This window comes from Acinetobacter sp. YH1901141, from assembly GCF_013416935.1.
GTDB lineage: Bacteria > Pseudomonadota > Gammaproteobacteria > Pseudomonadales > Moraxellaceae > Acinetobacter > Acinetobacter towneri.
The window spans coordinates 1-57,671 of sequence record NZ_VPEY01000010.1 but is presented as its reverse complement, the minus strand read 5'-3'; the positions used below and the strand labels follow the sequence as shown (position 1 = coordinate 57,671).

The window sequence follows — 57,671 nt, the reverse complement described above, 5'->3', positions numbered from 1 at the left end:
CGACATCGACCTGAACTATGCCGAAAATGAAGGTTTGCAAGCTGCGATTCAACGGATTTGCGAAACTGCTGCACAAGCGGTGCGTGAGGGTAAAACTTTATTGGTACTCACCGATAAAAAAATCCGTGAAGGTTACTTGCCTGCGAATGCGGTCATGGCGACTGGTGCGGTGCATCACCACTTAATACAAGTCGGTTTACGTACCGATGCCAACATTATTGTGGAAACAGGCTTTGCCCGCGATCCGCACCAATTTGCAGTATTGCTCGGTTTTGGTGCAACTGCGGTGTATCCATATTTGGCTTATGATGTGATCAATGATTTGATTGCCAAAGGCGAGTTATTGGGCGATCCAGTTTATGCGCAAAGCAATTTCCGCAAAGGCATTGAAAAAGGCTTGCTCAAAGTCTTATCCAAAATGGGGATTTCAACTGTCGCATCTTACCGTGGTGGTCAGTTGTTTGAGGCAGTCGGCTTATCTGCCGAAGTGGTGAATACTTGCTTTATTGGTGTACCGAGTCGTATTCAGGGTGCAACTTTTGCCGATCTGGAAAATGATCAGAAAAAATTGGCAGATACTGCATGGAAATCGCGTAAGCCAATTGATCAGGGCGGTCTGCTGAAATTTGTATTTGGCAAGGAATACCATGCCTTTAACCCAGATGTGATCAATGCCTTACACAAAGCGGTGCGTTCAGGCAATTATGCAGATTTTAAAGAATATGCAGAAATCGTGAATAATCGCCCAATCGCAACCATTCGTGATCTATTCAAGTTAAAAACAGACCATTCAATTGCCTTAGATCAAGTGGAATCGGTTGAACAAATTTTACCGCGATTCGACTCTGCGGGCATGTCTTTGGGTGCGTTGTCACCAGAAGCGCATGAAGCGATTGCGATTGCCATGAACACTATTGGTGGGCGTTCAAACTCAGGTGAGGGCGGTGAAGACCCTGCACGTTATGGCACGATTCGTAACTCGAAAATCAAACAGATTGCTTCGGGACGTTTTGGGGTAACACCTGCTTACTTAACCTCTGCAGAAGTGTTGCAGATTAAAGTGGCGCAGGGTGCAAAACCAGGCGAGGGTGGTCAGTTACCCGGCGGTAAAGTGAATGGGTTGATTGCACGTTTGCGTTACTCTGTGCCGGGTGTAACTTTGATTTCACCACCGCCACATCACGATATTTATTCGATTGAAGACTTGTCACAATTGATTTTCGATTTAAAACAAGTCAATCCGCAAGCCATGGTATCGGTCAAGTTGGTATCTGAACCAGGAGTGGGGACTATTGCAGCAGGTGTAGCCAAAGCCTATGCCGACTTCATTACCATCTCGGGCTATGATGGTGGTACAGCAGCATCGCCACTATCATCTATTCACCATGCGGGTTCACCGTGGGAGTTGGGTTTAAGCGAGGCGCATCAGGCATTACGTGTGAATGACCTACGTGGCAAAGTTCGTGTGCAAACCGATGGTGGCTTAAAAACGGGTCTAGATGTGGTGAAAGCGGCAATTTTAGGTGCGGAAAGCTTCGGCTTTGGTTCAACCCCAATGATTGCCTTAGGTTGTAAATACTTACGTATTTGCCACTTAAATAACTGTGCAACTGGGGTAGCGACTCAACAAGATCATTTGCGTCAGGAACACTATATTGGTGAACCACAAATGCTGATCAACTTCTTCACTTTCATTGCGGAAGAAACCCGTGAATGGTTAGCTGCACTGGGTGTTGCTAACTTGAAAGACTTGATTGGTCGTACCGACTTGCTAGAAATTTTACCGGGTGAAACCGAAAAACATGCGCACTTAGATTTAAGCGCCTTGTTGGAATCGCATCCTGCGGCAGAAGGCAAAGCACAATATTGTCAGGTTGAAGGCAATGCACCGTTTGACAAAGGCATCTTGGCTGAAAAAATGATTGCAGAGATGTTGCCTGCAATTGAAGCAGGTACAGGTGGTGAATATTACTTTAATGTGAGCAACTGTGACCGTTCAATTGGTGCGCGTATTTCAGGTGAAATTGCGCGTCGTTATGGTAACTTGAGCATGGAACATCATCCTGTCAAATTGAACCTTACGGGTACTGCGGGACAATCTTTAGGTGTTTGGAATGCAGGTGGTTTGCATATCAAACTTGAAGGCGATGCCAATGACTATGTGGGTAAAGGCATGGCGGGGGGAAGAATTTCCATCTTCCCACCAAAAGGTTCGCCTTTCCAAACTCAAAACACAGCGATAATTGGTAATACCTGTCTCTATGGTGCAACCGGTGGTAAATTATTTGCTGCAGGTACGGCAGGTGAGCGCTTTGCGGTGCGTAACTCAGGTGCCTTCGCTGTGATTGAAGGGGCAGGCGACCACTGCTGTGAATATATGACTGGCGGAATTGTCACGGTATTGGGCAAAGTGGGACACAACTTTGGTGCGGGCATGACAGGTGGATTTGCCTATGTACTGGATTTGGATAATGACTTTGTAGACCGTTACAACCACGAATTGATTGAGCTGAATCGTATTTCGACTGAAGCGATGGAAGAACATAAAGCATTCTTAGGACGTATTTTAGATGAACATATTGCCGAAACAGGCAGTGCGTGGGCGTATAAGATCCGCCATGAGTTTGATTTCTATAGCCGTAAATTCTGGTTGGTAAAACCAAAAGCTGCCAACTTGCAGACTTTGTTGAAAACCACCCAAGCAGATCCACAATAATCCACGACTCAGCATTCGGCAGGTGTGGATAACTTTCGACTTATACCCAGCGTAAATGTCGCATTATCCACATCCACCTACGGAGAAAGACATGGCAGAACGCCTACATAATGACTTTCAATTTCTGGATGTAGCACGCCAAGATCCAGAGAAAAAAGATCTCGATGTCCGCAAAAATGAGTTTGTGGAAATTTATAAACCGTTTACTGCAGAAGTTGCGGCCAATCAGACCCATCGTTGTTTGGGCTGTGGTAACCCGTACTGTGAATGGAAATGCCCTGTGCATAACTACATTCCGAACTGGCTTAAACTCATTTCGGAAGGCCGTATTTTTCAGGCAGCAGAATTGTGTCATCAAACCAATACTTTGCCTGAAGTTTGTGGACGGGTTTGTCCGCAAGATCGTTTGTGCGAAGGCGCATGTACCTTAAATGATGGTTTTGGTGCAGTGACCATTGGCAATGCCGAAAAGTACATCAATGATACAGCTTTTGCCTTGGGCTGGCGTCCAGACATGTCGCATGTGAAATGGACCGATAAAAAAGTGGCGATTATTGGTGCGGGCCCTGCAGGTTTAGGCTGTGCCGATATCTTGGTGCGTAATGGCGTCAAACCAGTAGTTTTTGACAAACGGCCTGAAATTGGTGGCTTGCTCACCTTTGGTATTCCAGAATTTAAAATGGAAAAAGACGTGATGAAACGCCGCCGAGAAATTTTTTCGGGCATGGGGGTTGAATTCCGTTTAAATACCGAAATTGGTAAAGATATCACGATTGAACAATTGCTTGCAGATTACGATGCCGTGTTCATGGGCATGGGCACTTATACCTATATGAAAGGTGGATTTGCTGGTGAAGATTTAGATGGTGTTTATGATGCGCTGGATTTCTTGATTGCCAATGTCAACCGTTGCCAAGGCTGGGAAAAAGACCCTGCAGAATACATCAGTGTTGAAGGCAAAAAAGTGATTGTACTGGGTGGTGGAGATACTGCCATGGATTGTAACCGTACTTCTATTCGTCAAGGTGCGCAGCAAGTCACTTGTGCCTATCGTCGTGATGAAGCCAATATGCCAGGTTCACGTCGTGAAGTGACCAACGCCCGTGAAGAAGGGGTGAACTTCTTATTTAACCGACAACCCATTGAAATTGTGGGTGAAAATGGTAAAGTTACAGGTGTAAAAGTGGTCACCACGCAATTGGGTGAGCCTGACAGTCGTGGTCGTCGTAGTCCAGAGCCTGTGCCAGGTTCAGAAGAAGTTTTAGCTGCAGATGCCGTTTTGCTTGCTTTTGGTTTCCGTGCCAGCCCTGCAGATTGGTTTGCCTCTGCAAATGTTGGGGTAGACGGTTCAGGTCGTGTAGTGGCAGCAGAACAGCAAACATTTAAGTTCCAAACGTCTAACCCGAAAATTTTTGCAGGGGGCGATATGGTGCGTGGTTCTGATTTGGTCGTGACCGCAATTTGGGAAGGTCGTCAGGCGGCAGAAGGTATTTTAGATTATTTAGAGGTCTAAACGAGTTTGTTTTGCTTAGATCTTGAAAGGGCTGAGTTTTAAGGAATTCAGTCCTTTTTTATTGGATATTTTATCCAGCTCATCTTCATGTGGAATACATTGCCATCTCTGATTCATATAAGGTTTAAGAGCTGAAACTTCAATATTAATTCAATCTGCTGTACAAGGTTATTGTTTGATGTAAACAGTTTGGTGATTCGCTCGATTAAACAAAATACACAAACAGGTCAGAATTTCACGTTAGAATGAAATCATTTCAAACAAATACAAAGAAAATTTAGAGGTTAATTTATGAATTTCACAAAAAAAACCATGCTCGCGGTGGCTTTAACCAGTACTTTGACATTAAGCGGCTGTGGCTATAACACCTTACAAGTGAAAGATGAAGCCGTAACAGCGGCTTGGTCAGAAGTCCAAAACCAATATCAACGCCGTGCCGATTTAGTGCCAAACTTGGTAAATGTGGTCAAAGGCTATGCCAAACATGAAGAACAAGTATTGACTGAAGTCACTCAGGCACGTGCCAATGTAGCAGGTTTAAAGGTTGATCAAGCCGTACTTGAAGACCCGGCACTATTCCAGAAATATCAGGAAGCGCAGGCACAAATGACCAGTGCCTTATCACGTTTAATTGCGGTGTCTGAAAATTATCCAGACTTAAAAGCCAATGAGCAATTCCGTGATTTACAAGTACAACTAGAAGGCACCGAAAACCGTATTGCCGTGGCGCGTAACCGTTACATCAGCACAGTGCAAGACTTTAACAGCTATGCACGTCAGTTCCCGCAAGTCATGACTGCTAAAGTGATTGGCATGGACACCAAACCAAACTTTAGCGCAGAACAAAGCGCACAAACCGCACCTAAAGTTTCGTTTGAATAATGCATAGGGAGGATGACTGAATGCTGCTATCGCACAGCAAAACCCACATGAACCTTGGGCAGATATTGCTGCTCAGCATGGTGATGTGTTTCAGTTGCTTGGCATATAGTGAAGTTGCCACCGCAACCGATGAAACCGCCGAAGCTGTGGTGCTGGGTAAAATTGTGCAGCAACAGCATCCTCAAACAGCAAACCCTATTCCTGATCTTGCAAATTCACGCCAGCCTACATCTGGCACTCACCAAGTGCCTATAGAAACGCCTGTTCAGCAACCACAAATTGCGAATGATATGGCAGAAGGTGAGTCCATCCGTGCTTTGCCGACCTTAAATCAGCCCGTGGTCGATCAAGCCAATTTGCTGACTGCCGCAGAAAAACAGAAAATCAGCCAGCGGATTTTAAATTTACATCAACAAGCCAAAGCACAAATTGGGGTGGTGATTGTACCGACCACAGGGCAGGAAGATATTTTTGATTTTGCCATGCGGGTCGCAGAACAATGGCAGCTCGGTTCTGCCAAGCAAGACAATGGTGTGTTGATGGCAATTGCAGTCAATGACCGCCGTATTCAAATTTTAACGGGGTATGGTTTAGAGGGCGTGCTGCCCGATATTGTGGTCAGTCGGATTATTAACCAACGTATTACGCCGTATTTTAAACAAGCACAATATGCACAAGGCATAGATGCAGGCTTAGCAGAAATTGAACGGATTTTAAACCTAGACCCCGAAGTTGCTGCACAGGCGGCGCAAGAACTCAAACAGCGTCAGGAACAAGCCTTGCAAGAACAACAGGCGCGTGAAAAAACCTTGAGCAGTGCTTTATTTATTTTAATTGCAGGCGTAATTGGCTCACTGATCGTCGGAAAACGCCTCAGTGCTTCAACCGCTGCCGTAGCAGGTACAGTGGCAGGTTTGGTCAATGGTGCAGGCTTAATCACCAGTTTAATGATTGGCGCGGGAATTTTCTTTTTACTCATCACTGCCATTGCACAGACCATTTTCCAAATTTTCTTGTCCTCTGCGGGACGTGGTGGTGGACGTGGCGGTGGCGGTTTTGGTGGTGGAGGCGGTTATAGCGGCGGAGGCGGTGGCTTTGGTGGGGGAGGAGCATCAGGATCATGGTAACAACAACCGATACAACAGAAATTATTACCCAACCCAAAACAGAAATGGTAACACGACCCTGTTTCAAGCGTTGGCTGAAGCATTTCTTTTATTTGCCTGCCACCAAGCGTTTTTTTAATGCGCAGGATCAACATGCGATTGCAGAAGCTGTGACTGCTGCTGAACATGGGCATGTGGGTGAAATTCAGGTGGTGATTGAAGGCTGTTTGCCGTCGCGTATGGCTTATTATGTCGATACTCATGCCCGCGCCCGTCAGTTATTTGCAGAATTGGGTGTTTGGGACACCGAATTGAATAGTGGAGTTTTGCTGTACCTGAATTTGTGTGAGCGCAAAGTGGAAATTGTGATTGACCGTGGGATTAAAACCGCGACCACGCAACAGGTGTGGGATGAAGTCTGTGCGCATATTGTGCAAGGTTTGGCACAGCAGCAGTATCGGCAAGCAGTGATAACCGGTGTGCAAGAAATTGGTGAAATTTTGGATGTGTTTTATGACCGCCAGTTGATAGATCGTCAGAATGAATTGAGCAATGCTCCGATTATTTTGGGGTAATTTATTACACATTGATTGCATAAGAGCGGAGATTAACGTAGAGCATTAAAAAGCTAACAAACCGACAATTTTTCCAAACAGGGGCTATGATTAATAATAACACTGTAGCACTGGAAGCAGGACGTAAACGGGGTTCGATTAAGAAGAGCCGTCACGCTGCACTGGTAAAGGCGATTGAACTGGCTGCACAGGAAGCAGGACAAAATGTACTTTCGCCTACACAACAGGTTGAAAAAGCTAAAAGAAAGACTAAAGCGGTGAAAAGTGATTATGAGCAGCTGAAAGAAGATTATGAAAAACTGCTGGAAAAGTGTAATTCGCTGTTGCTAGAAAATTTTGAGTTAAAACAAAAAACGCATCTTTAAAGATGCGTTTTTTGTTTTAATTATATTATTCAATTATACAAGAAGCATTACCATCAACATCACATTTAATAGTTTTACCAGTAGTGCCTTTTGTTGCTGTAGCGGTTAACTCAGTAGATTTTAAATCTTTAGGAAGTTCTACTGTACAATGTGATAAATCATCAGCAGTCACATCGATATTAGCAATATCACCATTCTCAGCAATCTTTTCAGCTACATACAATGAAGAATAAGACTTCATTTCTGACAAACAAGATGAATCGTTTGCTTTTTGAGTATAGCTTTGATAGGCAGGAATAGCAATTGCAGCCAAAATACCAATAATAGCGACCACAATCATCAACTCAAAACATTCCATAAGTCACTTTATACGGACATACATCAAGTCATTGAATTTTATTGTTTTACTTCATTATTCAGTTTGTCCATATGGACATGGGTTTAAAAGGACAAAAGTTTTTAAATTGTCCATATCAGGAAATAGATTTTAATCAGTGTGATTGAATGAATTTTTATAAAAGCAGACTAGTCGTGAGATATTTTAAAATTTTGATAAGCTAAAAACCGACTAAAAAAATCCAGACTCATTTATAAGCCAACTTCTGTATTTCTTTTTATCATGAAGAATCACACATCTTGCATAATGCAGAACAATACGCCTAGTCGCTTCGTCATCACCAAATTGCATGGACAAAACTTTTACAGCTGGACGAGGTATTCATTCGTTTACTTTGAAGTCTTTTAGCCGTTTCACTCTATTATTCCCTATTATATGAAGCATTCAGCATAGGACAGTATTTTTCAATTTCAAAGTGAATTGGTAAGCAAATAAGCAAAACAATTCAACTAACAAGCACACATCTGCTTAGCTGCCAATAATTTAGCTATTCCTACTACCAACAACTTCCATATTTACATTTCTCAAAACCGAAAAAACTGACACTTTTTGTCACTTAGTTACATGAATTTACTGATCACTTTTTTACATTTTTGAATCCATTAAACAAAGTATTGATTTCAAGCATAATAATTAGATAACATGTTTTGGCACACTTTGTGCAAACTATTAACTAGCTTACAAAGCTTATAACTAAATTAAACAAAACATTTGTGGAGAATGTTATGAAATCAAATCAACAGGGCTTCACCCTGATCGAGCTCATGATTGTGGTCGCTATTATTGGTATTCTTGCTGCAATTGCGATTCCTGCTTATCAGAACTATACAAAAAAGGCGAATGATTCATCTTGTTTATCAGAAATGAAATCATATGCTTCTCTCTATGTAGCAGAAAAAATTTCTAATAATGGTTTATTTGCTAATATTGGTGTAGCAGAAACTGATTTACCTCATTGTGAATTTGGGCAAGGAAATGCTTTCCCTACAGCATTGGCAGACACACCAATCACAGCTAAAGGTAAAAATGGTACAGGAGCAACTATTACTTGTAATGTAACCTCTAATGCTGCTTGTACAATTGGTGCAGTCCCTGCTGCTAGTAAATAATGCACGTATAATATATAAAAAACGCATCCTTAAGGATGCGTTTTTTTTAACTCAAAATTTTCCAACAACATCGAATTAAACTTTTCCAGCAGTTTTTCATAATCCTCCTTGAGCTGCTCATAATCAGTTTTAACTGCTCTATTTTTGTTTTTGGCTTGTTCAATCTGTTGTGCAGGCGAAAGAATATTTTGTCCCGCTGCTTGTGCAGCTTGATCAATGGCCTCCACCAGTACAGCGTGAATAAAAACAAAAGTTTAAATTTTGCAAAATATGCTAAAACTTGATTTTAATTTTAGAATTGACTTTTTGAGTAAAAAAAATGGCTAAACTTAACGTAAGTATTAAAGCCAAAACAATACTTTTGTAAGAATATAATTGAATTACAATCTATTTTAAGAAAAACTCAACAGCTTTGGGTCAACTTCTTTTATTGTTAAGATTACATGGGAAATAGCAAATGTTAAATGAAGATAAACAATTATTGTGGCATATTGCAGTACATGAGGCTGGACATCTACTTGCTTGTGCGGTATTCGGCAAAAACTTAGCTGCAGACCAATCTTTTATTATAAAAATGAACAAAAATGGATTAGATATCAATAATATTCAAGCATCTGGACATGTGAGCTTAGATTTATCGCAATACGAGAAACAAGAACAGTTTAAAGAATGGTTAATGATTAACTACTTAATAGGACACCGTGCCGATTTATTAATCAATGCAATGGCAAATGAAGCTTTATTTGAAAATGATAAGAAGTGTTGGAATAAATGTGCTACTGAAAATGAGATGAATAGCCTAGAGCAAATCCAAGCATTATTTAAGCAACACACCAAAATTGCAGATGACTTTATCAACGCAAATCAAAATTTTATAAAAAATGTGGCAAATTTATTGATAAAGAAACAAACTCTAGTCTATAAAGACGTAGAAAGTCTACTCAGTCAAATTAAATTCACAAGTGAATTTCCTCTGTCTACTCTTTCGTAGTATGAATTGATTAGCTTAAGCTTCTTTATTAATAGGCAACGCATGTCATCTTATATTTACCGTAAGAAACCAAATCCTGTTGTTGATTACAATTTATATGAGTTGATCAGCAACCCAACCACCTTTGGCTATAACACGCTAGTCGGTGGTCAATTGGCTGTGACCAATTTTTTCGAAGTTTTAAATGCAGATAAGGAGGTTATTGGTTTTCTATGGTTTGATTTCTACTCTGATGAAAATATGATTGAAATCAATCTAGCAAAGTCGCCTGATACTGCTAAATTTCAAGGATTTAGCCCAACTGTCCTATCGGATCTCGATAGGCTTAAATCTGAACTTCCACAAGAATGGATTACCTCACAAACGCAATGGTTAGGTATTGTCAAACCCGCAAATAAAAATTACCAAAAAATCACCTCCTTTCTTATGCAACATGGATTCCAAAACGATGGTGAAGGCGGTTTTGTTAAATCTTGCTAATTCAAGAGAGTCCTGCCTTCCACTGGGTTGGACTCTCTCCTCAATACCTATCATACAAAAATTTAACAGACTAATTTCTGCCTCAATTCAAAATTTTCCACCAACAGAGAAGTACACTTTTCCAGTAATTTTTCATAATCTTCCTGCAACTGCTCATAATCACTTTTCACCGCTTTGGTCTTAATTTTAGCCTTTACAACCTGTTGTGCAGGCGAAAGAACATTTTGCCCTACTGCCTGTGCAGCTTGCTCAATTGCTTCAATTAATGCAGCATGACGGCTCTTTTTAATCGAACCTCGTTTACGCCCTGCTTCAAGTGCCACGGTATCATTATTAATTGCAGAACCTTTCGGTAGAATAGTCGGTTTGTTTGCTTTTAAACGTTCTAAAGCAGCGTAATAATCATTTAAGGCACTCATCATTTAATCCTCAATATTTAGCATATTAATTTTTTGAATAGTCTTATTTAGAGCCATAATATCGCTGTCCATTTGCCCGTATAGCAGACTGTTCTGTGCTTGCATATCTCTGACTCGTTGTATTCGATGAACCGCTTTTTGCATTTTTTCAGCACTTGTTGCATCAAACACAGCATGGGCACAACTCAAACAACTGGTAATCGCAGTAAATAAAATTTTTTCGCAAGAATCAGGATTAGTACAAGCACCCAAAAGACTCGGTTTGTAAGCAATTTCCCCTTTTTTCATGCGCTTAATCGCTTCATCACGGTTTGGAAATACTGTGAGTAATTGCTCGCGGTCTTTTTGTAGCTGCAAATAGGTTCCTGCACCACCCAACAAACGACTGGAACTATGAATCACACCTTCCTCAAACTGTGCATAGGAGTGTACTAAACGCTGATATTCAAGCTCTTGAAGAAACTCTTTTTGGCTATCGCTGGCTAAAATATTGGGAGCAAATACTGAGTTCTCCCGATAATATAACGTCATCGCTTCAGTTAAATGCTTATATTGAACTGACAAAGCCCCCAAACCGATCACACCTGAACGCGCACCATATACCGCTAAAGAACGCCGAAATTGATGAGTACAAATATTCCAATATTTGCCAATCTGACAGTCTTTTTCGTCCCGCCAGTTGCGGAAAGCATCGAAAGCTTCTAGTTCGGCTAAATCACTTTCAATGATTCTCAGTCCATCACCCAGTGATACGCAAATACGGCCTAGATACTGGTTAAAATTAGCTTGTGTTCGGGTCGGAGCACCTGAAAAATGTGACACAAAATCCGTTTCGTTTTTAATATTTTGATTATTTTTATTTCGATGCTTTTGCGAGTACAGCGTTGGAAAAAGTGGATATTCAGCAGAGTTCGACAAATCATAATGCGGGTTGAGCAGAGCGTAAATTTCACCAATACTTTGCGCTGCATTTACCCCAATTTGAATATCTTCAAAGCTAATCCAATACGTAGACTTATTACCGCCACCATGTAACTTGGAAGTATAGCCCATAACCACATGCACAAGATGTTCATGGCTCTGAACAGTTTGGTAACAGTCATAAGACAGATGATTGACTTCATTGTCCCGCATCCCTGTAAATAAGTGAATCCAAAGCTTGGCCATGCCTTGAATCAGCGTCATATAGCGAGTCAAATTTGCATGTTTTTGAATCTGATTATTTTCAAACAGTTGAGTTAAACCAAGTAAATCTCGAGCATCAACAAAACTCACTGCATTTTTATAATCTTTAAACTCACGTGGCATCCGCGCAAAAGCTTTATCTTGCTGAATACGTTGGAACCATTGCAGCAAAGCTGCTGCATTTTGATTAAACTCGTTCAATTTATCCGTTAAAGCATTAATGAGGGTCATATAAAGCCGTGAAGGAACCACTTTGGTTTGTGGGCCTACTTTGCCCGACCGCAAGCGTAATTGAGCAGCAATTTTTGTTAAATGCTCAATCGGTTGATATGTACTAAACGCAGGAATCACGAGGGGATGCTGCTGCTGTATGACAAAACAATCGGTTAAAAATGCCTTGATGTGAAGCGCCTTTTGATAGCTCACAGCAACATAGGCATCATTCACTTTTGACATATAAGCAACATCGCTAAATAGCTGCTGCAATGTACAGCCATTGCGGTAGGCAATAGCGGCAAACTGTCGTAACACAAGATGGCGCTGCTCAATACTTTTAATAATTGACTTGCCTGTTTTAACGTACAATAACGCAAAGATGATTTTTTTCATTTCTGCACGTATTTGAGCAAATAGAAAATCATCCTCTCGTGCATTCTCTAGCCATGTCTTAAAATTTAATTTACAGTAACACTTTGGTAAATAGGGTGAGAAGTCCCAAACATCATCACCAAATTGAGACAGCATTGCACCATTTGACATACGGGATAAAATAAAGCTTGTGGGAACGGACAGCTGATGATTCTCAAGACGGTATTCGTCAGGTAAGAACTGCTCAGCAACACCATGCGCATATAAATATAAATTGAATGAACTCATGCGACCCACCCCAAATCAATTAACAGCTCAAAATGATTTAGCCAATACGCATCTAAATCACCACTTTCCACCTCATCTTGGATAGTGACAATACGCTCACGCAGATCGACATACGCATTTGATAACTCTGTGAGTACTTCATCAATCCGATGTAGAACCACCCCAAACTGCAACTCCCACTTAATCAAATCTGTGGCTTTTTGCTTGATGTAGCCCAATAAACTTTTTAAGGACAAAAGTTTACGTACATCTTTATCATCGGCATGAACTGCATAATGCTGACAAAAAAGGCAGTGTTCAAATTGCTGACAATTTGGGGTTGGGGCTTGTTCAGTAAAACCGAGCGCTTTTTCAGGCTGTGGATGGATAGAGGCACATGCACCGACAGGTGAGGCTTGAGCTTCAACAGTTTCTTCTAGTGTTTGCACTGTAATACGTTCAACTGTTCGCGCTTTTGCGACTGCAACCTCTCGCAGCTCATTAAAAAACTGTGAAATTTGTTGGGCTGCATCTTTGAATGAAGTACGTGCATAATTATTTCTTGCGGTATCGAGTGAGTGGCCCATGACTTCAGCTTCAAGCAGTAGATCACCAGCGCTAAACTCAACAGTTTGACTGCTTTTATGCTTACGCCACTGTTGCGGCTTAATCCAAATCATTCTTGGGAAAATGCGCTGAAAAAGCTTTTTCATTAATTGTAATCTGCCGTAGCTGACAGGTCCCAACTGTTGAATTTCATTGCGTAATGGGAAGACGAAATCACATGCTTCATCTTGAATATACCATTTACGCAGTTCCAGAATTTTCCTAAAAATAGGTTCAAATTGAACCCCAAACTCTGGGTAGACTGTCTTGTCACCTGCACGGCTTTTTGTGCCAGAAAATCTGCGCCCTTGAGTACTTGGTAGAATTTCCATCGTATCCAGTTGCAACTGTTGAGCCGTGTCTAAATTTGCCCCCGTTTGTGCGATAAAGAGCAACATACCGATGCAAAGACCATATGAAGCGAGCCTTTCACGCTCTATGTGTCGCTTATCCTCATTACGTTGCTGCAATTTATACAGCGCTTCATTGCGATTTTCACGTAAACGCTTTCGTTGTTCACTATCATCAGCAAGCCCGAAATCTACCAGCATTTTGGAAAAAGCTGGAATAGCCGAATATTTAGATAAATAGCTGTGCATATCAAACTGAATATGTTGTTTTTCAGTTTGATGATGAAAACCTGAATAAAAATAGAAGTCCTCTTCATCCGCCGATTGAAAATGTGCAGGAAAATTCACCTCCTGTACCACAATACGATGGATTTCTAAAAATACATTTTGCAAAGTTGCATAAGTCTTTTGATGGTCTTGTTCTGCCAATGGCAATACGGGAACATCATAACGCTGAGACTGTACTTGTAGCGCTTTTGCGGTAATATCCGCTTCATGACAGTCAAACACATATGCAATCAACTTAGCTGCATAGCGCTGGTAAATTTTGGCGGTATGCGCAGCTAAATACTCTTTAGCAGTATCTGCCAATAAGGTCCGATCAACAAGCGATTTACTATAGCGGCGATAGACATCTATCATGCTGTCTTTATTCGAAAAATCAAAAATTTTCTTTTGCTGATCTATCCAGTCCAAAAATATTTTGATAATGGAATAAAACAACCCTTTCGACAGCTCTGATCCACTCATTTGCAGCAGATAATCCGCAAAACATGTTAAAAAATAGCGTCTTTTTTCATCAAAAGAGGTAGAGATTTCATCATTTGACAGCGTTTCACAGCATTCTCTTTGGCGAAAAAAGAATGTACCGATGTCTAAGGTTCTAAAAGAAAACGAAGCCGTTTTATCTTTGAGCACGAGTATTAGGCGCTCATGCTCAGTAATCTGTTTATTGATATCGGTGATATGGACAAACAATGGAGTGCGTGTGAAATTCATGACAAATCTCCTGCTGAATTAACAGAAGACATCACATACTTCATCAAACTTGATTCATACTCATGCTGAATTTTACAGCGCCATTCCAGTCGTGATTTATAATTCAAGTACTGTAAAGTGGTACTGATATTGCGATGACCCATGCGAGCTTGCACATATTCGACAGCTGTCATCGCCGAGTGACCTTCTGGCAGGTGTTGTAACTGACTTTCAAGCAGGTTCATACCAAAACTGGCGCGTAAATCATGAAACTTAAAACTTTGAAATTGCGGATCAATCAAGCGGATTTCAGGCAATAACACACCTTTTAAATAACTACGTACCGCTTCGCCTTCATAGAGTTTAAGCCTAGCCCCAAATGAGTTAGAGCTTTTGATCTTCTCGGTCAATTCTTGCTGTTCAGCTTTGCTTGTATAGAAAGGTGTACCAAGCTTGGTGAGAAACACATAGTTTTCATCCGAGTTAGCATAGTTTGACTTCTGTCTACGCTGACGTGCTTGCTCACTATTGATATAAATTTTAAGATCTTGCACTAACCAATGCGGAATTAGCAGCGTCATCGGCTTTTGAAATTTGCTATCAATGCCTGTCCCAGCCCCAACAGGCAGACGGATAAAGCCATGATTATCAGGCTCACGACCAATTAAGTTTTTGATTCGTAGAGTACAAATCGTTTGTAAACGGGCACCTGTGAATAAGGCAAGATAGAACATCAACTGATATTCACGTGATGATTTTTTCAATGCTTTTAAGATAATAGCTTGCTCTTCAACGCTGAGTGGACTTAATTCACCACCATCCTTAATCGCCTCAGGGTTATGAGCTTTAGCAGGAACATGAATCGCAAGGTCATGCGACTTAATTGCCATTTTTCGACGTGCGCCAAACTCATTGTCTACCGCAATATATTTGTACACATCTTGAAATGGCAGTCCATAGCGTTGATGGTCAACCAAGTCTTTTGTGACAAGAAATCGATAAAAATTCACCACTGCATTAATTCGACCACGTGCAGAACTGGCTGAAATTAGGCCTGTATTGGCTTGTTCAATAAGACGCGTACGATATTTAAAAATTGCGTTTTGTTGTTTCAATTTATGAAACTTTAAACAGTCAAGCTGTTCATCTTCAAGAAACCGCTGAAAATCAACCAATTGATTTGCAATCGAAGCAAATGTTTTAAAATCATACTGCACTGTTTGCTGTAGTCTTTTCAGCAAATACAGATTAAAAATTTCTGATGGGCTGCCATCTCCCTGAATAATCACGGGAAACTCAAGGTAAGCATCACCATATTTTTCGAACTCTGCATCATTTAAACAACGGGTTGCCTTAACCAACGTCAGTAACTGAAATTTTTTTATGGTCTCGACTTTAGCTTTAGACTGGTAACGTGACTGACCATTTTTAAGTTTATTGCTCATTTGAGCCTCCTGTTTATTAAAAAAAACAGGCAAAAAGCCACCTTGAGACAGGATTGACAAAAATGCCCCTATCCATCAAAATGTAATTGTCTGAACACCAATCAAGACAATCTATAAGAGCTCATGTTCCCGCATGGGCCTTTATACTTTTTGCCGAGTGAAAATAATTACTTTGTTAAAATATTAGTGCATCTCCTATACTTTCTTCTTTGCTGTAATTTCTGGTTTGTATCTAATAAATCATTCCAATCAGAATTCGGAGCTTTAGCTGGAATATGGATTGCAAGATCATGTGACCTAATTGCTATGCTTCTTCGTGCGCCAAATTGCGTTTCTAACACAATATATTTGTACACATCTTGAAAGGATAAGCCATAGCGCTGATGATCAACCAAATCTTCCGTGACGAGAAATCGATAAAAGTCCACTATCGTATTAATTCGACCACTTGCTGAATGTGTTGAAATGAGACCCGCATGCACCTGCTCGATAAGACGAAAACGATATTTAAAAATTGCGCTTTGTTGTTTCAATTTATGAAACTTTAAACAGTCAAGCTGTTCATCTTCAAGAAACCGCTGAAAATCAACCAATTGATTTGCAATCGAAGCAAATGTTTTAAAATCATACTGCACTGTTTGCTGTAGTCTTTTCAGCAAATACAAATTAAAAATTTCTGATGGGCTGCCATCTCCCTGAATAATCACGGGAAACTCAAGGTAAGCATCACCATATTTTTCGAACTCTGCATCATTTAAACAACGGGTTGCCTTAACCAACATCAGTAACTGAAATTTTTTTATGGTCTCGACTTTAGCTTTAGACTGGTAACGTGACTGACCATTTTTAAGTTTATTGCTCATTTGAGCCTCCTGTTTATTAAAAAAACAGGCAAAAAGCCACCTTAAGATAGAATTGACAAAAATGCCCCTATTCATCAAAATGTAATTGTCTGAACACCAATCAAGACAATCTATAAGAGCTCATGTTCCCGCATGGGCTTTTATACTTTTTGCCGAATGAAAATAATTACTTTTTTGTCAATTCACTCTGTTCCTCCTTTCTTAATCGTTCCAATTCTGTAATAAAAAAAGCATTCATGGACTGATGCCTTTTCTTTGCCATTTGTTTGACCCAAGAAACCAAGTCTATGGGTAAGCGTAGATTTGTTTGTTTCATATGCAATTAATCATTTGTTAGCATTTCACTAACATAGCAATATGCTAACACTTATGTCAACTATTTTTTTATAGCATAATGCTAGTATTAAAATTTCTACTATTCGTGGAATATATGGGTAAAAAAGACATTCAATTTAACCTTCGAATTCCCGAAGAGTTAAAAAATAAAGTTGATGCTGCTGCGAAAGCCAATCAACGTTCTATCAATGCCGAAGCAACTTCTCGGCTTTATGATTCATTCGTCATGAATGACAATATCCAAGTTGAAGCTGCAAAAATTGTTGAGAATTTTTTGCGATCGCGCTCACCCACAGAACGAAAAAAAGTAGTCGCTGAGCGTTTAAATTTTGTCTTAAGTGAATTAAAAAAAATTCATCATTTTAGAGAATTTACAATTGCTGAATTGGCCTTTGAAATAGGTGAAAATACGGCTGATGAAGCTGAAGCATGGTTTAGAGCAGAGTTAGAACCTACCTTCGGACAATTGGAAAAAATAGCACAACATACTTCAGCAAATCCCAACTGGTTATTCTTCGGCAAACAAACCCCATATGATATTCAACATATACGTTTGAATGAATATTTAGATCAGGATATAAAACTGCTCGTAGGCTCAAATCCAAATAATGAATATTTAAATCATTCAAAAGTGAAAGAAATAAAGTTTATTCGCGAACTATCAGATACTGGGCAACTAATTATTCTTAAAATTTATGAAAATTATGCAGTTGAAGCTTTTTATCCTCCATACCATATCAGTGATGAGAATGGCGTTGGTGGATATAACTCATTGTTATATTTTTGCTTATTGACCAAAGTACTGTTGCGATATTACAAAGCCAAGGTGAATGTATATAGTCATCTGCTTTCAGAAGAGCAGTTTAAACTTATTTTGACTGGAAAAGTTCACCCCTTAACCATTGCAGAAAAATTACATCATATTCCTTGGGTCGAAGATTTAGCAGATAGACTTCCTGATAGAACTTTAGATTATTGGGATGGTTTTGATGAGTTAAGGGCAAGAATGCTTCGTGATTTCGATGAAAAAGAATATATTCAGGCAATTTGGACAGATCCTGAATTGTATTTAAAACATCCGATTCCACTTTAAAAAAAGGATGGCATTTATTAAATGTCATCCTTTTTTTCAGGTTCATTGCTATATTCAAACAAGTCCTGCATGGTGCAATTAAAATATTTACACAAGGTATTAGCAACCGTAAGTTCAATCCGAATCGCACGATCATAATACAAACTCGTCAAGGTATTACGGTTAATACCTGTCGCATGTGCCACATCACTTAACTTCAAAATCTTACGCTCGCCCATCAAAGCGGACAATCTACATCTAATCATAACAACCTATAGAATTAAATTTTAACCTACTGAGAGTTATTTTAACTTGATATATATCTTTTCTCATGTTAATTTTAACTTACAGCAGGTTATTTTACATTTTTAAGAAACAAATTAACCTTCTTAAATATCATTATATATTGTTTCTCAGGAAGCTTAGCTATGAATCACTTTTTTTCGCAAAAATTCGCAGTCTCAGAAGAGGTTCACTCAACTGCTATCACACTGATTAAAGAGTTTAATATTGATCGCACTTTCAATTTGGCACTGTTCCTAAATGTAAATCCAAATTTGAATGATCAAGATGCAATTTTAGCGTGGGTCAATCATTTCTCGAAGGCTCAACACGATCTCAATGATTTTAGTCATGTTCGTCGACACTTTATGAAAAATTTTCCCAAAGTCATGTTTGCAAACTTTAGTGAATAAAATAAACAAAGGGAGATATCAAATATCTCCCTTAATTTTTAACTGCCCCTCTTGTTGTAATCTCGATTAAAAGTGAAACATAATTGGTTGTAAAAATATGGATTCATCGATAAAAGCAAGTCATATTGAACCATCGGTCATTGCTTTTGACGTGTTTGGTACACTTGTAAAAATAGAGGAAAGACGCTCCCCATATAGAGGATTAATGAAATGGCAAAAGAAAATGGGCGACAACCAGAACCTGATGATGCCAATTTCATTATGTCCCACAATTTAAATTTGGCAAAGCTTGCAAAGCGATTAGTAGTAAATATTCCAGACCAATTTCTGCAAGAACTTGAGCATGATTTAGATGAAGAGTTACTTTCTATTACACTGTATGAAGATACCTTATCACCTCTGGAAGAATTACATAGATTAGGGATTAAATTGGCATTATGCTCAAATTTAGCTATGCCATATGGAGAAATTGTTTCTTCATTATTACCGCCCCTTGATGCCTATGCTTGGAGTTATGAAGTTGCTGCAATTAAACCTGAGCCAAAAATCTATCAATCACTCATTGACCAAATAGATTGCCAAGCTTCAGAAGTTTTATTTATTGGGGATACAGCACTTGCATATTTTACAGGGCCAACAACATTTGGCATGTCTGCCAGATTGATCAATCGTAACAATAATCAAACATTGACAGAAGTTTTAAACGACATATTTTAACAACTCGTGGACGTTCCTCTAAGAGTGAATACTCACAGCTCCTCATCTTTCCATTCTTTAAATTCTGCAATTTGTTCATCAAGCTCCAGAACCCATGCTGGTTTTATATGTGGCACATCTGGACGCTCAAAACCTTGATGGTCAAAAAACTTATACACCATTGCCGCCAATTTGATAAACGCCTGTTCAAACGTATCTGCCCAAACATCTAAACGATAATCATGATAATGCTCTTGGTATAATTTACCACCATCTTCTACTTTATTGAGATGTGAGCCAGTCTCTAAATAAATCACTAATTTCCCATCATCTTCATATACACCGTGATACACATTTTGGCAATGTCCCCATGTATTCCAGTACCATGATGGTACATCGCCAGTAACCGTCCAAAAGGCTGGGTGTGTATCAATAAAATGATAGGCAGTTAAAAAGTCCGTTGGATTTGCGAGATATGCTTGCTCATTTTCAAAGGCAGTCTGTAAAGCAGATCGTAAATGCTCAAATTTATTTTGATCGGTATAGGAAGACAAACGACTAAAAAGATGTTTAGAGGTTTTAAAAAATAGGCCACCATTTTCTTTATCTTCACCAAAATATTGATAAATCTCTGGTAGAATTTGTAAATCTGTCGATTTGACATGATGGATCTGATGTTGTACGTCTTTTAAGCTATCGTGAATTGTTTCCGTACGATCAGGGTAAGTGACAACAAGTTTCGTATCCCGCAGTGATAAAATTGCTGGTTCAGTCATTTGGGGTAACTGTTCTAATAACCAGTCTGGTAATTGTTTTAATTCAGTCGATTGCATTTTTAGTTATCCTATTTTTTTAACAATTTCAACTTTTTACATACGTAACACAACACAATTTGTGCAAGTTGAGTATAAATTAGTCCATAGGAGTATATTGTCACACAATGGCTTCGACAAGCATCCGACTAAGCTCACGCCGAAATCTCAGCCAACAGTTTCCTGAGCTTATTGAAGGAAAAATATTCCCCCATTTATTTTATACGACTCACGTACCTTTCCATTGAGCCATTATAGATTTTTCATCTTGGTTTAGTTTTCAAAAAGCTTGTGTTTCCTTTCTTTAGTTTTTCTATATAAGCCTCACATTGAGCAGGCGAACCAAGATGATATTTTAAAGCGCTATCCGCTCTAGCTGTCTGATACTCAATACTTTGAATTTCACGCTGCTGAGCAAAGACTTGAATCGCAGGATGTAACTGTTTTGAACAACTCGCGTCATTACTGAAATATTTTAGCACCTTAGTTTCAGCAAAATAAATTGCAGCAAACAATCGTCCATCTTTAAAAACAATCGCCGATGAAGCATCTAAACTAGATGCAGACCTACCTTCATAATACAAAGCTTCGTCTGTTTTCAATAAATATGGCGCTGAATAATGTTCAAAATTAGCTTGGAATTTTGGGTAATCATGTTTTAACAATGCTTGAAGTTCTGTTTGGATTTTTTGATTAGAAGCAATTTGAGGAACTGTCGAAATATCTGAATATTGAATCAAGTCTAATTCTTGTGCATGGCTAAACGAGGAGAGTATCAAAAGAAGGCTGAAGTAATATCTATGCTTCATAGTTGGCTTATTATTTATGATCTACTTTAATGATGTCCATATCGACTAACTTATGGATTGTTCATTTTATATGGACACTTATGGAGTATCGATGAGCGTAAAGCCTTTTTGAGCGTTCATAAACATTCTCCACAAATGTTGTTAATTTAGTTATAAGCTTTGTAAGCTATTTTAATAGTAGCACTAAACGTGCCAACTTTTATTATAGACAATTTACACAGAAAAACAGCACCTTACACATAAAAAATTTAAGACTTTTAATTCGACTGTATATTTTTGTTAAAAAGTGACAAATTTTGTCAGGTTGAATTTTATACTTTGGACAAATATTGTCATTGTGTGATGTGTATCACATATATTCGGTTGTGCTTTTTTATGTGTTGTGATGTCGTTCTTTATGTTGAAGTCTATCGCTTGAAATTTTCTGGGTATATGCGCTATTTCTGCCATTATCAGTGCATCTCAATCTCACTCTTTACTGAGTTTATGACACGTTGTTTCAGTTGCTTCAATTTGCGCAATTGAGTCGCGTAACTGTTTTGGATTGGCAGGACTTTTGAGTAGGTACGCTGTTTCTTTAAAGGCATTACAATCATCTAGACTTATTATCACCACGGCTTGTTTATCTTCTCTATTAACAAGTACAGGTGCATGATCGTCTATAACGTAATCGAGTATATCCGCTAAATTATCTTGTAGCTCAGCACATGTAATGACTTTCATTTCTGCTCCTTAAAAATTTTCTTTATCTAAACGCTGGGCAGCCTGTTTTAATCGGGTAGGAACCTTATTTTGAGTTTGACATACTTCAACACATTGCTCGAACTGAGTATGACTTAACTGAATATGAACCTGTTCTTGTAAAACTTGCGGTGCGTGATTTTGAATTAAATAAAAAATTCGGTGAGTGTAGCGTAACCCAGAGTAGCGGCAGTTCGTTATGCCAATTGCTTTGTTTCAGCATCTAGATGTATTTCTATAAACTCGTGGTTGGTCATCATTCATCTCCTTTTGAGCATAAAATTTTTTATATTTCGCATGACGCATAACAAACATAAAATTTTAAGGTCGGTATGAATACAAAAAATATATTTTGGTGACTGCTCATTTTTAATTAGGCGGACTAAAACACGTTTTTAACACTTTACGCATTTTTTGAGGATATGGACAAACGTGAAAAATTTGTCGTTATAAAAGCATGTCTATATGGACAAAATATAAAAATGAGTAAATGAATAGAATTCAACAGTTTGGAGCGTGTCCATATAAAGTGACTTTTGGAATGTATCCAAAAGCAGATGCGTGGTTACCTTTGAAAGCCAATACCCTAGATATGGTGGTCTTAGTCAATAAAGAATCCGCATCTATCATCAAAATAGTAGACCTAAGACCGTGGCAATAATTACTTAGATTAAAAATGGGGAATTTCAGTATTTCCCATGCAATTATCCCACTTCAAAAAAGGGTAGAATTCCAATCAAGCTTGCTACACAAAGCACTATCATCTTGCCAAAAAAAATATAAGATAGAGCCAGTTTTTTAGTCTGTTTTTCTTATGAAATCTGCATTGCTACTTTTGGCTGCCATCCTCCTCTCCCTTGCATGGCTATTGCCCATTCACTACCGCCCGTGGGTCACTTATACAGGCGAACTTTACGCATTTTTTGCTCTGTTTGCCCTTGCAGCCTGTCTATTCAAAGAAAAATTACAGATACCTAAAATCAGCCTGCCATTACTAGCACTGTGCAGTGTTCCTTTCATTCAGTGGGGCTTTGGCTTAGTCTACTTCTTTGACAAAGCTTTGCTGAGCAGTGTGTATATCTTTAGTTTTTGGTTAGCAATCATTTTTGGCTATAACCTCACGCAAAACAACAGCGAACGTGAACGCATCTTCACAGGCTTTAGTTATGTGTTGCTTGGCGTGGGAAGTATGACCGCATTCATGGCAATTTGCCAGTGGCTCACACTCGATCAATACCTGCCGATTATGGTAGATATTAAAATCGGACAACGCCCTTATGCCAACTTCGCCCAACCCAATAACATGGCGACCTTTTTGGTAATGTCACTCATGGCATGCCTATATTTATATGAAAAACAAAAACTTAAAACCGTGTGGATTGTGATTGCCGCTGCCATGATTTTGGTCGGTGTGGTACTGAGTCAATCACGGACTTCATGGTTGGCATCGCTGTGTCTCTTGATCTATTTGGGCTATCAACAATACCGTGGTGTGATGCGGATAAAATGGCGTTATAGCTTACTGTGGTTTGCGGCATTTATTGGGCTGATTTTTATTGCGCCTTCTTTCAGTCAATTACTCTCGCAAAGTGCTGAACTTTCGGTGCAATCTCGTGACGTGGTACAACGCGCCACAGGTGATATGTCGCGCTTGGCAATTTGGCAGCAAATGCTCGCTGCGATTGAGCATCAACCGTGGTGGGGCTATGGTTGGCATCAAACCAGTGTGGCGTATGTCACGATTAGCGAATTTGTGCAAGGTCCTGTGTGGATTCGCAGCGCACACAATTTCATTTTGGACTTTTTACTTTGGAATGGTGTGTTGCTGGGCGTGCCATTTTTGGCGTATTTGGGCTATTGGGGCTACCAGTTGCATAAATATACCCAGTCGGTTGAATCGGTTGTTGGTATTTTGATGGTTGGTGCATTTAGTGTGCATGCGATGCTGGAATTTCCACAAAACTATGCCTACTTCTTGCTACCTGTAGGTTTTATTATCGGCATGGTTCAGTCACAACGTGTGTTAAAAGGCTTAATTTTATCGCCAATTTATTTACGCAGTACTTTTGTACTTGGCGCATTGTTGTTGATGCTGATTTATCGTGATTATGAGGTGATGGTGCCCAAACTGAATCAGTCGGTACGCTATGAACAGACACCTGAAAAAATCACCCATCAAGAGCGTATTTTGGTACTTGAAGAATTTAACCGCCGCATTGCGTGGATTCGATTAAATCCGTATAGCCTACAAACGCCTGAACAATTGCAGGATATCCATGAAATTGTGTTGAATTATCCAACCCGCTACGATTTATTGAAATATGCACGCGTATTAGCATTTAACGGTTATGAAGCAGAAGCCAAAAAGCAATTATGGTTGTTAAGCGCTTTGTGGCAGGTCAATGTAGATTATGCAACTTTATTGGATGAGGCAAAGCCGCGCTGATTTGTGTAGCGCAAGGAGGGGGATTTGAAAATAGTGAGCCAAATATGGTGAAAATTTTCAATGTTGAAAATCTCTCCCAACTTCTCTTTAAAAAGAGAGGGGGTATTCATTATAAAATTGATTTCATGTGCGAAAATTTAAAGAGATGCTGAACTTTTGTTCAGATAAAGGGGGTTGTGTTAGAATTGTATGATCTATTCACACAATAAGGCATGCTGATGGCGAGAACTACAAGTGTAACAATTGGCCCACAACTCGATAACTTTGTGAGCAAACTGATTGAATCTGGACGTTATTGTTCAACCAGTGAAGTGATGCGATCTGCACTAAGATTATTGGAGCAGCAAGAAAATCAAACTGCAGCTTTAAAGCAAGCGATTGAAGCAGGTGAGAACAGTGGAGAAAGTACACTTAGCCTAAAAGATATTGCGGCTCAAGTGAAGCAGAAGCATCGTGTATAAGCTATCAAATTTAGCTGTCGACGACTTCACTGCTATTTATGAATACACCTTACTTAATTTTGGTGTAGCTCAAGCTGACCAATACACGCAACATTTGGAAAATACCTTTCATTTGTTAGTGAGTTCACCGCTGATTGGTTATGCATGTGTAGATATTGGCGAGGGAATACGCCGTCACGATCATCATCAACATGCTATTTTTTATAAAAAACAGGATTATGGAATTTTTATTATTCGGATATTGCATCAACAGATGCAACCCATGAAACATTTTTTTGCGTTATAAATACTTTTTTATAAATCCAAGAATTTAAAATGCGCATAAGTAAAATATATTGATATTGAGAGCTTCTTCATTAGAGATAGGCAAGATGCTGAATTTTAGGTAAAGTGCCCCAAAAAACAAAAGACTGGAAAACCAGTCTTTTGAGTTATCTAAACCAGATGAATCTTAGAGTTGGTTTTGAATATAGTTTTCAATACCCACAGTTTCAACCAAATCAAGTTGTGTCGTTGCCCAATCTAAATATTCTTCTTCTTTCTCTAAAATTTCCTGAACCAAATCACGGGTTACATAGTCCAATTGTTGCTCTGCTAAAACCACCGCTTTTTGAATCGCTTCAATATTTTCTTGGACTTTACGAACATCGCAATTCAAAACTTCAACTGTATGCTGACCGATATACAATTTGCCCAAGTGTTGTAAGTTTGGTAGCCCTTCTAAAAATAAAATACGTTCAATAATTTTGTCAGCATGTTTCATTTGACGAATCGACTCTTTATATTCAGCCGAACCCAGTTGCTCAATGCCCCAATCATTAAACATACGTGAATGTAAAAAATATTGGTTAATTGCAGTCAGGTGATGATACAAAACTTGGTTGAGTTGATTAATCACATCACGATTGCCTTTCATTGCAGCACTCCATCAACAATTTCTGCCTTAAACCGCTTAAGGCAATCTATATTTCTATCTTAAACAAGACTGGGCAAAATGGCGAGTGATTTATAGAACGGCAAATGAAAATCGCAATCAAAAACAATTAGCTAGGCGGTGTTAAGAAATGTAAGACAAGAAAAACCCGCTGTAGTCGGAAGCGGGGGAGGAAAAACACGGTAAAAATTTAAATAACTAAATGTGGGGAAATGTATTAGAAAATATGAGATTTATGCAGCAATGGCGAGACGAGACGCAATTTGAGCAATTTCATCGCTAATGATGGCGCGAGTTTCAGGCGCACAGCGACCACAACAGGTGCCCAAGTCAAACATATCGCGAATTTCACGATAGCTGTCTGCACCATTGGCAACGGCTTCTTTAATGTCTTGATCTGTAATACCACGGCATAAGCAAACGTACATGAATGCAACCACAATAATGAAATAAGATAAGAGTTATTATTGATAATTATTATCGTTTGTCAATAAAAATCATTTGAAAAGTCATTTATTGTAATTGGGTTTTTGAATTAAAAAATGCCACTTAATAGGTGGCATCGTTTATTTGTTTTTAAGTATTTGAATGATAATGACTTATGAATTGATAATCACCACGCCATCCATTTCAACTAAAGCACCTTTAGGTAAGCTGGCCACACCTAAGGCTGCACGCGCAGGGTAAGGTTGTGCAAAATATTCACCCATAATCTGATTGACCAATTGGAAGTGAGATAAATCGGTCAGGAAAATATTGAGCTTGGCGATATCGGCCAAAGAGCCACCCGCCGCTTCGCAAACGGCTTTTAAGTTGTCAAATACGCGGCGAATTTGCGCTTCAATCCCTTCTACCAATTCCATGCTGTATGGGTCTAAACCAATTTGACCTGATAAATAAACAGTGTTGCCCACTAAAATGGCTTGAGAGTAAGTACCAATTGCTGCAGGTGCATTTTCAGTATGGATGACTTGGCGAGACATTGATTTCTCCTAAAATAATGTACGAACATCATAGACCATCAGACTGCATCACAGTAGTCTTATTGGTAACTAATGCGAAAAGTAGTGTCTGTACTGTGTAGGCAAATTGCCTTGCCAAGCCCTTAACAGGCTTTGGCTTCTTCGGCAATGCTAATTGGACGTGCTAAACGGCTAATACGCGGGAAGCCATAATGCATACGCAAATCACGAATAATTTTTGCAATTTGCTTACGGTTATTCACCACAATATTGACATGGGTTTTGCCTTCGTGGCTGCGCACCATCTCTACCCCAGTTTTCGCTTTACGGCATTGATAGATCAAATCGGAAATTTGTTCGTCATTCATATCCATATCAATGCTGAGGTAAGCGGTAAAACTCACGTCATCGACATCTTCCGAAGTCCATTGTAGCGGCATGATATTTTCAGGATGTTGATGCTGCTCATGTAGTAAGTTGTTGCAGCGCGCACGATGCACAATCAAACCACGACGTGACAAGTTGCCCTGAATCGGGTCGCCCAGCACAGGATTGCAACAGTGTGCATATTTCACGTCAATGCCTTCTGTGCCCTGAATCAGACGGTCAGAATGTTCGCTGCTGTCCTGATCGAGAGCGTAAATGTGGTTCGCCACCAACTGCGGTAATAAATCACCGACTGCAATTTGCTCAAATAAACGGTCTTTGGAGTCGATATGACGCCATTGCAACACATTTAACCAATCTGCTTCGGTTAGGTCTTGAATTGAGTGATTAAACAATTTTAGCGCACGGTTCAGGGCTTGCTGCCCCACCAAACGCTGTTCTTCAATATCCTGATCACGCAGAATGTTTTGTAAGGCACGACGGGCTTTTTGGGTATTAATAAAACTCAGCCAATCTGGGTTTGGTGTGGCTAAAACATCGGTGATGATTTCGACCACTTGCCCGCTGATGAGTGGTGTTGACAGCGGTTTGCTTTCGCCATTAATTTTTGTACCGACGGCGTGGTTACCTAAGAACAAACTGGCTGCATAGGCAAAGTCAACCGCGGTGGCGCCTTGCGGCAATTCATGTAAATGCCCGTGTGGGGTATAGACATGAATTTTCTCTTGGTGCAGATAATCCAGTAAATCGCTAAATGTAGTTTTGGCACATTCACCATCAATCAACACATTCAAGCTTTTCATAGAGGCTTGAATGGCAGAACGACAAGCTTGTGGTGCGTTTTCACCCAAGACCACGCCAAAACGTGCGGCTTTACGCATCAATTCGGTTTGAATGGTGAGTGATAAGGTGGTTTGCTCACCTTTTAGACGCATCATTAGCGATTGGTTGCCACCTGGCAGTGGGCGACGGATATGATCTTCATAATGTAAGACCTGAAAGCTGTCACGTAAAATATCGGCCAAACGGTCACAGTCAGCAATACTTTGTAAAATAATTTCGAAGGCGTGGCTGTGGGTCAGTTCTTGTAGATCAATATCGTTTTTAACAAAGTGGCGCAGTAATTCTATATTGTTATTTTTCTTTTTAATCCGACCGGTAATTTGATTGTCTTGGAGTAGGTCGGCAAGATTTTGTTCCCATTTAGATTGGTATTCGCAGCGTTTTGGTTTGGTGTGCAAAAGGGCAGCTTGCACATCGTTATACATATCTAAATCAAGATTTTGATAACACAGATGTTCGAGGTTATCTGCCATTTCATTCATACCCACGATACGTGCCATGGGTACAAATACATCAAAGGTTTCTTGGGCGATACGTGCGCGTTTGTCTGGTCGCAGCGCATCTAAAGTGGTCATGTTGTGATAGCGGTCTGCCAGTTTCACAATAATGACACGTGGATCCTGTAAGGTCGCTTGCAGAATTTTACGGAACGATGCGGCCTTGTTGTATTCCTTATCGCTGGAATGGCTAAGTTTGGTCACACCATCGACTAGTTCGGCAACGGTGCGTCCAAATTTTTCTGTGATGTCATCTTTGCTGTAGTCAGTATCTTCAATGACGTCATGCAATAGGGCAGCAATGAGCGTGTCAGCATCCAAACGCATGTGCGCCAAAATACAACTGACCGCAATCGGGTGTAACACATACGGTTCACCACTTTTACGGGTAACGCCATCATGCGCATGCTCGGCATAATCGCAAGCCGTAAGCACCTGTTCGACTTCACTTACGCTAAGGTAAGGTTCGATCATGGCTTGAAGCTGTTGTTTGGCTTGGCTGACCATCGTGCCTGGCATATAACACCCTTTAAAATACAAGTGATAACGAATCTACAGTTAGACCTTATAATGAAAAGCATATTGCATGACTTGTCAATTTTTTTTGTACCAAAACATAAGGTCATTAGACCATTTAAAATCAGGTCTTAATCCTTATGTTATAACGGTTTTTAGCGCAAGATTAAAGTTCAGACAACAAAAAAGCCTAGTAAAAAACTAGGCTTTTTCAGAAAGTCGTTCTTATTGGAAAGAAAAACCATCTAAATTCAAGTTATTTGCTGAAAGTGCGAGGTCAAGACTCGAAGTTTGATAATCTTGATCACGTTGTTTCAAAATGTCTTTAGAAACGTGACCTTCTGCAATTTCACGTAAAGCAACAACGGTAGGTTTGTCGTTGTCCCACTCAACGGTAGGTTCTATGCCTTGACGTGCCAATTGACGCGCGCGCTTGCTTGCCACTAGTACAAGCTCAAAGCGGTTGTCTACATGGTCTAAACAATCTTCAACGGTAACGCGTGCCATAAGAATTCTCGTTCGAATAATAAATTTAAACAGACTGTGCAGTATAAGGTGCTTTGCTTATAGACTCAAGTTTTAATCACGCGCTTGGCGGGCTAATTAACTTTTGAATTAAGGCTTGATGACGATGTGCCTGCTGCGCCATCACCAAACGATTAGCCGTAATCACCGATTCTAAATCGTGCAGAGCCTTATTAAAGTCATCATTAATAATCACATAGTCAAAATTGACATATTGCTGCATATCTTCAACTGCGCAGCCTAGACGATGCTCAATCACATCGACAGCATCGGTGCCACGGTTAGATAAACGCTCGCGTAAATCAAACTGACTTGGTGGAAGAATAAAAATTTGCTTCGATTCAGGAAAAAGATTGCGTACTTGCTGAGCGCCTTGCCAGTCAATTTCAAGTAACACATCGTGACCTTTGGCTAACTGCTCTTTAACCGTGGCTTGTGCGGTACCATAATAGTTGCCAAACACTTCTGCATATTCAATAAAACCGCCTTGCTCTACCAAGTCGATAAAATCTTGTTTTTGCGTGAAGTGATAATGCACACCATCGAGTTCGCCGGGACGTTGACCGCGTGTTGTGTGAGAAACTGAAACGTGTAAATTATTCACACGCTCAAGCAGGGCTTTAACGAGGGATGTTTTGCCTGTTCCTGAAGCGGCAGAAACGACAAACAATAGACCCGACATGATATTTTTCCTGATATGATAAAATATCTTCTCTATTTTAGAGTAGACGCCCCTTAAACAAAATAGCCAAGATGGCTTTTGTTGGCATAAATTTTAAAACATCCCACCTATTTAACTTCAACATAGAGGGTTCTATGGAAATTGTATTGGCGAATCCACGTGGTTTTTGTGCAGGTGTAGACCGAGCAATTGCGATTGTAAATCGTGCCCTTGAGTGTTTTAACCCACCTATTTATGTGCGTCACGAAGTGGTTCACAACAAATTTGTGGTAGATGACTTGCGTCAGCGCGGTGCGATTTTTGTCGATGAGCTGGACGAAGTGCCAGATGACAATATCGTGATTTTTAGTGCACATGGCGTATCTAAAGCGGTGCAGCAAGAAGCGGAGCGTCGTGGCTTAAAAGTATTTGATGCCACTTGTCCGTTGGTCACCAAAGTACATATTGAAGTCACCAAATATGCGCGTGAAGGCACAGAGGCGATTTTAATTGGTCACGAAGGACACCCCGAAGTTGAAGGGACGATGGGTCAGTACGACAAGAAAAATGGCGGCGAAATTTATTTGGTGGAAGATGAAGATGATGTGGCTGCACTTGCAGTTCAGCATCCAGATAAAGTGGCTTTTGTAACACAAACCACCTTGTCGATTGATGATACTGCCAAAGTGATTGATGCCTTGCGCCAAAAATATCCGAATATTCAAGGGCCACGTAAAGACGATATTTGTTATGCTACTCAAAACCGTCAGGACGCAGTGCGTGACTTAGCCAATCAATGTGATGTGGTGTTGGTGGTGGGTTCGCCAAATTCATCTAACTCTAACCGTTTACGCGAACTTGCAGAGCGTATGGGGAAACAAGCCTACTTGGTGGATAATGCCGATGAATTAAACCAAGCATGGTTTAAAGCAAATACAAAAATTGGTGTGACTGCGGGCGCATCTGCACCTGAAATTTTAATTAAACAAGTGATTCAGCGTTTGCAAGACTGGGGTGCAACAGCACCTGAAGAGTTGGCTGGACGTGAAGAAAATATTACCTTTAGTTTGCCCAAAGAGTTACGTATTCCTGTAACACAGGCTTAAGCTGCGAAGCATATTAAACTTTAAAAATTGATTAAAAATAGGCAGATAACCGTTATATGACGGTTATCTGTTTTTTTATGCCTTTTATCCTGAAGTGTGAGGGTTTTGTAAAGTTGTTGGTTATTATTTTTAATAGGGCAAAGTCTGTGTCTTGGGGGGAGTATGCGAAAAAAAGAAAACGGGTTCACCTTAATTGAGTTGATGGTGACCATTGCGGTGTTGGCGATAGTGGCTTCAATTGCTGCTCCATCATTTTTGGATACTCTTGCATCTCAACGCTTAACCACAGCTAGTAATGAAATAGTTTCTGTATTTTCTGAAAGCAGAAGGCAAGCAATGGTTTTGAATAATACTGTTGCAGTCTGCTTAAGTAAGGATTCAGCTAAAACAAGCGTAACAGAAACAGCTTGTATCACTCAGCTTTTGCCTACGGCAAATGTGAATCAGGTCATTGCTCAAAAACGGGTACAGCTTGTGAACATCTCAGAAAAAGTGGATGTGGAATCTGCAGACTATGGTGTTGTTTTTAATGCAAATGGGACAGTTTCATCTCCAATAACAATAGAAGTATGTTCTAACGGTAAAAGTAAAACTGTGAGTGTGGCTTTAATTGGAACATTAAGCCAATCTAAAGGAACTTGCTGATGAAAAAAAATCAGATAGGCGTAGGCATGGTTGAGGTTTTAGTTGCCTTAATATTGTTGGCTATTGGTGTTTTAGGTTATTCCGCATTGCAATTGCGAGCGATTGATGCGGGCGATGAAGCTTTAGTTAAGTCTCAATCTGTCATGTTGTTACGTGGGTTGACTGAAAGCATTCGTGTAAATACGCAGGGGCAGGGGAGTTATCCTGCGGCAGTAAGGTCGTATGCATCGAAGAATGCACCTTCAGCGCCTAAAAGCTGTTTGAATTCAACTTGTACACCTGCACAAATGGCAACTTATGATGCCTATTTGGTTGCACGTGCTGCAAATCAAATAGGTGTTGTAGTTAGTATGCATCAATGTCCTGGGGTGCAGTCAGTGCGTAGACAATGCTTATTTGCAGCATGGGGAGATACAACAGTTTCTGCCAGTAGTTATGCGGGGTGCATGAGTACAACGGGTGTGTATGTCGCTAATGCGAGATGTGTAATGATGGAGGCATACTAATGAACAAGAAGCCTCATCATCTTAAATATAGTCAAAAGGGTTTTACTTTAATTGAACTCATAGTTGCACTTGCACTGGGTTTGTTAATTACAGCAGCTGCAACTCAATTGTTTCTAGGCGGTGTTGTCTCAACGCGTATTCAACAAGCTAATGCTGAACTTCAGGATAGTGGCGTATTTGGACTGGAGTATGTGGCGAGAGATGTGCGTTTGGCTAACTATGGAAATATTAGTAACCCTGAGTTGACGAATACAACCCCTATGGGAGGGATTGTATTTTCACAAGGTGGTGCAAATTCCAATATATCTGAAGATATTGGTGAAACATCGGTTACTCGGCAGGGACTAGGGTCGAACGCTTCTGAAAACAGTGATCAATTAACGATTCAGTTTATCGCACCAAACAGAATGTTCAATTGCGAAGGTGAAGAGGTTCAAGCAGGTGAATATGTGATCCAACGTTATTTCTTGCGAAAAGATAATAATGGTGCAGCTACGGATTTAGCACTTGCTTGCGATGCAAATAAGCATGGTGTTACCTCTGCCGCAGGTATTGCAAACTTTGGTGGAAATAATGAAGGGCAGGTGATCATGCCTAGAGTTGATCACCTTCGTTTTTATTTGGGCACCATGACTAAAGATAGTACGCATACCAATATCACCTATGCATATTATAGCATTAATGACTATATTGCTGCCGTCAATGCTGCACGTAGTAATGGAGAACCTCTTCCTAGAGTTGTATCAGTAAAAGCTGTAGCTGTCGTAAGATCTATGGATAACACTAATAATGAATTAATAGATGAAACTAAGCCAGTTCAGGGGCTTGATCGTGCAGTAACTCTTACTGCGGCAAATCAAACAAAGCATTTAAGACGAACTTATATCACAACCATTGCAATACGTAATGGACTGGGAGACGCATTATGATCAACAATCACAATTTTTCTTCCCAACGTGGTGCGACGCTAATTGTTGTGATGATGATTTTATTGATCTTGACATTTGTAGGCGTTTTAGCAATTAGAGTTGCAATGTCAAGTTTAAATATTTCAACTCATACACAAGTTGGTCAGTTTTTAAGCCAAACTGCAGATACGCCAATTAATCAGGTATATACGGGTAATTTGTCGACTTTAGTTGATTTGAGTGGCGTGATTGGTTATGCATTACAAGATAGTAAGTTGGAGCCTGGGAATGAATACAACTTTTGTTTCAAGCCAATGTCTAATGAAAAATTTGGCTCAACCTTAGGTGTTGCAGTTAAGCGACCTCCTGTGAGTAATACAGCTAAAGCTTCTGGTTTAGCATCGGGTGGTAGCGACGGTTTTTGCGATTTAGATAAAGATTTTGGAAGCAGCCGTGAAGCGGTAATTACTCAGGTAGCTGTAACTATTCCTACAGATGCAATTGTTGACTTAAAACCAGGTGCTTTGTTGAGTCGAGGGACAAACCTAAGCTCAGGCACTATTATGCCTAGAAATGTGGTTGAACAACAACGTGTACGTGTTACTACGACATCTATTGTACCTAGTTTTTCGCATGATCTGAGCGCTGCTCAAAACTGTATTGGTACAGGTAGTGGGTCTGTTGGCTATATTAGCGATGATACAGGTGGTGATACACGCGGCTTTGAAACGATTGCAAAATGTTTGGCAAAACTTGGCGTGCCAGTGAACTCACAAACTCAGGAGTTTAACTTGCAGACGATCTTTAATCAGACTAAAGATCCTTGATGAAGAGGATAACATGATGAAAAAGCAAACTTATAAATTGGCTGGTGTCTCAGGATTAAAGAACATGAATTTACGTCCATTGGCTGTCGCTTGTATGTCGTTTATGGGTACTTGTGTGTTAACAGCATCCGTGGCACAAGCCAGTGATTTGCAAATTTATGCAACTCCAACTGCGGGGCAAAAGACTATCGTGATGATGTTGGATACATCGGGGTCGATGGAAGATTATGATAATAATAGATGTATATATGAGTATAGGGGGCGTTTATATTATTATGGCACTGGTTCTGAGTCTGCTACAACTGCTAAACCTTATAGTAGGGATTATTGTGTAAATAGTAATAATCACAAAATAGCGTATTCTAGACTAACACGTTTAAAAGATGGAATGTTTGCATTATTGAATAGTGATGATGTAACTTTGCGGGAGGCAAAAATAGGTTTGGGGAATTATTCGTCTAGTGGTGATGGGCGTACGGGACAGATTTTAGTAGAAGCGGATAAAATGGGACCAGTGGGTTCTGATCATAGACAAAAATTGAAAGCTGCTGTAGCTAATTTAAGTGCTTTAGGGATGACTCCAACTGCTCATGCTTATGCCGAAGCAGCTGCTTATTTGATGGGAACCAACACTTTAAAACGAGCAACTATTAAAGTGGATAAATTTAAGACAGAAACGAAGTCTGAAATTGTTGGTTATTCGTGTACAAATACATCATATCCTAATTTAGACGGAAATCGTTGCTATGATAAATGGGGGTATTATTATAAAACGGCATCACCCAATTATAAAAATGTCACTCGACATTATCAATGTGCTTCATGGAGAACTACAGATTTTATTAATGAAGTACAGCGATGTTCTTCTACTGGGTGGAGTGAAGTTTCTGGTATTCCGAATGGCTATGAGCAAGACGGTGTGTATTATATAGAAGAAGTTCAAGCACAAGATAGCAATTATAGTGGGTTTAATAAATCAGAAAAAGGTGCTATACGTGATGATTTGAATTATATTTCTCCACTTCCTGCTGCAGCCCAAAGACAAAGTTGTGATGGTCAAGGGGTGTATATTTTGTCTGATGGTGAGGCAAATAACTCACGAACAAGTTATGCAGAACCGATCATGCAACAAGCGCTCAATGATACAGGGTTTCGTTGTTCGGATGCTGGCTTAAGTTCCAGTGGGTCTGGTGCTTGGCATTGTATGGGGGAGTTTGCACAATATTTATTTGATAAAACTAAAAACCCAGCAGGGGTGTCTATTCAAACAGCTTTTGTAGGTTTTGGTAATGACTTCAAAGGATTAGCTCAATTTCATGTTGAACAGGCTTGTAAGTTGAGTTCCAGAACACAAGACGACCGTCGTTCTAATGATGCTTGTTCACCGACTGCAGACACAGAACATAGATTGACTAAGCCTGGCTATGGTAATGGTGGATATTTTGAGACACAAGCTACAGAAGGAGTAACCGACAGTGTTATTCAATTTATTAAAAACTTGGGGGATACTAAAATTGAACCTTTACCGACAGGTGCAATTTCAGTTCCTGTAGATGCACTGAATCCGAATGGATTTCAACCTTACGGTTATTTACGTGCCTTATCACCAAATCCTGGACAGCCTGTTTCAGTTTGGGCGGGTAATCTGAAAAAGTATAATATTGTAAATGGTGCACTTGCAGATGGTGCAACGACTGTATTTACTGAATTGGGTAAATTTGATTTAACCACGCGAGATATTTGGAATAATACAGGTGTTGCAGATGGTGGATTAGTCGATCAGGGTGGGGTGTATTGGAATTTACCAATGCCAACACAAGAAGTAGAAGCCATAACTGCTAACCCATTAACAAATACTCGTGCTGTGCCTAAAATTCAAGCAAACCCGAATGCAATCCGTAACTTGTTTACTGATGCTGTTTCTGTATCTGCTGGTCAATTGACAGCAGCAACACAGGGAGTATTGTTAGAAATACCTGCAAAATCGGGTGCTACAACAGTGAGCGGCGAGTACATTTTAGACAAATTTAACAATCAAGCTGTACTCAAAGATTTTCCATTATTGTTGAAATACAAACTTTTAAACTATTTAGGCTATAACCTAGATTTAACCACCCCAACAGCATTGCCAACCCAGTTAAACGTACCGACACAACCCTTTATTAGTTTAGGTGGAAGTATTCACTCTTTCCCAGTGCAATTAACTTACTCTGGTGAGTTGGATGTCAATGGTGATTTAACCTCGGTACGTCAGCAATCGGTTTTGTATGGCAGTATGGAGGGTGGTTTGCATGTGGTTGATGCTCGAACTGGTATTGAACAAACTGTTTTTGTTCCATCTGAAATTTTAAATAATCCTGATGCATCCAGAGCATTGCGTTTTGGCGAAGCTGGGACTGTACAACATGGTATTAGTGGTGCATGGATAGCCGATCCTGCTTATAAAGCGGAACGAGGTACGGGTACGGGTTCGTCTGTTGTAACTGCCAGAAAAATGAATGTTTATGGCGGGATGCGCATGGGCGGAAAAAGTTATTATGGTATGGATTTGATGAATCCAAGAAAACCGGAATTACTTTTTAGAATTGGTGCAGATCAGAGTGGTTTTTCAAGAATGGGGCAAACTTGGTCTAAACCTGTACTCGCAAATATTCGGTACCAAGATAAAATTCGTCGTGTTTTGATCGTTGGCGGTGGTTATGATCAATGCTATGAATATCCACGATTTAGCTTAGGTAGTGCAAATCCTGCTGAGTTTGGTGGTGGTTGTAATAAAACTGCTGCGGAAGGTAATGCAGTTTATATTGTAGATGCACAAACAGGTGAGCGTTTATGGTGGACAAGTAATACGGGTTCAAACTTAAATAATGCCAATTTAGTCCATAGTATTCCATCACGTATTAGTACTTTAGATCGTGATGCGGATGGTTTAGTAGACCACTTGTACTTTGGTGATTTAGGCGGACAAGTTTTTCGTATTGATTTGAATAATGCGAAAGGTACACCTACAAGTAGTTTTGGTAAAAATGTTATTCGTCTTGCAAATTTAGCAACGAGCAATACAGGTGCGGCTGTGGCTAGTGGTGATGCACCACGTTTTTATCAGCCACCAACGATTACCATACACGATGAAGGGAGTGATACCTTTATTGTGGTTGGAATTGCATCAGGTGACCGTAGTACACCACTTGATGTTGCTCCAAGTCGAGGACGAGAGAGCTTAAAACCATTCGATCCTATTCAGAATAGACCTACTAATAAAGTCTATGGATTGATTGACCGTGACTTTATTGAGCCTGAATTAATTAGAGGTAACTATACAAGTTTTAAATCTCAAAATATAACATTGGACCAATTACAGCCAAACCCTCAAAATTTAAATGCATCACTAATTCGGAATACCTTTTTAGGTACGGGGTCAGGTGTTAAGCAAGGCTGGTATCGTTCTCTTTCAAGCAATTACTTGGGTAGTGAAGTGGCAGGGAGAACACCTGGAGGGGTAAAAGCATTTGAAGAAGAGCCTATTGCAATCAAAGGAAATTTATTTATTCCTGTATATGATCCAGAAGGTACGGGTGTTGAGGATGCTGACCCATGCCAACCAAGAATTGTTGGTGAATCTAACCGCCAGCAATATTGCTTACCGTTTGGCGTATGTTTGAAAAATGGGTTAAAGGATACTGATTCTGAAAAGCGTACGGGCATGATTATTGAAGATGGTAAAAATAAGAATGTCCTTGGGGCAGGTATTCGTGGTATCACTTTAGGTCCAGTAGGTGGTGGATCGGGCAGTGGTTCTGGAGGTCCAAATACAAATAGTTGTGGAACATTGACATTGATTGGCAATCTTCAAGGAGCGGGCGAGTGGGAATGTTTACGTGTTCTTAATCCTGTACGATGGTATGAAAAAAATGTCGCACCTTAATAGTATTAATAAAGGTAACACTGTGGCAAAGTGCCATAGTGTTGCTTTTAAAAATGGATTCACATTGATTGAGGTTATGGTGGTAGTTGTGATACTTGCGATTATTTCTGCTATTGCCTTACCATCTTATGTGGCTTATACCCGTAAAGCTGCAGCATCGCAAGCTGAACAAGAGATGCAAAAAATTGCAGAGCAATTGGAGAGGCATAAATCTCGTAATTTTAGTTATAAGGGGTTTGATCCCAATTATATATATGGGAGTAATGCTCCGATGACAGAAGTTACCTTAAAAGAGTACTCGATCACGATAAGAGATATGAATACTGGAAAGCTTCTCACCTCAGCGGATGCTGATATGCGGGGGAGAAATTGGTCAATAAAGGCGGAAACAACAGATAGTCAAAATTATAATTATTTATTTACGAGCACAGGCATACGTTGTAAATCTAAAGCTTCTATCTCGACTTATCAATCATGTCCAGGAACAGAAACATGGTAGTTAAATATAAACAAGGTTTTACGCTTATAGAGATTTTGATTGTTGTAGCAATTATTGGTATTTTGGCGATGATTGCTTATCCTTCTTATACGCAATATGTGATTAAAACGAAAAGAGTTGATGCTCAAAGTAAGATGATGGAAATATCTCAGAAGCTTATGCAGTATAAAACTGCGAATGGAACTTATTCTGGGGTGAGCTTAACCGATAGTAAAATTTATGGAGCAAGTGTATTTCCTGCGACAGGAGATTCAACATATACATTTGATTTATCAGTTCCGAATGCTAATAGTTGGATATTAACTGCAACACCTGTGAATACAAGTACTCAAAATGGAAATGGCTCAATAGCTATAAACAGTCAAGGACAAAAGTGTTGGACTAAAGGTTCAAGTTGTCTACCAACTGCTGCAACAAAATGGGAATAATTTAAATTCAAACCTGCGGATAAATACGTTTAGATCTTTCATTCAGGGCAAAATTCACGTAAAATACTGCCCTCTATGAAAGGGGTTTGAAATGTATCGATGGTCGATACAGGGATAATCCGTAAAAACTATAAGGTTGTATCATGGTAGTTATTCGTCTTACTCGTGGTGGTGCTAAAAAGCGTCCATTCTATCAAATCGTTGTAACTGACAGCCGCAATGCGCGTGACGGTCGTTTCATCGAACGTATCGGTTTCTTTAACCCAACAGCTCAAGGTAAAGCAGAAAAACTTCGTTTAGATGCTGACCGTTTTGCTCACTGGGTTGCACAAGGTGCTCAACCTTCTGAACGTGTTGCTTCTTTAGCTGCTCAAGCGAAGAAAGCTGCAGCTGCTGCATAATTTAATGAATTAAGTAGTAGGTAGCCCATGACACCAACACAGAATGTGCCCGAAGATCGTATTCAGATTGGACAGCTACGTTCAGCTTATGGATTAAATGGGTGGCTCTGGGTCTATTCCAATACAGAACCCATGAGCAACATATTTGACTACCTGCCTTGGTACATTGAAACCAAAGCAGGTTGGCAAATGGTCGATGTAAAACGTTGGAAACCACATGGCAAAGGCTTGGTGGTCAGCTTAAAAGGTGTGAGTGATCGTACCGCAGCAGACAACTTGGTTGGCGCAAATATCTGGATTTCAAAAGCGCAACTGCCTCAACCAGGCGTGGACGAGTATTATTGGTCTGATTTAAAAGGTCTAACAGTGTTAGGTCTGGACGATGACGAACAAGAAGTGAACCTCGGTCAAATCCATGAACTGTTTGAAACAGGTGCCAATGACGTGATGGTGGTTCGCGCAACTGCCGATAGCGTCGATGGCGAAGAGCGTATGATTCCATGGCATAAAGATGTGGTACAACGCGTTGATCTCGAAGCGGGTCGCATCTACGTGAATTGGGGCGTAGATTATTAATCCTTTCAGGATTCGCAGAGCAGGAAAATAGAGGAGTCTGCGGTGTTTTTTGCAGTCATTACGCTTTTTCCTGAAATGTTTGAAGCGATTACAGCTTACGGTATTAGCGGACGTGCAGCACAACGTGACTTGATGCAAATTCATTGTATTAATCCACGTGATTATGCACAGGGCAACTACAAACGGGTGGATGAACGTCCATTTGGTGGTGGTCCAGGTATGGTGATGATGGCAGAGCCTTTGGCGCAAGCAATCCAGCATGCCAAAAATCTTGCACAGCAAGCGGGTGCAGTTCATGTACCTGTGGTGTATATGTCACCACAAGGCAAAACCCTAAATGAGACTGCAGTACAGCAATTCGTTGAATATGATGGATTAATTGTATTGTGTGGTCGTTATGAGGGTGTCGATGAGCGTTTAATTCAGCATTATGTCGATCAGGAATGGTCGATTGGCGATTACGTTTTATCAGGCGGTGAACTACCAGCGATGGTGTTGTTAGACAGTATTATCCGGAGACTTCCGGGTGCAATGTCTGATGAACAATCTCATGTGCAAGACTCTTTTGTGGATGGTCTTTTAGATTGCCCACAATATACCAAGCCAGACCATTTTGAAGGGTTGGATGTGCCTGAAGTATTAAAGTCGGGTCATCATGCCAATATTGAAAAATGGCGGTTTTTGCAGCGTTATCAACGGACTTTAGAGCGTCGACCTGAGTTGATTGAAAAAGTTGAGTTGAGCAAGCAGCAAAAAAAATGGCTAAAAGATTCGCAAGGGTAGACCAAATAATTGGTTTATCTAAGCACCATGGCTACAGGCAGTTGGTTTGTAGTCTTAAATAGGCTCTTTATGCATTGAAGCGGTCAGGCATAAAGGGAAAGTCAATCGGGCCTATGCGCTTTAGCCTCTAGACCCAGTGGAAATCAGACCTCTTCTGACCCACACATACTGGAGATACCCCATGAGTGGTAAGCATCCTTTAGTACAAGCTGTTGAAAATGCACAGCTTAAGCAAGACATCCCAGCTTTTGCACCAGGCGATACAGTTATCGTTCAAGTAAAAGTAAAAGAAGGTGATCGTGAGCGTCTTCAAGCATTTGAAGGTGTGGTAATTGCGAAGAAAAACCGTGGTTTGAACTCTGCGTTCACAGTACGTAAAATTTCTAGCGGTGTTGGTGTTGAGCGTGTTTTCCAAACTCACTCTCCAATCGTTGCGAAAATCGAAGTGAAACGTCGTGGTGACGTTCGTCGTGCTAAACTTTACTACCTACGCGAATTGTCTGGTAAAGCTGCACGTATTCGTGAGAAATTACCAGCACGTAAACAAGGTTAATTTTAACTTTGCTTTACAGCTAAAAAATGCGCCGTTTAGGCGCATTTTTTTATGTCTGGTATTTGAGTTTATAAACCTTGCATTTTTAAGCGATTGGCATGTTGACGATATACATCAACAGGATCTGGTGCAAAAATATCTTTCATGCCCAAGAGTTGATTGACTTCATCTAAGTGGTTCCAATAGTAGTTATCACGAATGGTTTTACCAAATTTGGCGCTGCAGCGTGATACCAAACCATCATTATCACGACCATTATCAATCAACAAACTGGTCGCCAACATGGCTGAGTCTGGATCAAGTAAATTAGTGACAGCCGTATTGCCCGTAAATGAATAGAACTGGATGCCTTTTTCTTGATAAGCGCCCTCACCACAACTTGTCGTTGGCATACCCATTGGGAATTTGCTGTTAAATTGTGCTGAACCTGTGGTGCTCAAACTGTTGGCACCTGCCAATGAGTCATGTGGATAGCTATTTGGATCTAAACCTTGTGCCCAAGTAATGGTTTTAGACACTAAATTGACCATATCAATTAATGGTTTTTCGAGCGGTGCACCTTGTACATTCAAAATAAAGTCGGCCACAGGTGAGCCTTTATTTGGTGAACCTACAGCAGTTAAAGAGGCGACTTGAGCAGGCATGACGCCTGCAACATAACGAATGGTTGGACCGCCGTGTGAGTGACCAATTAAGTTGACCTTGCTTGCGCCTGTAATCGCAAGAATTTCATCGACTTGTTGTGCCAATTGTTCGCCACGAACTTCTGATGAGTTAAATGGAGATACGCGGGTTGCCCAAGCGTTAGCACCGTTACGTGCTAAATTGGGTAAAATTTGGTACCAATAATCGACACCTAACTGATCTCCACCAATATTGATAAAGCCTGCCATACCGTGAGTAAACACAATCGGATATTTGGTTTTGGCATAACTGGAGATCACGAAGTTAGATTTGACCTGTTCTGCATTGGATGCGTGCGCGGTACTGAAGGTACTAGCCGCAATTAAGCCTGCAATGAATAATCCATATTTCATATAACATCCTCTATTTTATTGTGCTTTCCTAGCATGACAATATCTATTGTCAAATATCATTATTCAGGAAATTTGCTAGATTGCAAGTTCTGAATGATTCATGGTTATTGAACTTCTTGCACTTGAGTTTCAAGCACAGGAAGATGGTTTTGCCAAGATTGAAATGAGCTTTACTATTACAAACCTTGTAATTTCAATCGGTTGGCATGTTGTCGATACAGTGCAACTGGGTCAGGTGCAAACAAGCCCGTTAAGCCAAACATCATGTTGGCAAGGTCGGTATGATTTAGTCGGTAGTTGTCACGAATGACGTGTCCAATGTGGGTACTACAACGTGCGACCATGCCATCGTTGTCTAAATTGCCATAAGACAGTGGGCCGAGTTGCATTAAAACAGTGTCAATATCCAGTAAATTGGTGGCTTGTGCTACACCTGTCCATGAATAGTAATGAATCCCGCGATCTACTTTGGCACCGCTGCTGCTACAATTTGCGGCCAAGGCTGTGGTTGGAAAACGACGGTTAAAATCTGCAGACGCTGTTTCGGTTAAAGAAGCCATCGAGGCATCAAAATCCACAGGCATGTCTGGCTGTTGCTGCGCCCAAGTAATGAGAGGCGCCACCATATAGTCGCCTAAAATATTAAACGCGGTGCGTGATAAACGATTATTTTGAATATCATCGGCAACTTTGGAGCCACGGAATGTACCTGCAACGCCCGTAATTGATGCCACATATTCAGGTTTGGTCGCAGCTACATAACGTACTGTTGGGCCACCATGTGAGTGACCAATTAAATTGACTTTGGATTTGCCAGTGATTGCCATGACTTCTTCGACTTGGGCAATCAGTTGCTCACCTCGAAATTCAGTACGGTGTGCAGGGGAGAGTTGTGCGGCAAATACGGTTGCGCCATTACGTGCCATATCTGGCAAAATTTGATACCAATAATCCATATTAAAGGTTTCATTGCCAATGCGTGACCATCCGAGCCAGCCGTGTACCATGAGCAATGGATATTTGGTTTTGGCATAGTCAGATTTGGCCTGTTCCTGAATAGGCAACACGCTTGGAGCAGCTTGAGCGACACCCATTGAACCGAGCAAGCAGCCAGTGACAGCCAATGTAATTGCCCGTATGTTAGAGATGATGGTCATAAAACAATCCTGTGTTCTTTATTTTTATTACAAGTGAAGTGGTGGCTTCGCTTCCCTCCTGAAAGCTCAGATATGCAAATTGCCGTTGCTTACGGCATGTTATTGTGAGTCATCCTCGACTATTTTTTGTACGCTCAGGTATTTTTTCATGCGTAATTTAGAAAAAACATATCATTTGGGGACAGTTATTGCGCATTGTCCCAGAGATTTGTAAATCTACATGCATATTGATATCTATTTAATATTTATAGACATTTGTATATTAAATCGTTGTGGTGAGTTTGTACTAAAACAGCTTTTCAGGCATAAAAATAGGGCATGTTGAATGCCCCAGTTTCCTATGTAGATATGTTAGTCAGCAAAAGGTAATTTTCCACCTTGATCATGTACCTGTTCAAAGGTTTCTAAACGCAATTGCTCTTGTGGATTTTGAAAATGCTGTCCGCGTAATTGTTTCACGGCTTGTTGCTTGGCTTGATCATTCATTCCACTTTGCATGATTTGATCACGCGCACTTAAATAATCCTCTACTCGTGATTTCCACTGACTGCGTTGCCCATCTAATTGTTCTAAACGTTGGGTTGCTTCTGGACCAACCAGATTTAAACGCATTTGGCGGATTTCAGCAGCAGAACCACCACGTGCTTTAATTGCCGCAGTCAAGCTGCGTAAATCTTGCAAGGTGTTCAGCTGTTCTAAATTTTCTTGCCAATCTTGAGGTAATTGTTTAAATAATTCCTGCAATTGTCGTGCTTTTTCAGCTTCAGATAATTTTTTATCATCCATGACTGCCATGCGCTTTAGGGTATATTCGTGATAGGCATCTTCCGTACCAAATAAACCTTCAATTTCATAATCAGAAAAATATTGTTTACGCAGATTTTGCATGCTGCTAAAAATGCTGCGGTAATATTGCGGATCTTCCTGATTTAAATTCGGTGCTTGCAGTTGTCCAAGCGCATTGCGATAGTCCAAATAACGCTGCCATAAATCTAAAATTTGCGATAAGGCAGGCTCTTTATGCCCTTGTTGAATATAGCTTTTAAAATCACCACGAATCTGTTCAATGCTTTTTTCGCCATATTGGGTAATAAAATATTCAAAACAGTTACGGGTTTGCTCATTCACAATCAGACGATTACTTGCATCGAGTTTAAGCTGACAATTGACTTCGGTGTCCTGCTGACTTGGGCTTAAAAAATTTGCAGCAGGGTTATTTTGCATGGCTTGCTGCATGCTCAAAGCTTGAGATGTTTCATCATTTGAGCTTTGCTGGGGGGATGTATCGGGGGAGTTTGATTGTGGCATCAGCCAATACACCAAAGTTGAAATGAGCAGTATCACTACGCCTAAAACAATCCATATTTTATGTTTCTGCATTCCAATGCACCTGTATATCCATTTTATTTTTTTAATCCTAAGCCCCAAATATGCCATAAAAGTAAATCGCTGTTCTAGAAATGTTGTCATTTATCGCGGCAGATTGTTACCATGACGCAGTTTTGCTTTGACCTATGTGTGCTATGAAATCATCTGCGGCTAAAATCCAGCGTCGTGCCATTAGTGGTGTATTTTTATTGAATAAGCCTTTGGGCATCAGTTCCAATGCAGCATTGCAAAAAGTGCGTTGGTTATATCGGGCGCAAAAAGCAGGACATACGGGAGCATTAGATCCATTGGCTTCGGGTTTACTGCCGATTTGTTTGGGTGAGGCGACCAAATTTTCGCACTATTTACTCGATTCGGTGAAATGCTATCAAACCACCATTCAATTGGGACACAGCACCACCACGGGAGATGTCGAGGGTGAAGTGCTGTTGCAGCAGGCTGTACCTGCATTGAGCCAAAAGAGCATTGAACAGGTATTGGCACAATTTCAGGGCGATATTATGCAAGTTCCGCCCATGTATTCTGCCTTAAAAAAAGAAGGGCGTCCGTTGTATGAATTGGCACGACAAGGCATTGAAATTCAACGTGAAGCGCGTCCAGTCACAATTTATGCCATTGAGTTACTGTCTTTTACTGAACAGAGCATCACTTTGGATGTGACTTGTTCTAAAGGCACGTATATTCGTGTTTTAGGTGAAGACATTGCCAAAGCCTTGGGTACTTATGGACATTTGACCTATTTGCATCGGATTAAAACGGGACATTTTGACCTGATTCCAAGTTATAGCATTGAATATTTGGAAAGTTTAAGTGAAGCAGAACGTGAGGCTTTATTGCTGCCTGCGTATGCACCTGTGCAGCATTTTCTACACATTCAAGTCCCTGAAGGACGCGCTGAATATTTTAGTCGTGGCATGGAAAGTAATATTGACCATCCTGCAGCAGCGCAAGTGTTGGTCTTTGATGGTGAAAAGTGTTTAGGTTTGGCTGAAATTACAGATAAAAAGCGCTTGGTACCGAAACGGGTTTTAAATCTCTAAATTTTGCTCAGATACATAACTTGAATAAAGTGGGTAAGTGAATTAAAGCTTTCTATACAAATAGTTGCAGGAATTCGGATTGATCCTTTATACAGTAGCTAGAGGATTAAAAAACGAAATCAAAACTGACTCCAAAACCGATGTGGATATGCGAGTAGATTCTTATCAATCTGTTCGCCGCGCATGGGTTAAAAATAGAGGGCTGCACATGAATATTTTTGAAGCTTTACGCCAAAGTCACGACATCCAACGAGATTTAGCCCGCCAACTGACGCAAACTTCAGGTGATAGCCCTGAACGTAGAGCGGTATTTGAACAACTTAAAAATGAATTATTTGCGCATGCAGTGGCAGAAGATCGCTATTTTTATATTCCCTTAATGATGACTGATGCGGGTTTAAATATCACTCGCCATGCTTTGGCAGAGCATCATCAAATGGATGAATTACTCGAACAATTAATCGAAACTGAAATGAGCAACACAGGTTGGTTGGCCATTGCAAAGCAACTGTCAGATAAAGTGCATCATCATTTAAAAGAAGAAGAACATGGCTTTTTTCAGCAGGCAGGTAAAATTTTGTCTGAACAGCAAAAACAAAGTCTAGCCAAGCAATATTTGGCAGAATATGAAAAATACCAACAGATGTCTAAAGACAGTTTGGTTTAAACATTCTGGTTTAAATATTCTGCGGCTGTTTGGATTTTTTTACTGCTCTAAAAGTAACGCCGACCGAAGCTAACATAATGCAGCATAAGGCGAGCCATTGCAGTGAAGTAATTTTCTCACCCAACAATACCAAGCCTGTCAGTGCAGCCAAAGCAGGCGATAAACTGGAAAGTGTGCCATAACTCATTTTGCTGAGTTGTTTTAAGGCTTGTAAATCCAGCGCATAAGGAATGGCCGTGGCAAGCACTGCAATGGCAAGCGCCTTGCCCCAATACTGGGTTTCAAAAAGTGCAGGGGCATTGTTATACAGTCCGAAGGGAATTAAAGCCAAAGCTGAAATACTGATGGCGATGGTCAGCGCGTGCATGCCAATATTTTGTTGCACCACTTTTTGCCCAAAATAAATATAAAAAGCCCAGCACAATCCTGCACCTAGGGCACACGCTGCACCAAACAGACTAAAATGATCACCCTGCGCTTGTCCCCAAGGCACCATAAGAATAATGCCTAAAATCGCCAACAACACCCAGACATAATCTTTACGGTTTTGAATGGATAATAAAGCCAAGCCCAAAGGCCCGACAAACTCTAAACCCACCGCAATACCTTGTGGCAATTTACCTAAAGATAGATAAAACAGAATATTCATTAAGCCCAAGGCTGCGCTATAGCACAATAAATCACGCCATTTTAAATGTGCGAGCCGCGACAGAATTTGCCATGAGCGAAACATGATTGCCACAATTACACTGGCAAAGCACAGTCGCAAAATCGTCACAGTAAGCGGGTCAAGCACCTGAAACAATTGTTTGGCAAAAGAAGCACTGATTTGATAGGAGATCATGGATAAAACCATGAACAACACCGCAGTGAGTTGGGCGTTTGGCATGGGGCAGAAAAATACTCAACAGTGTGGAAATGGGAAGGTCAGGCAGATTATAGCAAGTTTAAAAATACAGGGCTGTGGCAACTCAAGGTCATGCCCATAGATCAGACATAAAAAACCACAGTGCTAAGACTGTGGTTTTTTGTAGCATCAGCGTATGGTCTTAGAACAAGACACGTACGCGAATTGTGCCTTCAACTTCGTGTAAAGTATCTAGTGCTTCTTTAGATGCAGTCGCATCAACGTCCATCACTAAATAACCGACATCACCTTTGGTCATAAGTGACTGACCAGAGATGTTGATGCCATGTTCAGCAAACAAGTTGTTGATTTTAGACAATACACCTGGAATATTTTGGTGAATGTGTAATAAACGGTGCTTGCCTTCAGTTAATGGCAATGCAATTTCAGGGAAGTTCACTGCAGACAAAGTCATACCTTTATCTGAATATGCAACAAATTTCTCTGCCACTTCTAAACCAATGTTCGCTTGCGCTTCCATGGTCGAACCACCCACGTGCGGTGTTAAAATCACGTTTGGTAGGTTACGTAGTGGGGAAACAAATTCTTCACCATTGGCTTTTGGTTCTTTCGGGAATACGTCAACTGCAGCACCTGCAATATGACCAGACTTGATGGCATCTGCTAAATCTTCAATCACCACACAAGTACCACGTGCCGCGTTAATGAAAATTGCGCCTTCTTTCATTTGTGCAAATTGTTCTTTTGCCATGAAATTGCGGGTAGATGGTACATCTGGAACGTGTAAAGAAACCACGTCAGCATTTGCCAATAATTCGCCCATAGAGCCAACTTGACGTGCATTACCTAAAGGTAACTTGGTTACAGCATCATAATAAATGACCTGCATACCCAAGCTTTCAGCCAATACTGAAAGTTGAGAACCGATTGAACCGTAACCCACGATACCTAAAGTTTTACCACGTGTTTCAAATGAACCGACTGCAGACTTGTTCCAGCCACCTGCATGTGTATCGGTTGATTTTTCAGGTACGCGACGTAGCAATAAAATTGCTTCAGCCAATACCAATTCTGCAACCGAACGGGTGTTTGAATAAGGGGCATTGAAAACTGGAATACCACGTTCCATTGCTGCAGTTAAGTTCACTTGGTTTGTACCAATACAGAAACAACCTACCGCAATTAGTTTGTTCGCAGCTTCAAAAACTTCTTCAGTTAGCTGTGTACGTGAACGAATTCCAATGAAATGCGCATCTTTAATCGCTTCTTTTAACGCATCGCCCTCAAGCGCCGTTTTACGATAATCGATGTTGGTATAACCCGCTGCATTTAACACGTCGATTGCGTTCTGGTGTACGCCTTCTAACAACAAGAAACGAATTTTATCTTTAGGTAGTGAAAGATGTTGGCTCATTACGGCTCCGCTACAAAGGCCAAATTTAGTGGCGGTATGATAACATAGGAGATGGGTCGATATACATTTCCTTTATGACCAAGAGTGCAGGTATTTTTTGTCAGATATAATCTCTTTCAGAAATATTGCCCAAAATTGCCCTGTTCTTACCACGTTATATTATCGGAATTGCCAATATTCACAGGTTTTTCAAAAAAATCGCTTATAATAAGCGGCGCACATGAAAGCCAACCCACGCTGTTGCTTTGATGCACATATTTAGTCTGCAGTATCTTCATCTTCAAATAGATCAAGATGTGCAGACAGTCGCTTTTCTTCCTGTTTAATTCTTGCTAGGTCTGCAAACGATGAATGCTCCAGTCGCTTTAACCCCTGAGTTATTGACCCAATTAACGGCAATAGTCGGTGAAAACCGTATTAAAACGGATGCTGATAGCCTCCAAAACTGGGGTCGTGACCATACAAAGCATTTTGATCCGAACCCATCGGTCATCGTTTTCCCATCAAGCACAGAGCAAGTACAAGCCATTGTAAAACTGGCGAATCAGTTTAATGTGGCCATTACTCCATCGGGCGGACGTACAGGTTTATCTGCGGGTGCGGTGGCAGCCAATGGTGAAATTGTAGTCAGCATGGACAAGATGAACCAAATCTTGGAATTTTTCCCTGCAGACCGTATGGTACGTGTGCAAGCGGGTGTGGTGACTGAGCAACTACAAAACTATGCCGAAGAACAAGGCATGTATTATCCAGTCGATTTTGCATCTTCAGGTTCTTCACAAATTGGCGGTAATATTGGTACCAATGCGGGCGGTATTAAAGTCATTAAATACGGCATGACCCGTAACTGGGTGTTGGGTCTGACTGTGGTAACAGGCAAAGGAGATATCCTGCGTCTGAACAAAGGCATGATCAAAAACGCAACAGGTTATGCGCTGCAACATTTATTTATTGGCGGTGAAGGCACACTTGGCTTAGTGACCGAAGCTGAAATTAAGCTAGAACGCCAACCGCAAGATTTGCAAGTGATGGTGTTGGGCGTACCTGATTTTAATTCGGTGATGCCTGTATTACATGCTTTCCAAGCTAAAATTGATCTGACTGCATTTGAATTCTTTGGTGAATTGGCGATGCAAAAGGTCTTGGATCATGGTCATGTGCAACGTCCATTTGAAACCCAATGTCCATTCTACGTGTTACTTGAATTTGAAGCGCCATTTGAGCCAATTATGGACAAGGCGATGGAAATTTTTGAACACTGTATGGAACAAGGCTGGGTGATGGATGGCGTATTGAGCCAAAGCCTAGACCAAGTTGAAAGTTTATGGCGTTTGCGTGAAGACATTTCTGAGTCGATTGCACCGTTTATTCCATATAAAAACGATATTTCAGTATTGATTACTCATGTTCCTGCATTTATTCAGGAAATTGATGCAATTGTGGCAGAAAACTATCCTGACTTTGAAATTTGCTGGTTCGGCCATATTGGTGATGGTAACTTGCACCTGAACATTCTTAAACCTGCCGATTTAAGCAAAGACGAATTCTTTGCCAAATGTCAGGTGGTAAATAAGTATGTATTTGATACTGTGAAGAAATATGATGGTTCTATTTCTGCAGAACACGGTGTAGGCATGACCAAAAAACCATATTTGGAATATTCACGTTCAGCTGAAGAAATTGAATATATGAAAGCGTTGAAAAAGGTTTTTGACCCTCAAGGCATTATGAACCCAGGCAAATTATTTGATTTGTAATTCCTTTCGCCTTTCATTTATTTAAGTGAATTGAAAAACGCATCCTCGTGATGCGTTTTTTTATGCCGCTGTTTTAATTTTACATTTCTGTTCTAGCGTTTCTGCGCTAACAGGGCATCATAGAAGCATAAATAATAATCAACATTTTGGAGGAGTTATGTTGCGTTTAATCACGGTTTCCGCATTGGGTGTTGCGTTATTGTCAGGCTGTGCGACTACACAGAATATTATTTCACAAGTTACGCCTGCAGAAACACCTTTGGCGCAGGTACTCAAACAACGTCCAGATTTGCGTAAAGAATTGGCTACCGTTGAAATTCGTCAATACTTTAACCGTGTCGAAGCACCAACTGCGGCAGAAGTAAAAATTACCGAAACAGGCTTAATGGATGATTCGGTACGTTCAATTCGTAGTATTTATCACTTTAAAAATATTAATGGACAATGGCAGCAGGGTGATGTGCAAACCGCTTACTTATGCGCACGTGGTAAAAATACCAAGACTTTCCAAAGCAAAAAATGTCCTTAAATTGCTGTAGGGCTTAGGTAAATCTTGCATGATGTTCTAAAAATGCAACAAAGCGTCTGTGGATAATACTCGTGTTATCCACAGCTTTTATTTAGGATGACTTCATTCGATTCAAAAACGTGTGAGCGCAGCATGTCCATCAAAACGCTAGCATTTCTACACTGTAATGATCGCCTCATTGCCGTGGGTAGTTTTATCCTGTACTTTCGGTATTTCATATTATGAATTGGGCAATACCGTATCGCCTTAACCTGCTGAAGGAGGTGATGCCTAACTTGGTCTGATGTCACATCAAGTGCCGCAATTTATTTAACGGGCTTAAAAAAAGCGCCACAAATTTGCCATTCAACTCTGTTAAACTGCAGTTCAATTTTCTATTTTATGGGCTAAACGTGGCTGACTTGCATCGTTTAGTCCTTTACAACTCATGCCACAGCAGCAAAAAAATACCATTCAACGTGCCACACTCATGTTTCCCTTGGCTTTGGTCTTGTTTGAGTTCGCAGTTTATATTGGCAATGACTTGGTTCAACCCGCAATGTTGGCCATCACACAAGATTTTGGTGTCAGTAGTGCATGGGCAGCTTCGTCCATGTCATTTTATTTGCTTGGCGGTGCTTGTGTGGCGTGGTTATTGGGGCCACTCTCTGACCGTTTGGGACGCAAAAAAGTATTATTGGGCGGCGTGGCATTTTTTACCCTAACCTGTTTATTGATCTTATTGACTCAGAATATTGAAAGCTTCCTTGTTCTTCGTTTTTTTCAAGGTTTTGGTTTGTCAGTCATTAGTGCAGTCGGTTATGCGGCTATTCAGGAAAATTTTGCAGAACGTGATGCAATTAAAGTCATGGCACTCATGGCGAACGTGTCTTTACTTGCTCCCTTGCTCGGCCCAGTCTTAGGTGCATTTATGATTGAGCATGTTTCTTGGCATTGGGGTTTTATCGGCATAGCACTGTTGGCATTTTTGAGTTGGTTTGGACTGAAAGCCAAAATGCCTGAAAATCAGCAGCGTATTTCCAAACCTCCATTTCGAGATGTATGGGATGATTTTAAGCAAGTTTTTAAAAATACCAGATTCTTAGGTTTGACATTGGCGCTGCCATTATTGAGCATGCCTTTAATGTTGTGGATTGCGTTATCTCCCGTGATGTTGGTGGAAGAGTTAGGCTTTAGTAGTCTGCAATACGGTTTGGCGCAGTTTCCTGTTTTGGGTGGTTTGATTTTAGGCAATCTGGTACTGATGAAAGTCATTGACCGTTTACCTTTAGGAAAAACAGTCTTGATTGGTTTACCTTTAATGTTGTTGGGTAGTGTGCTGATCGTATTGGGGGCAATTTGGCAAAGCTATTTTGTTTGGTGTTTGGTGATTGGTATGAGCTTGATTAGTTTTGGTGAGGGAGTGAGCTTCTCAGTCTTATACCGTTTCGCCTTAATGTCATCGGAAGTGTCTAAAGGTACTGTTGCTGCTAGTGTTTCAATGCTATTGATGCTGTGCTTTTTTATTGTGATTGAACTGGTGCGTGTTTTATATATGCGGTTTGATATTTGGGCGTATAGTTTGGCTTGTTTGGTGCTGATAACGCTCTGGTTTAGTTTGCCACGCATGATGCTTAAACAGGTGATGCAGGAGCGAGTTGCTGCAGGGCAGTTTTAAGGGTTTAAATTTTTTAGCTACATCATAAAACAAGGCGATGTGGCATCACCTTGGAAATATTTGATTTATAAATTAAATTTCAGAAAATGTGTAATGTGATGAAAGCTGAAAAGGACTTGCAGATTAAGCTTGTACTGGTTGTTCCATCTTTTTCAATTTAGCATCAAAAACAAACGGACCAAAAGGTAAAATTGAAGCAATTAAGCCCAAAATAAACATTTTAAGAGACCATTTTTGTTTTTCGCAAACCACAAAAAGCACCACTAAAAATGCGATAAACAATACGCCGTGTCCCATACCTACATATTTCACTAAAATTGGGTTATCGAACATATATTTCATGGGCATAGCAATAAATAACAACAATAAGAATGAAATACCTTCTAGGAACCCAACCCAACGTAATGTTTTAATGTTCATGCCCAAATCTTTTTCATGTCGATAAAACAGCAGTGTAGCGCAAATAGTGACAATCGCAAAGACGAGCTGTTGGGAGCTCTGCACATTGATGAGCTAGATACGATGGCTGCAAAATTGAGCTAATTTTGTGCAAAATAGTAGCAAGTTATTCAAAAACGAGTAAGTGTGGTTATGAAATACGACCGATATAAAGCAAGAAGAGCTGCATTGAGTGTCGTTTGAGAATAATCCTCAAAAAGATAAATTTTACTTTTTGCGGATAAGTCGAAAGGCATGTGTATAACCCTTAACTTATCCACAATTGGTAATAAATGTTTTATTGAAAATGCATCATGCTCGCTTAAATAATCCCACAGGCAATTCGCTCACCGCCGCCGCCCAATGGTTTTGGATGGTCGGCATAGTTATCACCGCCTGCATGAATCATCAAGGCCAACCCTTCAACTTGTGCCAATGTTAAACGGGGTGCAATCACAGTCACTTTAGCTGTTCCGTCGTTTGCAACACTTAAAGCCGGTAAGTCCCCTAAATGTCCTGTAAGCGGTGTACCATGATTCGGGATATTTTTGGGATTAAAATGTCCGCCCGCTGCTAAAGCAGCAACCATTTTTCCATCTTTTTCTGCTGCTGCACATGAACCTTTTTCATGGATATGAAAACCTCGTTCCCCTGCAGGGAGTTGTTGGAGTTGGGTGTGAATGACTAAGCCTGCTGCACTGTCACGTAGTTCGACTGTACCTAATTCTTTGCCAATCCCTTGTGCTGAAACAGCATGCATTTTCACTAATTTTGATTTTTCTTGTGTGGTTGCGGTGGTGCTGCAACCCATGAGTACGACACCACTAAAAGCAGCAAGACTGGCAAATTTAAGTATTGAGCGCATAAAAGACATCCTGTTTGTTGTGCATAATATTTAGGGATGTCTTGATTGAAACAAAGTTAGCCACGTTACAATACAACGTTTGCGTAGTAGTATGTATGTACTGTGTTGAGCTGATTTGTTCAGATCAACACAGCTAAATGAGCAATATGATCAGAAAGAAAGCTTAATTAAGCTTTGAATTGGAAGATGAATCGTCTTCGGGTAGGTCGTGGGCAAGTGTGGCTTTAGGCATCATTAAAGCTTCGGGCTGATTGTTTTCATGCAACCACTCACGCCAAATAGCGAGTAAGACTGCCAAAATCACAGGGCCAATAAATAGACCAATCAGACCAAAACTGGCAATTCCACCTAAAACTCCAAACATGATCAACAGGAATGGAATTTGAGTGGCACCCGAAATCACCAAAGGACGAATCACGTTATCAGCAGTGCTGACCACACACACGCCCCACGCCATCACACCAATGGCTTCCATGGTATGCCCTTGGCTAAATAACCACAGCGACACCGAACCATAAGCTAACGGTGGGCCAAACGGAATTAAGGCAAATAAGAAAGTCACAATGGTCAGTACCATCGGATTAGGTACCCCAGCGACAAAATAGCTCACGCCTGCGAGTAAGGCTTGCGCAATTGCGGTGAGTCCAACGCCATAGACCACAGCACGTGTGGTTTCAGAAATAGTATCTAAATAGTGATGAATACGTGGCCCAATCACCATTTCCAAAGCTTTGCTGACTTGATGCAAAATGGTGTGACCATCGCGGTAGAAAAAGAATAACGATAGCAGGGCAAAACCAAGTTTGATTAGGTTTTTGCTGACTTCATTAATCACCACTTTGCCGTAATTTAAATGCCCTTGAATCCATAAGGAAATGGATTGCACAATGCTGTTCGGATCGTGATTAATTTCTTTAAGGGTGCGGGTGACTTCTTTACCAATAATAGGTAAATTGCGAATGAAATCAGGGACATTTAAGTGTCCGGAAAAGACCTGTTTTTGTAATTCGTAATATAAGTTGCGACCTTCATGTTGCAGGATAAAAATGGCAAAAGTGAGTGGAATGCCGACCACCAACGTGACCATCAGCATCATTAAGGCTGCGCTAAGCGTAGGACGATGACCGCATAAACGTAGCACCGACTGATATAGTGGCCAGCTCATATAGGCAATGATTGCTGCCCAAACAACAGGAACAATAAAATATTTGAGTATGTGAAAACCCAAAAAGATCAGGACAAAAAACAGTCCAAACAATAAAATTTTTTGTAATGTTGGCGCGTACTGTTGCACTGAATTCACTGAAACATTCCTAAGGTCATGTGCCATATTAACTGAAAAAAAAGCTCCCGAAAACGAGAGCTTGGTAAGTTCTGGTGAATAAGTTCTAAACGGTGGCGATTCTAGGCTTTAAAACCATTGAGCAGGGTCATCTACAATGGCATTCAGTACAGGCTGCCATTGATCTTGCATTTGCAGATAAGTTTTTTGGGTTTTATCAAAAATACTTAAACCTTGCATTGCCAATTGTCCATAGGCTGCACGTTCTGAAATCCATGCCACAGGCTGTTGCTCGATTTTCTGGAAAAAATCCTGAATATCTTTAGAGCTGGCAGAGTTGGGTTTGACCCGATTGGCCAGCAGCAAAATTTGGACTTTACCTTTACGAATCCGCTTAATGTCTTGTAAGTGTTTTAAGAAGCGGCGGGTTGAGTCAATATCGAAAAAAGAAGGTTGCAGCGGAGTAATAATCGCATGCGCTTCACTAATCAATTGCTCGGCATGTTCGCCCGATAATGCGCCAGGTGCATCAATAATTAAATATTCAATGTTTTTGGGTGCATCGCCAATCGACTTTTCATGACGCCAATCTAAACTTTGAATTGGAGCGGCTGTTTCTGGTCGTTGTTTTAACCATTGCAGCGCAGATTTTTGATTGTCGGCATCCGCCAAAGCAACTTTATAGCCTTTTTGTGCAAGCGCAGATGCTAAACTAATAGCCGTAATGGTTTTTCCACAGCCACCTTTTTGGTTGGCAATTAATATAGTTTTCATGACCCTCGAATCGATTTTAATCTGCTCATCCCTAGCATATCATTGTTTTGTGCTCGGAATATGACAGTTGACAAAAGTCGTATCGAGTTCTGCAAAAAAGGTTTAGGAAGGTTTTATGTCAATCTGGATGGCGATGCTGATTGGTGCCTGTATAGGCGTGGTGCTGACCACCTTAATTTTAAGCAATAGCCGCAATGGACGGATTAAAGCCGAGTATGAACAATATATTGCAGAAATTGAACTGTCACATCAGCAGGCATTATTGCAGGCACAAAAGCGCAGTGTAAATACCAGTCGTGCGGTACTGAAAGGCAAAATGGCAGAGCAATTAGCACCGATTATGCCCGAATTTCAGTATTTACCGAGCGATGCCAAATTTTTAGGTGATCCTGTTGATTATATCGTGTTTGATGGCTATACCGATTATCGGGATGGCAATGGGCATGCCGAAGATATTGCAATCGTCCTAATTGATATTAAAAGTGGTGGCGCACGTTTGACCAAAGGTCAGCAAGCAATTGCGCAGGCCATTCAGCAGGGCAGACTGCGTTTTGAAACCATTCGGATTGATTTTGAGGATTGTGATTAAAGAGGTTTATGTACTCGCGCCAATAACATGCGCTGTGCAAGACTTGGAATGCCTGCAATATCAATATATTGGACTTCACCCAATTCAAAACCAGTTTCGAGTAGGGCAATTTCAATGTCACGGTTTAAGTGACAGCCATCTGCAACTTTCTTTTGAATTGGTGTGAGCAGATGTTGCAAACGCTGAATATTTAAGTTTTGTCGATTTAAAACGTGTTCTACGAGGTGCAAAGTGCCGCCCGGTTGTAAGACACGATAAATCTCTCGCAAGCTTTGTTCTAGGTCTGGAATACTGCACAACGTCCAAGTGGATACCACATGCTGTAATTGATTATTTGCAAAAGGCAGTTGTTCTGCACTTGCGGTGATCTGCTCAACCACGAACGGTGCTGCATCAATTCGTTCCTGCGCCAATTGGAAAATTGCTGCATTGGATTCTAAGGCATACACGGTATCTACACCTTGATAAAAAGGTAAATTTAAACCTGTGCCAAAGCCAATTTCCAAAACTTCTCCCGATACGCTCAATAAAAGCTCTCGTCGCAAATCCATTAAGGATGGGGTTTGCATGACTTGATTCAGCAAGTGCGGAAAAATATGTTTTTGAAAAAATTTATCCACTGGAGCGTAAAACCTCGTGGTTCAGCACGAGGATACAAGCGACTGGAGTAAATCATATGAACGACACGAAATGTCTTTTTAAATACTTGTACTATAGTCACTATTAAGAAAAATACTGTTAAAATAATTGGATGAAGACACTCAAATTACGCATAAAAGACAAACATTGCAAGGTGCTAAATCAGTTAGCATCCGAAGTAAAT

At 40.5% G+C, this 57,671-nt stretch carries 58 protein-coding genes and 5 pseudogenes (1 of these 63 running past the window's edge); 34 read left to right on the top strand and 29 right to left on the bottom strand.

Going from position 1 to position 57,671, the window contains the following annotated elements; all coding sequences use genetic code 11:
• From gltB to FTV52_RS07490, 6 genes and pseudogenes are all read left to right on the top strand, one after another.
• Positions 1 to 2,716, top strand: partial view of a glutamate synthase large subunit gene (gene gltB / locus FTV52_RS07515; protein ID WP_179990445.1) — the 3' portion only. The gene continues 1,760 nt to the left of window position 1, outside the view; 2,716 of the gene's 4,476 nt are visible here — the last part of the coding sequence; its start codon lies beyond the left edge, outside the window; it ends in the stop codon at positions 2,714 to 2,716.
• Positions 2,717 to 2,807: 91 nt separating this feature from the next.
• Positions 2,808 to 4,229, top strand: coding sequence for an FAD-dependent oxidoreductase (locus tag FTV52_RS07510; RefSeq protein ID WP_179990443.1), 1,422 nt, complete (start codon positions 2,808 to 2,810; stop codon positions 4,227 to 4,229).
• Between the two features lie 291 nt (positions 4,230 to 4,520).
• Entirely contained in the window at positions 4,521 to 5,111 is a 591-nt protein-coding gene (locus FTV52_RS07505; RefSeq protein WP_179990441.1) for a LemA family protein, read from the top strand.
• Between the two features lie 20 nt (positions 5,112 to 5,131).
• Positions 5,132 to 6,238, top strand: coding sequence for a YgcG family protein (locus FTV52_RS07500; RefSeq protein WP_179990439.1), 1,107 nt, complete (start codon positions 5,132 to 5,134; stop codon positions 6,236 to 6,238).
• On the top strand, positions 6,232 to 6,792 hold the full coding sequence (locus FTV52_RS07495) for a TPM domain-containing protein (protein ID WP_179990437.1): 561 nt from the start codon (positions 6,232 to 6,234) through the stop codon (positions 6,790 to 6,792). Before FTV52_RS07500 ends, FTV52_RS07495 begins: the two co-directional genes overlap by 7 nt.
• 67 nt (positions 6,793 to 6,859) lie before the next feature.
• Positions 6,860 to 7,157, top strand: a pseudogene (locus FTV52_RS07490) (hypothetical protein).
• A 25-nt stretch (positions 7,158 to 7,182) separates the two neighbouring features.
• On the opposite strand, the gene FTV52_RS14840 reads toward FTV52_RS07490, so the two are convergent.
• A complete protein-coding gene (locus FTV52_RS14840; protein WP_373683417.1) occupies positions 7,183 to 7,497 on the bottom strand; it encodes a prepilin-type cleavage/methylation domain-containing protein in 315 nt (104 codons plus the stop codon).
• Between the two features lie 782 nt (positions 7,498 to 8,279).
• Here FTV52_RS14840 and FTV52_RS14815 point away from each other — a divergent pair.
• The gene (locus FTV52_RS14815) at positions 8,280 to 8,663 is read left to right on the top strand and encodes a prepilin-type N-terminal cleavage/methylation domain-containing protein (protein WP_179990433.1); all 384 of its coding nucleotides are present in this window, start codon (positions 8,280 to 8,282) and stop codon (positions 8,661 to 8,663) included.
• Positions 8,664 to 8,692: 29 nt separating this feature from the next.
• Here the strand turns inward: FTV52_RS14815 and FTV52_RS07475 are convergent.
• Positions 8,693 to 8,902: pseudogene (locus tag FTV52_RS07475) on the bottom strand (hypothetical protein); the annotation flags it as partial.
• A gap of 218 nt (positions 8,903 to 9,120) precedes the next feature.
• Between FTV52_RS07475 and FTV52_RS07470 the strand changes: the two are divergent.
• Together FTV52_RS07470 and FTV52_RS07465 are read left to right on the top strand one after the other, a co-directional pair.
• Positions 9,121 to 9,654: a hypothetical protein gene (locus FTV52_RS07470; protein WP_179990431.1), complete on the top strand. Its 534-nt coding sequence runs from the start codon at positions 9,121 to 9,123 to the stop codon at positions 9,652 to 9,654.
• A gap of 42 nt (positions 9,655 to 9,696) precedes the next feature.
• Positions 9,697 to 10,134 (top strand): hypothetical protein, encoded by a 438-nt coding sequence (locus FTV52_RS07465; protein ID WP_179990430.1) that lies wholly within the window; start codon positions 9,697 to 9,699, stop codon positions 10,132 to 10,134.
• Between the two features lie 62 nt (positions 10,135 to 10,196).
• On the opposite strand, the gene FTV52_RS07460 is transcribed toward FTV52_RS07465, so the two are convergent.
• From FTV52_RS07460 to FTV52_RS07435, 6 genes and pseudogenes are all read right to left on the bottom strand, one after another.
• Positions 10,197 to 10,553 (bottom strand): hypothetical protein, encoded by a 357-nt coding sequence (locus FTV52_RS07460; protein WP_179990428.1) that lies wholly within the window; start codon positions 10,551 to 10,553, stop codon positions 10,197 to 10,199.
• A 3-nt stretch (positions 10,554 to 10,556) separates the two neighbouring features.
• Positions 10,557 to 12,614, bottom strand: coding sequence for a hypothetical protein (locus FTV52_RS07455; RefSeq protein ID WP_179990426.1), 2,058 nt, complete (start codon positions 12,612 to 12,614; stop codon positions 10,557 to 10,559).
• Positions 12,611 to 14,548 (bottom strand): hypothetical protein, encoded by a 1,938-nt coding sequence (locus tag FTV52_RS07450; protein WP_179990424.1) that lies wholly within the window; start codon positions 14,546 to 14,548, stop codon positions 12,611 to 12,613. The genes FTV52_RS07455 and FTV52_RS07450 overlap by 4 nt, the downstream gene beginning before the upstream one ends.
• Positions 14,545 to 15,972, bottom strand: coding sequence for a site-specific integrase (locus tag FTV52_RS07445; protein WP_179990422.1), 1,428 nt, complete (start codon positions 15,970 to 15,972; stop codon positions 14,545 to 14,547). Before FTV52_RS07445 ends, FTV52_RS07450 begins: the two co-directional genes overlap by 4 nt.
• A 248-nt stretch (positions 15,973 to 16,220) precedes the next feature.
• Positions 16,221 to 16,835 (bottom strand): annotated as a pseudogene (locus FTV52_RS07440) (site-specific integrase); the annotation flags it as partial.
• 166 nt (positions 16,836 to 17,001) lie between these two features.
• Positions 17,002 to 17,151 carry an Arc family DNA-binding protein gene (locus FTV52_RS07435; protein ID WP_035272082.1) on the bottom strand — a complete coding sequence of 50 codons (150 nt, stop codon included), beginning with the start codon at positions 17,149 to 17,151 and terminating at the stop codon, positions 17,002 to 17,004.
• Positions 17,152 to 17,265: 114 nt separating this feature from the next.
• On the opposite strand from FTV52_RS07435, the gene FTV52_RS07430 reads away from it, so the two are divergent.
• Positions 17,266 to 18,264, top strand: coding sequence for an Arc family DNA-binding protein (locus FTV52_RS07430; RefSeq protein ID WP_179990420.1), 999 nt, complete (start codon positions 17,266 to 17,268; stop codon positions 18,262 to 18,264).
• 17 nt (positions 18,265 to 18,281) lie between these two features.
• On the opposite strand, the gene FTV52_RS07425 is transcribed toward FTV52_RS07430, so the two are convergent.
• Entirely contained in the window at positions 18,282 to 18,509 is a 228-nt protein-coding gene (locus FTV52_RS07425; protein WP_179990418.1) for a helix-turn-helix transcriptional regulator, read from the bottom strand.
• Positions 18,510 to 18,671: 162 nt separating this feature from the next.
• Here FTV52_RS07425 and FTV52_RS07420 point away from each other — a divergent pair, with 162 nt between their 5' ends.
• Both FTV52_RS07420 and FTV52_RS07415 read left to right on the top strand, forming a co-directional pair.
• The gene (locus FTV52_RS07420; protein ID WP_179990416.1) at positions 18,672 to 18,938 is read left to right on the top strand and encodes a hypothetical protein; all 267 of its coding nucleotides are present in this window, start codon (positions 18,672 to 18,674) and stop codon (positions 18,936 to 18,938) included.
• A 97-nt stretch (positions 18,939 to 19,035) separates the two neighbouring features.
• Positions 19,036 to 19,655, top strand: a pseudogene (locus tag FTV52_RS07415) (HAD family hydrolase).
• A 32-nt stretch (positions 19,656 to 19,687) separates the two neighbouring features.
• On the opposite strand, the gene FTV52_RS07410 reads toward FTV52_RS07415, so the two are convergent.
• From FTV52_RS07410 to FTV52_RS14720, 4 genes are all read right to left on the bottom strand, one after another.
• The gene (locus FTV52_RS07410; protein WP_179990414.1) at positions 19,688 to 20,467 is read right to left on the bottom strand and encodes a hypothetical protein; all 780 of its coding nucleotides are present in this window, start codon (positions 20,465 to 20,467) and stop codon (positions 19,688 to 19,690) included.
• A gap of 242 nt (positions 20,468 to 20,709) precedes the next feature.
• The gene (locus FTV52_RS07405; protein ID WP_179990412.1) at positions 20,710 to 21,255 is read right to left on the bottom strand and encodes a hypothetical protein; all 546 of its coding nucleotides are present in this window, start codon (positions 21,253 to 21,255) and stop codon (positions 20,710 to 20,712) included.
• Between the two features lie 468 nt (positions 21,256 to 21,723).
• On the bottom strand, positions 21,724 to 21,978 hold the full coding sequence (locus FTV52_RS07400; protein WP_179990390.1) for a type II toxin-antitoxin system Phd/YefM family antitoxin: 255 nt from the start codon (positions 21,976 to 21,978) through the stop codon (positions 21,724 to 21,726).
• A 9-nt stretch (positions 21,979 to 21,987) separates the two neighbouring features.
• Complete coding sequence (locus FTV52_RS14720; protein WP_373683416.1) at positions 21,988 to 22,101, bottom strand: hypothetical protein; 114 nt, start codon at positions 22,099 to 22,101, stop codon at positions 21,988 to 21,990.
• 439 nt (positions 22,102 to 22,540) lie between these two features.
• On the opposite strand from FTV52_RS14720, the pseudogene FTV52_RS14715 reads away from it, so the two are divergent.
• From FTV52_RS14715 to FTV52_RS07380, 4 genes and pseudogenes are all read left to right on the top strand, one after another.
• Positions 22,541 to 22,657, top strand: a pseudogene (locus tag FTV52_RS14715) (type IV pilin accessory protein); the annotation flags it as partial.
• A 153-nt stretch (positions 22,658 to 22,810) separates the two neighbouring features.
• Positions 22,811 to 24,442: a PglL family O-oligosaccharyltransferase gene (locus FTV52_RS07390; RefSeq protein ID WP_179990388.1), complete on the top strand. Its 1,632-nt coding sequence runs from the start codon at positions 22,811 to 22,813 to the stop codon at positions 24,440 to 24,442.
• A gap of 218 nt (positions 24,443 to 24,660) precedes the next feature.
• Entirely contained in the window at positions 24,661 to 24,903 is a 243-nt protein-coding gene (locus FTV52_RS07385; RefSeq protein ID WP_179990386.1) for a type II toxin-antitoxin system ParD family antitoxin, read from the top strand.
• Positions 24,896 to 25,189, top strand: a complete 294-nt coding sequence (locus tag FTV52_RS07380; RefSeq protein WP_070153485.1) for a type II toxin-antitoxin system RelE/ParE family toxin — start codon at positions 24,896 to 24,898, stop codon at positions 25,187 to 25,189. Before FTV52_RS07385 ends, FTV52_RS07380 begins: the two co-directional genes overlap by 8 nt.
• Before the next feature lie 165 nt (positions 25,190 to 25,354).
• Here FTV52_RS07380 and bfr read toward each other — a convergent pair whose 3' ends face one another.
• The 6 genes from bfr to gmk form a co-directional block, all read right to left on the bottom strand.
• Positions 25,355 to 25,819, bottom strand: a complete 465-nt coding sequence (bfr, locus tag FTV52_RS07375; protein ID WP_179990384.1) for a bacterioferritin — start codon at positions 25,817 to 25,819, stop codon at positions 25,355 to 25,357.
• Between the two features lie 251 nt (positions 25,820 to 26,070).
• Complete coding sequence (locus FTV52_RS07370; RefSeq protein ID WP_131260630.1) at positions 26,071 to 26,265, bottom strand: bacterioferritin-associated ferredoxin; 195 nt, start codon at positions 26,263 to 26,265, stop codon at positions 26,071 to 26,073.
• Positions 26,266 to 26,436: 171 nt separating this feature from the next.
• Complete coding sequence (locus tag FTV52_RS07365; protein ID WP_004809961.1) at positions 26,437 to 26,820, bottom strand: RidA family protein; 384 nt, start codon at positions 26,818 to 26,820, stop codon at positions 26,437 to 26,439.
• A 122-nt stretch (positions 26,821 to 26,942) separates the two neighbouring features.
• A complete protein-coding gene (locus FTV52_RS07360) occupies positions 26,943 to 29,045 on the bottom strand; it encodes a bifunctional (p)ppGpp synthetase/guanosine-3',5'-bis(diphosphate) 3'-pyrophosphohydrolase (RefSeq protein WP_179990382.1) in 2,103 nt (700 codons plus the stop codon).
• Positions 29,046 to 29,267: 222 nt separating this feature from the next.
• Entirely contained in the window at positions 29,268 to 29,549 is a 282-nt protein-coding gene (gene rpoZ, locus FTV52_RS07355) for a DNA-directed RNA polymerase subunit omega (protein WP_004809957.1), read from the bottom strand.
• A 76-nt stretch (positions 29,550 to 29,625) separates the two neighbouring features.
• The gene (gene gmk, locus FTV52_RS07350) at positions 29,626 to 30,249 is read right to left on the bottom strand and encodes a guanylate kinase (protein WP_004974513.1); all 624 of its coding nucleotides are present in this window, start codon (positions 30,247 to 30,249) and stop codon (positions 29,626 to 29,628) included.
• 134 nt (positions 30,250 to 30,383) lie between these two features.
• Between gmk and ispH the strand changes: the two genes are divergently transcribed.
• From ispH to rplS, 12 genes are all read left to right on the top strand, one after another.
• Positions 30,384 to 31,334 (top strand): 4-hydroxy-3-methylbut-2-enyl diphosphate reductase, encoded by a 951-nt coding sequence (gene ispH / locus FTV52_RS07345; protein WP_016658473.1) that lies wholly within the window; start codon positions 30,384 to 30,386, stop codon positions 31,332 to 31,334.
• Between the two features lie 162 nt (positions 31,335 to 31,496).
• Positions 31,497 to 31,979, top strand: a complete 483-nt coding sequence (locus tag FTV52_RS07340) for a GspH/FimT family pseudopilin (protein ID WP_179990470.1) — start codon at positions 31,497 to 31,499, stop codon at positions 31,977 to 31,979.
• Entirely contained in the window at positions 31,979 to 32,485 is a 507-nt protein-coding gene (gene pilV, locus FTV52_RS07335) for a type IV pilus modification protein PilV (protein ID WP_178866799.1), read from the top strand. Before FTV52_RS07340 ends, pilV begins: the two co-directional genes overlap by 1 nt.
• The gene (locus FTV52_RS07330) at positions 32,485 to 33,414 is read left to right on the top strand and encodes a PilW family protein (protein ID WP_257221691.1); all 930 of its coding nucleotides are present in this window, start codon (positions 32,485 to 32,487) and stop codon (positions 33,412 to 33,414) included. Before pilV ends, FTV52_RS07330 begins: the two co-directional genes overlap by 1 nt.
• On the top strand, positions 33,411 to 34,220 hold the full coding sequence (locus tag FTV52_RS07325) for a hypothetical protein (RefSeq protein ID WP_179990378.1): 810 nt from the start codon (positions 33,411 to 33,413) through the stop codon (positions 34,218 to 34,220). The genes FTV52_RS07330 and FTV52_RS07325 overlap by 4 nt, the downstream gene beginning before the upstream one ends.
• Before the next feature lie 64 nt (positions 34,221 to 34,284).
• Complete coding sequence (locus FTV52_RS07320) at positions 34,285 to 38,145, top strand: PilC/PilY family type IV pilus protein (protein WP_179990376.1); 3,861 nt, start codon at positions 34,285 to 34,287, stop codon at positions 38,143 to 38,145.
• A complete protein-coding gene (locus FTV52_RS07315) occupies positions 38,132 to 38,644 on the top strand; it encodes a type IV pilin protein (RefSeq protein ID WP_178866805.1) in 513 nt (170 codons plus the stop codon). The genes FTV52_RS07320 and FTV52_RS07315 overlap by 14 nt, the downstream gene beginning before the upstream one ends.
• On the top strand, positions 38,638 to 39,072 hold the full coding sequence (locus FTV52_RS07310; protein ID WP_154320273.1) for a type IV pilin protein: 435 nt from the start codon (positions 38,638 to 38,640) through the stop codon (positions 39,070 to 39,072). Before FTV52_RS07315 ends, FTV52_RS07310 begins: the two co-directional genes overlap by 7 nt.
• Positions 39,073 to 39,215: 143 nt before the next feature.
• Complete coding sequence (gene rpsP, locus FTV52_RS07305; RefSeq protein WP_004974526.1) at positions 39,216 to 39,473, top strand: 30S ribosomal protein S16; 258 nt, start codon at positions 39,216 to 39,218, stop codon at positions 39,471 to 39,473.
• Positions 39,474 to 39,500: 27 nt separating this feature from the next.
• Positions 39,501 to 40,049 carry a ribosome maturation factor RimM gene (gene rimM / locus FTV52_RS07300; RefSeq protein ID WP_004974527.1) on the top strand — a complete coding sequence of 183 codons (549 nt, stop codon included), beginning with the start codon at positions 39,501 to 39,503 and terminating at the stop codon, positions 40,047 to 40,049.
• A 42-nt stretch (positions 40,050 to 40,091) separates the two neighbouring features.
• Positions 40,092 to 40,832, top strand: a complete 741-nt coding sequence (gene trmD, locus FTV52_RS07295) for a tRNA (guanosine(37)-N1)-methyltransferase TrmD (protein ID WP_179990374.1) — start codon at positions 40,092 to 40,094, stop codon at positions 40,830 to 40,832.
• A 181-nt stretch (positions 40,833 to 41,013) separates the two neighbouring features.
• Positions 41,014 to 41,385, top strand: a complete 372-nt coding sequence (rplS, locus tag FTV52_RS07290) for a 50S ribosomal protein L19 (RefSeq protein ID WP_004974529.1) — start codon at positions 41,014 to 41,016, stop codon at positions 41,383 to 41,385.
• Positions 41,386 to 41,453: 68 nt separating this feature from the next.
• Here the strand turns inward: rplS and FTV52_RS07285 are convergent, their stop codons facing one another.
• The 3 genes from FTV52_RS07285 to FTV52_RS07275 form a co-directional block, all read right to left on the bottom strand.
• Complete coding sequence (locus FTV52_RS07285) at positions 41,454 to 42,422, bottom strand: triacylglycerol lipase (protein ID WP_179990372.1); 969 nt, start codon at positions 42,420 to 42,422, stop codon at positions 41,454 to 41,456.
• 176 nt (positions 42,423 to 42,598) lie between these two features.
• Positions 42,599 to 43,516, bottom strand: a complete 918-nt coding sequence (locus FTV52_RS07280) for a triacylglycerol lipase (protein ID WP_225531238.1) — start codon at positions 43,514 to 43,516, stop codon at positions 42,599 to 42,601.
• Between the two features lie 414 nt (positions 43,517 to 43,930).
• A complete protein-coding gene (locus tag FTV52_RS07275; RefSeq protein WP_179989063.1) occupies positions 43,931 to 44,959 on the bottom strand; it encodes a lipase secretion chaperone in 1,029 nt (342 codons plus the stop codon).
• Positions 44,960 to 45,102: 143 nt separating this feature from the next.
• Between FTV52_RS07275 and truB the strand changes: the two genes are divergently transcribed.
• A complete protein-coding gene (gene truB, locus FTV52_RS07270; protein WP_179990370.1) occupies positions 45,103 to 46,008 on the top strand; it encodes a tRNA pseudouridine(55) synthase TruB in 906 nt (301 codons plus the stop codon).
• Between the two features lie 208 nt (positions 46,009 to 46,216).
• Complete coding sequence (locus FTV52_RS07265) at positions 46,217 to 46,675, top strand: hemerythrin domain-containing protein (RefSeq protein ID WP_179990368.1); 459 nt, start codon at positions 46,217 to 46,219, stop codon at positions 46,673 to 46,675.
• Between the two features lie 10 nt (positions 46,676 to 46,685).
• Here FTV52_RS07265 and FTV52_RS07260 read toward each other — a convergent pair whose 3' ends face one another.
• Together FTV52_RS07260 and serA are read right to left on the bottom strand one after the other, a co-directional pair.
• Positions 46,686 to 47,564, bottom strand: coding sequence for a DMT family transporter (locus tag FTV52_RS07260; protein ID WP_154320281.1), 879 nt, complete (start codon positions 47,562 to 47,564; stop codon positions 46,686 to 46,688).
• Between the two features lie 160 nt (positions 47,565 to 47,724).
• The gene (serA, locus tag FTV52_RS07255; RefSeq protein ID WP_104852617.1) at positions 47,725 to 48,957 is read right to left on the bottom strand and encodes a phosphoglycerate dehydrogenase; all 1,233 of its coding nucleotides are present in this window, start codon (positions 48,955 to 48,957) and stop codon (positions 47,725 to 47,727) included.
• Positions 48,958 to 49,304: 347 nt separating this feature from the next.
• Here serA and FTV52_RS07250 point away from each other — a divergent pair, with 347 nt between their 5' ends.
• The 3 genes from FTV52_RS07250 to FTV52_RS07240 all read left to right on the top strand — a co-directional run bounded on the left by FTV52_RS07250 (position 49,305) and on the right by FTV52_RS07240 (position 52,900).
• Positions 49,305 to 50,714 carry an FAD-binding oxidoreductase gene (locus FTV52_RS07250; protein WP_004974544.1) on the top strand — a complete coding sequence of 470 codons (1,410 nt, stop codon included), beginning with the start codon at positions 49,305 to 49,307 and terminating at the stop codon, positions 50,712 to 50,714.
• 157 nt (positions 50,715 to 50,871) lie between these two features.
• On the top strand, positions 50,872 to 51,243 hold the full coding sequence (locus FTV52_RS07245) for a hypothetical protein (RefSeq protein ID WP_004974545.1): 372 nt from the start codon (positions 50,872 to 50,874) through the stop codon (positions 51,241 to 51,243).
• A gap of 427 nt (positions 51,244 to 51,670) precedes the next feature.
• Complete coding sequence (locus FTV52_RS07240; protein WP_179990366.1) at positions 51,671 to 52,900, top strand: MFS transporter; 1,230 nt, start codon at positions 51,671 to 51,673, stop codon at positions 52,898 to 52,900.
• A 123-nt stretch (positions 52,901 to 53,023) separates the two neighbouring features.
• On the opposite strand, the gene FTV52_RS07235 is transcribed toward FTV52_RS07240, so the two are convergent.
• From FTV52_RS07235 to FTV52_RS07220, 4 genes are all read right to left on the bottom strand, one after another.
• Positions 53,024 to 53,320: a DUF3817 domain-containing protein gene (locus FTV52_RS07235; protein ID WP_004974548.1), complete on the bottom strand. Its 297-nt coding sequence runs from the start codon at positions 53,318 to 53,320 to the stop codon at positions 53,024 to 53,026.
• Between the two features lie 340 nt (positions 53,321 to 53,660).
• Positions 53,661 to 54,203: a superoxide dismutase family protein gene (sodC, locus tag FTV52_RS07230; protein ID WP_179990364.1), complete on the bottom strand. Its 543-nt coding sequence runs from the start codon at positions 54,201 to 54,203 to the stop codon at positions 53,661 to 53,663.
• A 163-nt stretch (positions 54,204 to 54,366) separates the two neighbouring features.
• Positions 54,367 to 55,497 (bottom strand): AI-2E family transporter, encoded by a 1,131-nt coding sequence (locus tag FTV52_RS07225; protein ID WP_373683415.1) that lies wholly within the window; start codon positions 55,495 to 55,497, stop codon positions 54,367 to 54,369.
• Between the two features lie 117 nt (positions 55,498 to 55,614).
• Entirely contained in the window at positions 55,615 to 56,259 is a 645-nt protein-coding gene (locus FTV52_RS07220; protein WP_004974554.1) for a ParA family protein, read from the bottom strand.
• Between the two features lie 115 nt (positions 56,260 to 56,374).
• Here FTV52_RS07220 and FTV52_RS07215 point away from each other — a divergent pair, with 115 nt between their 5' ends.
• On the top strand, positions 56,375 to 56,848 hold the full coding sequence (locus tag FTV52_RS07215; protein ID WP_004974557.1) for a Holliday junction resolvase-like protein: 474 nt from the start codon (positions 56,375 to 56,377) through the stop codon (positions 56,846 to 56,848).
• Here FTV52_RS07215 and FTV52_RS07210 read toward each other — a convergent pair.
• Positions 56,845 to 57,417 (bottom strand): class I SAM-dependent methyltransferase, encoded by a 573-nt coding sequence (locus FTV52_RS07210; protein WP_042068701.1) that lies wholly within the window; start codon positions 57,415 to 57,417, stop codon positions 56,845 to 56,847. The genes FTV52_RS07215 and FTV52_RS07210 overlap by 4 nt on opposite strands.
• Between the last annotated feature and the right edge of the window lie 254 nt (positions 57,418 to 57,671).

Coding starts and splice junctions, on each gene's coding strand:
- FTV52_RS07220 (WP_004974554.1), bottom strand. CDS start 56,259: ATGAAAACTATATTAATTGCCAACCAAAAAGGTGGCTGTGGAAAAACC.
- rimM (WP_004974527.1), top strand. CDS start 39,501: ATGACACCAACACAGAATGTGCCCGAAGATCGTATTCAGATTGGACAG.
- FTV52_RS07465 (WP_179990430.1), top strand. CDS start 9,697: ATGTCATCTTATATTTACCGTAAGAAACCAAATCCTGTTGTTGATTAC.
- FTV52_RS07460 (WP_179990428.1), bottom strand. CDS start 10,553: ATGAGTGCCTTAAATGATTATTACGCTGCTTTAGAACGTTTAAAAGCA.
- FTV52_RS07340 (WP_179990470.1), top strand. CDS start 31,497: ATGCGAAAAAAAGAAAACGGGTTCACCTTAATTGAGTTGATGGTGACC.
- FTV52_RS07450 (WP_179990424.1), bottom strand. CDS start 14,548: ATGAATTTCACACGCACTCCATTGTTTGTCCATATCACCGATATCAAT.
- FTV52_RS07425 (WP_179990418.1), bottom strand. CDS start 18,509: ATGATTAGATGTAGATTGTCCGCTTTGATGGGCGAGCGTAAGATTTTG.
- FTV52_RS07215 (WP_004974557.1), top strand. CDS start 56,375: ATGTCAATCTGGATGGCGATGCTGATTGGTGCCTGTATAGGCGTGGTG.
- FTV52_RS07315 (WP_178866805.1), top strand. CDS start 38,132: ATGTCGCACCTTAATAGTATTAATAAAGGTAACACTGTGGCAAAGTGC.
- FTV52_RS07500 (WP_179990439.1), top strand. CDS start 5,132: ATGCTGCTATCGCACAGCAAAACCCACATGAACCTTGGGCAGATATTG.
- FTV52_RS07330 (WP_257221691.1), top strand. CDS start 32,485: ATGAACAAGAAGCCTCATCATCTTAAATATAGTCAAAAGGGTTTTACT.
- FTV52_RS07325 (WP_179990378.1), top strand. CDS start 33,411: ATGATCAACAATCACAATTTTTCTTCCCAACGTGGTGCGACGCTAATT.
- FTV52_RS07245 (WP_004974545.1), top strand. CDS start 50,872: ATGTTGCGTTTAATCACGGTTTCCGCATTGGGTGTTGCGTTATTGTCA.
- ispH (WP_016658473.1), top strand. CDS start 30,384: ATGGAAATTGTATTGGCGAATCCACGTGGTTTTTGTGCAGGTGTAGAC.
- FTV52_RS07285 (WP_179990372.1), bottom strand. CDS start 42,422: ATGAAATATGGATTATTCATTGCAGGCTTAATTGCGGCTAGTACCTTC.
- rplS (WP_004974529.1), top strand. CDS start 41,014: ATGAGTGGTAAGCATCCTTTAGTACAAGCTGTTGAAAATGCACAGCTT.
- FTV52_RS07280 (WP_225531238.1), bottom strand. CDS start 43,516: ATGGGTGTCGCTCAAGCTGCTCCAAGCGTGTTGCCTATTCAGGAACAG.
- FTV52_RS07260 (WP_154320281.1), bottom strand. CDS start 47,564: ATGCCAAACGCCCAACTCACTGCGGTGTTGTTCATGGTTTTATCCATG.
- serA (WP_104852617.1), bottom strand. CDS start 48,957: ATGAGCCAACATCTTTCACTACCTAAAGATAAAATTCGTTTCTTGTTG.
- gmk (WP_004974513.1), bottom strand. CDS start 30,249: ATGTCGGGTCTATTGTTTGTCGTTTCTGCCGCTTCAGGAACAGGCAAA.
- FTV52_RS07250 (WP_004974544.1), top strand. CDS start 49,305: ATGAATGCTCCAGTCGCTTTAACCCCTGAGTTATTGACCCAATTAACG.
- bfr (WP_179990384.1), bottom strand. CDS start 25,819: ATGAAAGGCAATCGTGATGTGATTAATCAACTCAACCAAGTTTTGTAT.
- FTV52_RS07360 (WP_179990382.1), bottom strand. CDS start 29,045: ATGCCAGGCACGATGGTCAGCCAAGCCAAACAACAGCTTCAAGCCATG.
- FTV52_RS07420 (WP_179990416.1), top strand. CDS start 18,672: ATGAATCACTTTTTTTCGCAAAAATTCGCAGTCTCAGAAGAGGTTCAC.
- FTV52_RS07505 (WP_179990441.1), top strand. CDS start 4,521: ATGAATTTCACAAAAAAAACCATGCTCGCGGTGGCTTTAACCAGTACT.
- FTV52_RS07265 (WP_179990368.1), top strand. CDS start 46,217: ATGAATATTTTTGAAGCTTTACGCCAAAGTCACGACATCCAACGAGAT.
- FTV52_RS07455 (WP_179990426.1), bottom strand. CDS start 12,614: ATGAGTTCATTCAATTTATATTTATATGCGCATGGTGTTGCTGAGCAG.
- rpoZ (WP_004809957.1), bottom strand. CDS start 29,549: ATGGCACGCGTTACCGTTGAAGATTGTTTAGACCATGTAGACAACCGC.
- FTV52_RS07400 (WP_179990390.1), bottom strand. CDS start 21,978: ATGAAAGTCATTACATGTGCTGAGCTACAAGATAATTTAGCGGATATA.
- FTV52_RS07235 (WP_004974548.1), bottom strand. CDS start 53,320: ATGAACATTAAAACATTACGTTGGGTTGGGTTCCTAGAAGGTATTTCA.
- FTV52_RS07435 (WP_035272082.1), bottom strand. CDS start 17,151: ATGAAACAAACAAATCTACGCTTACCCATAGACTTGGTTTCTTGGGTC.
- FTV52_RS07445 (WP_179990422.1), bottom strand. CDS start 15,972: ATGAGCAATAAACTTAAAAATGGTCAGTCACGTTACCAGTCTAAAGCT.
- FTV52_RS07385 (WP_179990386.1), top strand. CDS start 24,661: ATGGCGAGAACTACAAGTGTAACAATTGGCCCACAACTCGATAACTTT.
- truB (WP_179990370.1), top strand. CDS start 45,103: ATGAAATCATCTGCGGCTAAAATCCAGCGTCGTGCCATTAGTGGTGTA.
- FTV52_RS07240 (WP_179990366.1), top strand. CDS start 51,671: ATGCCACAGCAGCAAAAAAATACCATTCAACGTGCCACACTCATGTTT.
- FTV52_RS07410 (WP_179990414.1), bottom strand. CDS start 20,467: ATGCAATCGACTGAATTAAAACAATTACCAGACTGGTTATTAGAACAG.
- FTV52_RS14815 (WP_179990433.1), top strand. CDS start 8,280: ATGAAATCAAATCAACAGGGCTTCACCCTGATCGAGCTCATGATTGTG.
- FTV52_RS14840 (WP_373683417.1), bottom strand. CDS start 7,497: ATGATTGTGGTCGCTATTATTGGTATTTTGGCTGCAATTGCTATTCCT.
- sodC (WP_179990364.1), bottom strand. CDS start 54,203: ATGCGCTCAATACTTAAATTTGCCAGTCTTGCTGCTTTTAGTGGTGTC.
- FTV52_RS07495 (WP_179990437.1), top strand. CDS start 6,232: ATGGTAACAACAACCGATACAACAGAAATTATTACCCAACCCAAAACA.
- FTV52_RS07430 (WP_179990420.1), top strand. CDS start 17,266: ATGGGTAAAAAAGACATTCAATTTAACCTTCGAATTCCCGAAGAGTTA.
- FTV52_RS07390 (WP_179990388.1), top strand. CDS start 22,811: ATGAAATCTGCATTGCTACTTTTGGCTGCCATCCTCCTCTCCCTTGCA.
- FTV52_RS07405 (WP_179990412.1), bottom strand. CDS start 21,255: ATGAAGCATAGATATTACTTCAGCCTTCTTTTGATACTCTCCTCGTTT.
- pilV (WP_178866799.1), top strand. CDS start 31,979: ATGAAAAAAAATCAGATAGGCGTAGGCATGGTTGAGGTTTTAGTTGCC.
- FTV52_RS07365 (WP_004809961.1), bottom strand. CDS start 26,820: ATGTCTCGCCAAGTCATCCATACTGAAAATGCACCTGCAGCAATTGGT.
- FTV52_RS07320 (WP_179990376.1), top strand. CDS start 34,285: ATGAATTTACGTCCATTGGCTGTCGCTTGTATGTCGTTTATGGGTACT.
- FTV52_RS07510 (WP_179990443.1), top strand. CDS start 2,808: ATGGCAGAACGCCTACATAATGACTTTCAATTTCTGGATGTAGCACGC.
- FTV52_RS07310 (WP_154320273.1), top strand. CDS start 38,638: ATGGTAGTTAAATATAAACAAGGTTTTACGCTTATAGAGATTTTGATT.
- FTV52_RS07210 (WP_042068701.1), bottom strand. CDS start 57,417: ATGCAAACCCCATCCTTAATGGATTTGCGACGAGAGCTTTTATTGAGC.
- FTV52_RS07470 (WP_179990431.1), top strand. CDS start 9,121: ATGTTAAATGAAGATAAACAATTATTGTGGCATATTGCAGTACATGAG.
- FTV52_RS07275 (WP_179989063.1), bottom strand. CDS start 44,959: ATGCAGAAACATAAAATATGGATTGTTTTAGGCGTAGTGATACTGCTC.
- rpsP (WP_004974526.1), top strand. CDS start 39,216: ATGGTAGTTATTCGTCTTACTCGTGGTGGTGCTAAAAAGCGTCCATTC.
- FTV52_RS07370 (WP_131260630.1), bottom strand. CDS start 26,265: ATGTACGTTTGCTTATGCCGTGGTATTACAGATCAAGACATTAAAGAA.